Genomic DNA, 55342 nt, shown 5'->3' on the forward strand with positions numbered 1-55342 from the left:
GAGCTGCGGCGGGACATCGAGACGGTGCGCCGCAACTTCGGCGGGCTGCGCCAGGTGACGGTGGTGAACCCGAAGGGCGGCGCCGGCAAGACGGTGGCCATCCTGCTGCTGGCGATGACCTTCGGCCAGAAGCGCGGCGGCTACGTGCTGGCGTGGGACAACAACGAGACCCAGGGCACCCTCGGGATGCGCGCCCAGCAGGACTTCCACTCCCGTACGGTGCGGGACATGCTGCGCGACCTCAGCCAGTTCCAGGGCGCGCACGGGCGGGTGGGCGACCTGTCGCAGTACGTCCGCTCGCAGGGCGAGGGGATGTTCGACGTGCTCGCCTCGGACGAGTCGGCCACCGGCGGCGAGATGCTCACCGCCGCCGCGTTCGCCGAGATCCGGGAGGTGGTCAGCCGGTTCTACAAGCTGATCTTCGTGGACACCGGCAACAACGTGCGGGCCCAGAACTGGCAGGCCGCGATGGACGCCACGGACCAGTTGGTGGTCACCATGTCGGCCCGGAACGACTCGGCGGAGACGGCCGCCCGGATGCTGGACCACCTGGAGCAGAGCGGCCGGCAGCGGCTCGTCCGGCAGGCGGTCACCGTGGTCTCCATGCCGCCGTCACGCAAGGAGATCGACCTACCGGCGATCCAGGAACACTTCGCGGCCCGCACCCGGGCGGTGCTGCTCGCGCCGTACGAGCGGCTCATCGACTCCGGCGAGCCGATCCGGTACGGAGGGCTCTCCGCGGCCACCCGGGACGCCTGGCTGAAGATCGCCGCCGCCGTCGCCGAGGGGTTGTAGGGACGGTCACGGGCCGGCGGCCGGCCGGAGCGCACCGGGCCGGCCGTCGGCTCCGGGATCAGTTGCTCGCCAGCGCGTCCGCGGCGGCCGGATCGCAGTCGCGGATGAACTGGGCGCAGCGGGCCGCCTCGTCCGCCTCGCCGATCGCGGCGGCGGCCCGGGACAGCACATAGAGGCAGCGCAGGAAGCCCTGGTTCGGCTCGTGCGACCACGGCACCGGGCCGAACCCCTTCCAGCCGCTGCGGCGCAACTGGTCGAGGCCCCGGTGGTAGCCGGTGCGCGCGTAGGCGTACGCCGGGACGATCTGGCCGGCGGCGAAGGCCCGGGTCGCCAGCGCACCCCAGCCGGCGCTGTAGGTCGGGAAGCGCGCCGCCACCTCGGCGTACGCCTCGTCGCTGCCGGCCTTCTCGGCGGCGCCCAGGGCGGCGTCGGCCTCGTCGTGCGCGGGCAGGAGGGTGGCCGGTGGTTCCGGCAACAGGTTCTGCATCGCCCCATTCAACCCGCTTCGCGCCAGGGCGCGCGAGAGGGTTGGGCAAGCCGCCTGGCTGAACGGTTGAGGAGTTGGTCACGCCTGCGGCCAATGTCACCGGTAGTTGTTCTCGACTACAACTAATGGTCCGGCGCCTCCCCAGGACCGGATCGTGCAGGAGCCCGGTGGCCACGGCCGCCGGGCTCCTGCCTGTGCACCGGTTGACCCGGCGGGGCAGGATGATCAGGGTGCCGACCCCACCTCCCGCGGACGTCATCGAGCCGCACACCTGGACCAACGAGATCGAGACGCGCGCCGGGTTCGACCGGCAACTGGCCACGGGCAGCCTGGTCGGGCTGACCGTGCAGGGGCTGCGGCTCGACCTGGCCCCCGTGCCCGACCTCGCCTCCGTCGAGGTGGCCGGCACGCTCTTCGTCGGTTGCCGCTTCGCCTCCCGGGAGGTCGGCGCCGACCTGGTCCGGCGCGGCGCGAACGTGGTGCCGCCCTTCTCCGGGCTGCCCTACCCGACCCAGCCGTCCCACCTCTACACCCCCGAGGAGTTGGCCGCCGGCTTCGCCGAGGGCGGGTTCGCCGGGATGTACGACACCAGGGTCTACGAGCACTTCCGGGCGCACGGCGGGGCGTTGCCGGACGTCCGGGAGGCGCTCGGTCAGCGGTTGCACGACCACGGCGTGGACAACGCGCTGGCCGACGCCACCCGCGCCTGGCTGGCCACCCACGGGCCGCAGTCGGTGGTCGGTGTCATGGGCGGCCACGCGGTGCCGCGCGGCAGCGAGCCGTACCGGATGGCGGCGGTGCTCGGCTGGGAGCTGGCCCGGGCCGACCGGCTGGTGGTGACCGGTGGTGGCCCCGGGGTGATGGAGGCTGCCAACCTCGGTGCCTATCTCGCGCTGCGGCCGGCCGAGGACCTGGCGGCCGCGATCGACCTGCTCGCCGGCGCGCCGGACTTCACCGACCACGACCGCTACACGGCGGCGGCCCTGCGGGTGCGGGAGCTGTACGGCCAGCCGGTGGCGCCGCCCCGGCCCCGGGCCGCCGACCCCGGCAGCGAGTCCCGCGCCGACTCGGCCGTGTTGGCCGGTGGCGACGTGGGCTGGGCCCGCGCCGGCGGGTTGGCCATCCCGACCTGGCTGTACGGGCACGAGCCGGCGAACCTGTTCGCGGGGCGGATCGCGAAGTACTTCTCCAACGCCATCCGGGAGGACACCATCCTGCGGCTCGCGCGGGGTGGGATCGTCTTCGCCCCCGGCCGGGCGGGCACGGTGCAGGAGGTGTTCCAGGCCGCGACCAAGACCTACTACGGCACCGACGGGGCCAGCGGCGCGTACGTCTTCCTCGACCGCGCCTACTGGACCGACGAGCTGCCGGTGGAGACGCTGCTGCGGCCGTTGCTGGGCGCCTCGCCGTTCGGCGACCTGTCGACCACCGTGCACCTCACCGACGACGTCCACGAGGCGGTCCGGGTGCTCACGACCGGTTAGGAAGGGCACCTTCCTATCGCATTCTGCTGTGCAAGGTGCCCTTCCTAACCGCAAAGACGCGGCCGGCCCCCCGGGTGGGGAGCCGGCCGTCGGTGGTACGGGTCAGCGCGTCACTTGGCCAGCGTGGTGCCGGTGGAACGCAGGTGCTCGCAGGCCTCCGCGACGCGGGCGGCCATGCCGGCCTCGGCGGCCTTGCCCCAGACGCGGGGGTCGTACTGCTTCTTGTTGCCGACCTCGCCGTCCACCTTGAGCACGCCGTCGTAGTTGCGGAACATGTGGTCCGCGACGGGCCGGGTGAAGGTGTACTGGGTGTCGGTGTCGATGTTCATCTTCACCACGCCGTAGTCCAGCGCCTCGCGGATCTCCGACAGCAGGGAGCCGGAGCCGCCGTGGAAGACCAGGCTGAGCGGCTTCTCCTTGCCGTACTTGGCGCCGACCGCCTCCTGGATCTGGTTGAGGATCTCGGGGCGGAGCTTGACGTTGCCCGGCTTGTAGACGCCGTGCACGTTGCCGAAGGTCAGCGCCGCCATGTAGCGGCCCTTCTCGCCCAGGCCGAGCGCCTCGACCATGGCCAGGCCGTCCTCGACGGTGGTGTAGAGCTTGTCGTTGATGGCGTTCTCGACGCCGTCCTCCTCGCCGCCGACCACGCCGACCTCGATCTCAAGGACGATCTTGGCCTCGGCGGCCCGGTCGAGCAGCTCGGCCGCGATCTGCAGGTTCTCCGCGACCGGCACGGCCGAGCCGTCCCACATGTGCGACTGGAACAGCGGCTCCTGGCCGGCGGCCACCCGCTCCTTGGAGATCTGCATGAGCGGCCGGACGAACTTGTCCAGCTTCTCCTGCGGGCAGTGGTCCGTGTGCAGGGCGATGTTGACCGGGTACTTCTTGGCCACCTCGTGCGCGTACGCGGCGAACGCCACGGCGCCGGTGACCATGTCCTTCACGGAGGGGCCGGAGAGGTATTCCGCGCCACCGGTCGAGACCTGGATGATGCCGTCGCTCTCCGCGTCGGCGAAGCCCTTCAGCGCTGCGTTCAGGGTCTGCGAGGACGTCACGTTGATCGCGGGGTACGCGTACCGGCCGGCCTTGGCGCGGTCCAGCATCTCCGCGTAGGTCTCGGGGGAAGCGATGGGCATGTCGAACGCTCCTTACTTACCGCTCTCGGCCGTCACCGGCCGCTGTTGTCCCTTGGTGCGCCGGACCGCGCTGTCCACCGTCGGCAGTATCCCGCAGGAGGCCGGAGCCGGCACAACCGACCCGGTACGCGCCCGACGGCCGGTCGCCGGCCTCACCGCCCCTCCCACCTGTCGGGCACGACGACGCTGATCAGCCAGGTCACCACCGCCATCACGATGGCGCCCCAGAACGCGGCCCAGAAACCGTCCACGTGGAACGGCAGGTCCAGCGCTCCGGCGATCCAGTCGGTCAGCAGGAACAGCAGGGCGTTGACGACCAGCGCGAACAGGCCGAGGGTAAGCAGGTAGAAGACGCAGCCGAAGACCTTGATCAGCGGCTTGAGCACCGCGTTCACCACGCCGAAGATCAACGCCACGACGACGAGCGTGAGGGCGGTCTCGGTACCGGACCCGCCGCTCACCTCCACCCCGGGCACGATCAGCGTGGTGATCCACAGCGCGACCGCGGTGATCGCCAACCGGATCAGGATGCCCACCGCCCCATCCTGACACCGGGCGCGGCGGCCGGTGGGGCGATTCGGCCGACTCGGCTTCCGAGCGGTGGGCGGGCGCACCCCGTACGGTGTGTGGGGAAACGTCCGCCTAGACCCGGGAGGGACCGATGGGTCAGCCCGAAGAGGACTTCGCCCCCGGCGACCACCTCAGCCCCGAGGAACGCGACCCGGAGGCGGAGCCGGCCGACGCGGTCGAGCAGGCCGCCGTGGTCGACCCCGGCGAGGCCGACACCGAGCCGCACCGTGGCCTGGAGGTCGACGACTGGGACGCGATGGAGCAGGCCCGGGTGGTCGCAACGGACGAGGAGGACTACCGCTGACCCGTCAACGGGTGCGGTTGACCTGACCCGGATGCCGCGCCACCCACTGCGCCAGCCGGTCCTCGCGCAACGCGGCCAGGAAGGCCGGGGCCTCCTTCGGGTCGGGTGTCAGCCGATCGCCGGGGCCCTCCGGCGGCCCGACCGGAAGACTGATCCCGACCGGGTCTACGGACCTCAGGTCCGGAAGCACCTTCAGCAGATCCAACAGGGGTGGACCGTCGCCGTCCACGACCAGGTCCGGGCCGACGTCGCCGATCAGGGCGAAGAACCTGGCCGGGTTGGTGAGCACCTCCTTCTCGCCGGCCTGTCGGATCAGCCCGGCGGCGAGAAGCTGCGCGTGCCGGTCCCGGTCGAGCCCGCCCTGGGGCAGTCCATGCCGCTGCCGCAGCAGGTCGACCGACGCGGCGCCGTCGAGCCGCTGGCAACCGGTCGGGAAGACCCGATCGGTGTGGACGGAACGCACCTCGCGCGGCAGGCAGACCTCCACACCGCCGACCCGGTCGGTGAGCCGACGCAACACCGGATAGGTGAGCACCGCGCCGGCGGCGACGCGTACGCCTGTCAGGTCGGTGACCACCCGGCGGGTCAGTTCGTAGCCGCGCCCCAGGTCGGGCCGGCCCTCGCCGGCGCCGCGCCGGAAGGCGGCGTTGAGCTTGTCGGTCCCGTGCCCGGGAATCGGTACCGCCAGGTCGCGGGGCAGCGAGATGAGGTACGGCCGGCTGCGGTCCGCCGGGATGTGCACCAGCAGTACGGCATCCGCCAGCCGACCGTGCTCCCCGACTGCGTCGTCCACGCCGAGCAGCAGGACGTTGAGCGCGCCCGCCGGTGCCGAGCCGGCGGGCTTGGCGAGCAGCGTGGCGTCCTCGGCGACCCGGTCGGGCGTGAACTGCGGTATCCCGACCCCCAGCACGCCGAGCAGGACCAGCGCGACGCCACCTGCCCGCAGTCGCAGCCGGCGACGGCGACGGGCGGCCGCGAGCCGGTCGATCGCGGACCGCACCGGGCCGACGGGCGGGGCGAGGGCCTCGTGCCGGGCGAAGGCCGCACGCAGGTCGTCCTCGATCATGAGCAGACCTCCACGTGTTCGGCCCGGAGGGTGGCGAGGGCGCGGGAGATGGACGAGCGGACGGTCCCTACGGCACAGCCGAGGATGTCGGCGATCTCCGCGTCGGGCAGGTCCTCGTAGTAGCGCAGCACCAGCGTGGCCCGCTGCCGGCGCGGCAGGCCGGACAGCCAGGACCACACCTGGTCCCGGTCCACGGCGTGCTGGGCGTGGTCGGCCGGCACCGGCACCGCCTCGTCGGGCTCGGCGCGCAGCAGCACCCGACGCATCCAGGAGCCCCGCCGCCAGTCGACGTACTGGTTGGTCAGCATCCGGCGCACGTAACGCTCGGGCGAGTCGGCCCGGGCCACCCGACGCCAGTTGAGCTGGACCCGGACCATCGTGTCCTGCACCAGGTCCTGCGCCTGGTGCGGGTCACCGGTCAGCATGACCGCGTACCGCAGCAGCGCGGCCAGCCGCGAGTCCGCGAACTCCTCGTACGTCACTGCACCTCCAGGGCTCCTGACCCAGATGACGGGTGCGGACGGCCGGAACGTTGCGACGGTCCTGATCAGCCGTTCGGTCGATGTTTGCCGCCGGAGGCGCACCGGGACAGCGGCGGCTCTTAAGGCTCTCTTAAGATCCGCTCGCCACTCCTGGCATTCCCACGGGAGGAAACCCCCCACATGCTCAAGCACTCCACCCGGCGCTGGCTTGCCGGGCTGGGCGTCGCAGGCGCGCTCGTCGCCGCCTCCGCCAGCCCCGCCGCCGCCGAGGACACCGACGTCAAGCTCGGCGTCTATTTCAGCGACGTGACCATCGCGGCAGGATCCGAGGGCAAGTTCGAATCGCCCCTCATGTTCGCCTCCGAGCCCATCACCGTGTTCGGGCTGACGGCCCGTTTCGACTACCGCGAGTTCGCGGACAAGGTGCAGATCAAGTCGGAATTCGAGTCCGAGTGCACCTCGCCGGAGGCGGGCGTCCTGGTGTGCACGGATCCCTTCGAGCACGACCTGTACGACTGGGCCTCCGGCTACTTCAACGTGGCCGTCGTGCCCACGGCGGAGGCGAAGGACGGTGACGCCGGCAGCCTCAAGGTCACGGTGAGCGCCGACGGCCTGGCGCCGGCGAGCCACACGTCGCAGATCCGCATCGGTGAGGGCGTCGACCTGGCCGGCGGCCCGGAGACGGAGGTCTCGGTGGCGCCGGGCAGCCGGTTCACCGCGCCGATCGTGCTCGGCAACGCCGGTCAGACCACCGCGAAGGGCGCGGTCGCCGTCTTCGACAACGACCACGCCATCCGGGCCGACAAGCGCCACAGCAACTGCACCTACGAGGGCGACTACCTCCGCACCTGCCAGTTCCCCGACACGGTGGCCCCGGGTGCCACGCACTCGGGTTCCCTGGCATATCAGCTGGGCGCGGACACCTACGCCCCCGGCAGGGACTACGGCTACTACAACTGGATGACCGTCGCCGAGTTCGAGGACTTCAGCAAGTACCTCACCGACAACGGCGTCTCCGTCGGCAAGCCGGGTGACGGCGAGGCCCTGAGCCTCTCGGCCGCGGACGCCCGCGCCCGTTCGCTCCAGGTGGACGTCAACCCGGAGAACAACTGGTCGGGCCTGGAGGTCACCGCCACCGGCACGAACGGCACCGACCTCGGCGCCATCGGTGACTCGGTGAAGGGCAACGCCGGCGAGCAGGTCACCGCGACCGTCGGTTTCCGCAACAACGGCCCCGCCACCCTCGACTACGTTCGTGGCGGGGCGTCCGTGACCTACATGGAGGTCGCGGTTCCCGAGGGCACCACCGTGGTCGACGCGCCCGGGGACTGCATGCCCGTGAAGGGCGAGGACCGGGGTGAGCCGGGCGAGCCGGGCGGACGCACCTACTTCTGCTTCGCCCAGCCGTTCCTCAAGGCCGGCGACGAGCAGACCTTCGAGTTCGGGCTCCGGATCGACAAGGTCGTCGCCAACGCGACGGGAACCGTCGACATCAACATCCCGTGCCAGTGCGAGGGGGGCTTCTCCAAGGACCTGAAGCCCGCCAACGACACCGCCAAGCTCCTGGTCAACGCGACCGGCGGCCAGGGCGGCGGCGGTGACGATGACGGTGACGGCGGCACGCTGCCGATCACCGGTGAGGCCACCGGCCTGATCGCCGGCATCGGCGGGCTCCTGCTCGTCGCCGGCGTCGGCGGTTACGTGGTGGCTAAGCGCCGCCGGACCCGCTTCGTCGCCTGACCCACCCGCACCACCGGTGCCCCGCCGGCCACCTGGTCGGCGGGGCACCGCCACATCCAGCCCATCCACCCTGACGGCACGCGCCCCACCGGATGGCCGACGCCACCGCACGAACCGGCATCACGACGGGTTTCCGGGGGAGCCCCACCCACGAACGAGCAAAAACGGGACGACGCAAGATCCAGCACCCTGGAACCATGGGCGCGTGCTGCTCACCCTGACCACCACCCACCAACCGGCGACCGACCTCGGTCACCTGCTGGTCAAGCACCCCGACCGCGCGCACTCCTTCGACGTGCCGGTCGGCACCGCGCACGTGTTCTACCCGGAGGCGGGCGAGCAGCGTTGCACCGCCGCCCTGCTGCTCGACGTCGACCCATTGCGGCTGGCCGGCGCGCAGGGCAGGGGCCGCGGCCGGCAGCAGGCCCCGACCCCGGACAGCTTCACCCTCGGGCGGTACGTCAACGACCGGCCCTACGCGGCGTCCAGCCTGCTCTCCTCCGCGCTGTCCCGGGTCTACCGCTCGGCCCTGCGTGGCGAGTCCCGCGAGCGTCCCGAGCTGGCCCGTACGCCGATCCCGCTGGAGGTCCGGGTGCCCGTGCTGCGCTGCCGGGGCGGCGCGGAGCTGGCGGTCCGGCTGTTCGGCCCGCTCGGCTGGGCGGTGACCGCCACCCCGATCCCGCTCGACGAACAACACCCGCAGTGGGGCGACAGCCGGTACGTCGACCTGACGCTCACCGGCACGAACCGGGTCGCCGACGCGCTCAACCACCTCTACGTGCTGCTGCCGGTGCTTGACGACGCGAAGCACTACTGGGTGGCCCCGGACGAGGTCGACAAGCTGATCCGGGCCGGCGAGGGCTGGCTGGCCGACCACCCGGAGCGCGGTGTGATCATCCGCCGCTACCTGGCGCACCGGCGGGCGCTGGCCGGGCTGGCCCTGGCCCGCCTCGCCGAGCGGCAGCCCGCCGACGAGCCGACCGCCGAGCCGACCGGCGACGGCACGACGGCGGACGAGGCGGCCGTCGAGGGTGGGCAGGTGGCGGCCCGCCGGGCGCCGCTGGCCGCCCGGCGGCGGGAGGCGGTGCTCGGCGCGCTGGTCGAGGCGGGCGCGAGCCGGGTGCTGGATCTCGGCTGCGGCGGCGGCGCCCTGCTCGCCGCGTTGGTCGGCGACCGCCGGTTCACCGAGATCGTCGGCACCGACGTGTCCGCGCACGCGCTGACCCTGGCCGCCCGGCGGCTGCGGCTGGACCGGCTGCCGGAGCGGCAGCGGGACCGGATCCGGCTCTGGCAGTCCGCGCTGACCTACCGGGACGACCGGCTGCGCGGGTACGACGCGGCGGTGCTGATGGAGGTGATCGAGCACGTGGACCCGCCCCGGCTGCCGGCGCTGGAGGACGCCGTGTTCGGTCACGCCAACCCGGCGACCGTCGTGGTGACCACGCCCAACGCCGAGTACAACGTCCGCTACGAGGGGCTGCCCGCCGGGCGGTTCCGGCACGCCGACCACCGCTTCGAGTGGACCCGCGCGGAGTTCGCCGCCTGGGTCGGCCGGGTCACCGCCACGTACGGCTACACGGCCGCGATCAGCGGGATCGGCGACGACGACCCGGAGGTCGGCGCCCCCACCCAGCTCGCCGTGCTCACCCGTCAGGAGACCAGCCGATGACCACCCTCGACATCCCCGAGCTGGCCCTGGTCGCGCTGGTCGGCGTCTCCGGCTCCGGCAAGTCCACCTTTGCCCGCCGGCACTTCGCGCCCAGCCAGGTGCTCTCCTCCGACGCGTTCCGGGCGATGGTGGCGGACGACGAGAACGACCAGGCCGCCTCCGCCGACGCGTTCGACGCGCTGCACCACGTCGCCGCCACGCGGCTGCGGCGGGGCCGGCTCACCGTGGTCGACGCGACAAACCTCCAGCCGCACGCCCGGGCCGCCCTGGTGCGGGTGGCCCGCGAGCACGACGTGCTGCCGGTGGCCGTCGTGCTGGACGTGCCCGAGGCGCTGGCCTGGGAGCGCACGGAGGGCCGCGCCGATCGCACCTTCGGCCGGCAGGTGCTCGCCCGGATGCAGCGCGACCTGCGCCGGTCGTACAAGCTGTTGGCCCGGGAGGGCTTCCGCAAGGTGCACGTGCTGCGCGGCGTCGAGGAGATCGACGCCGCCGAGGTCCGCTACGAGAAGCTGTTCAACGACCGGCGGGAGCTGACCGGGCCGTTCGACATCGTCGGTGACGTGCACGGCTGCCGCGACGAGCTGGAGGCGCTGCTCATCCGGCTCGGCTGGGAGCTGCGCCGCGACGAGCGGGGCCGGCCGGTGGACGCGACGCACCCGTCGGGGCGTACCGCCGTCTTCGTCGGTGACCTGGTGGACCGCGGCCCGGACTCCCCCGGCGTGCTCCGCCTGGTGATGGGCATGGTCGCCGCCGGGCACGCGATCTGCGTGCCCGGCAACCACGAGCAGAAGCTGCTGCGCCGGCTGCGCGGCCAGAACGTGCGCCTCACCTACGGGCTGGCCGAGACGATGGAGCAGCTGGCGGCGGAACCGGACAGCTTCGGGGCCGAGGTGGCGACCTTCATCGACGGGATGACCAGTCACTACGTGCTGGACGGCGGGCGGCTGGTGGTTGCGCACGCCGGGCTGAAGGAGCAGTACCAGGGCCGCGCGTCGGGCCGGGTCCGCGCGTTCGCGCTGTACGGCGAGACCACCGGCGAGACCGACGAGTACGGGATGCCGGTGCGCTACCCGTGGGCGCAGGACTACCGGGGCTCGGCGATGGTGGTCTACGGGCACACACCCACGCCGACGCCGACGTGGGTGAACCACACCATCTGCATCGACACCGGCTGCGTCTTCGGCGGCCGGCTCACGGCGCTGCGCTACCCCGAGAAGGAGCTGGTCTCGGTGCCGGCGGAGCGGGAGTGGTACGCCCCGACCCGCCCGCTGACCGCCGCCCCGACCCGGCCCGACCAGGTGCTGGAGCTGACCGACGTGGCCGGTCGGCGGCACGTCGAGCACGCGTACGGGTCGCTGACCGTGCCGGCGGAGAACGCCGCCGCGGCGCTGGAGGTGATGAGCCGGTTCGCGGTCGACCCGCGCTGGCTGGCCTGGCTCCCGCCGACGATGGCACCCTGCTCGACGGCGACGGCCGGCGACTTCCTGGAGCACCCGGCGCAGGCCTTCGCCGACTACCGCGCGGCGGGCGTGGACCGGGTGGTCTGCGAGGAGAAGCACATGGGTTCGCGGGCGGTGGTGCTGGTCTGCCGCGACGCCGACGGCGGGCCCTTCGGGCCGGGCGGCGGCGCGGTGCACACGCGTACCGGCCGGCCGTTCTTCGGTGCGCCGCTCGACGCCGAGCTGATCGACCGGGTGCGCGCGGCGGTCGACGGGGCGGGGCTCTGGGCCGAGCTGGAGACCGACTGGCTGCTCCTCGACTGCGAGCTGCTGCCCTGGTCGGCGAAGGCGGGTGGACTGATCCGCGAGCAGTACGCCGGAGTCGGCGCCGCCGGCCGGGCCGCCCTCCCGGAGGCGCTGGCCGCGCTGGAGGCCGCGGCCGGGCGGGGCCTGCCCGTGGGCGAGCTGCGCGACCGGATGGCCCGCCGCCACGACGAGATCCTGGCCTACTCGGACGCCTACCGGGCGTACGTGCGGCCGACCGACGGGCTGCGCGGGGTGACCCTGGCCCCGTTCGCGGTGCTGGCCGGCGCGGAGGCCAGTTACGCCGACCGGGACCACGGCTGGCATCTCGGGCTGGCCGACCGGCTCTGCGCCGCCGATCCGGAGTTCTTCACGCCGACCCGTCGGCAGGTCGTGGACCTGGCCGACCCGGCGGCCGAGGCGGCGGCCACGCAGTGGTGGCTGGAGCTGACGGCGGCCGGCGGCGAGGGCATGGTGGTGAAGCCGTACGCCGGGCCGGCCGCCCGGTCCGATCGGGGTTCGCTGCTCCAGCCGGGCATCAAGTGCCGGGGCCGGGAGTACCTGCGGATCATCTACGGTCCCGGGTACGACGAGCCGGAGCAGCTCGGCGCGCTGCGCCGCCGGTCGCTGGGGCGCAAGCGGGGGCTGGCGCTGCGCGAGCACGGGCTGGGCCTGGCGGCGCTGGACGCGCTGGTCGCCGGTGCTCCGCTGTGGCGCCGGCACGAGCTGGTCTTCGCGATCCTGGCCTGCGAGTCCGAGCCGGTCGACCCCCGGCTGTAGCGCGGGTAGGGTCGCCGACCATGACGTACGAGGCGTTCTACGAGCCGGCCGGCGACGGCCGGTTCGTGGCCACGCCGGCGACCGCCGGTCCGTGGGATCCGGCCGCCCAGCACGCCGGCCCGCCGTCGGCCCTGCTCGCCCGCGCGCTCGCCGGGCACGAGCCGGTCGACGACCAGCTCCTCACCCGGGTGTCGGTGGACATCCTGCGCCCGGTGCCGGTGGCGGAGCTGACGCTGCGCGTACGGACGGTCCGCGCCGGCCGGCGGATCACCCTGGTGGAGGGGATCGCGGAGGCCGGCGGGCAGGAGGTGCTGCACGCCCGGGGCTGGCGCGTGCTGGCCCCGGCCGAGTCGACGCCCGCGACGCCCGACGACGGGCCGGCGGTGCCGGGGCCGGAGGCCGGCACCGAGCCGACGTACTGGGCCGCCGCCCACTCGGCCGGTTACCTGTCGGCCATGCAGTGGCGTTTCGTCGCGGGCGCGTTCGCCGAGCCGGGCCCGGCCCGGGTGTGGGCGCGGCCCCGGATCCCGCTGCTGCCCGGCGAGCCCGTCCGCCCGGCGGAGCTGGCGCTGCTGGTCGCGGACTCGGGCAGCGGGGTGAGCGCCCGGCTGGACCTGGCCCGTTGGCTGTTCGTGAACGTCGATCTGACGGTGACGCTGCACCGGCCGCCGCGCGGGGAGTGGCTCCTGCTCGACTCGGCCACCACGATCGGGCCGCACGGTTCCGGCGTCGCGACGAGCCGGTTGGCCGACGCCGACGGCACCGTGGGCGGTGCGGTCCAGACGCTCGTCGTCGGGCCCCGCTGACACCCGTCGTCGCACCCCCGCTGGCCTGAAGCGGAGCCGGTACGGCGCCCTTGCCCGGGTGCTGCGCCGTCGGCGCTGGTGTGACGTCGAGCACCGGCGCGGCGGGGCGGGCACCTAGACTACGGACGTTCCGTCCCCGACCGGCATCCATCGGAGGTCACCTCGTGTCGACGCCCACCACCACCCTGGCCCTCGGGCCGAGCTGGCTTGATCCAGAGGTGTTGATCTCGACGTTCGGGCTGATCGGCATCCTGGTCATCGTCTTCGCCGAGTCCGGCCTGCTGATCGGGTTCTTCCTGCCGGGCGACTCGCTGCTGTTCACGGCGGGCCTGCTCACGGCCGACGGGAAGTACATCACCTACCCGCTGTGGCTGGTCTGCCTGCTCATCACCATCGCGGCGATCGCCGGCGACCAGGTCGGGTACGCGTTCGGCCGCAAGGTCGGCCCGGCGCTGTTCCGCCGGCCGAACTCGAAGCTGTTCAAGCAGGAGAACGTGCTCAAGGCGCACGAGTTCTTCGAGAAGTACGGCGCGCGCTCCATCGTGCTGGCCCGCTTCGTGCCGATCGTGCGCACGTTCACGCCGATCGTGGCCGGGGTCAGCCGGATGAACTACCGCACGTTCGTGATCTACAACGTGGTCGGCGGCATCCTCTGGGGCACGGGCGTGACCGTGCTCGGCTACTTCCTCGGCCAGATCCCGTTCGTCAAGGCGAACATCGAGATGATCCTGATCGGGATCGTGCTGCTCTCGGTCGTTCCGATCGCCATCGAGTTGCTGCGGGCCCGGCTGGCCGCCAAGCGTGGCACCACCGCCCAGGAGCGGGCCGCCGCCGAGGAGGCGATCCGGGAGACCCGGGAGCACTACGGCAAGCACTGACCGCCCGGCCGTCCGGTGCCATCTTCTTCCGGTCGGGATGGCACCAGACGGCCGGTACGGCTCAGCGAGCCTTCTTGGTGGCGCGCTTACGAGGCGGGGTCAGCAGATCCGCGATCGTGGCGATCGCGGTCGGCACCAGCCGGTAGTAGGCCCAGACACCGCGCTTCTCCCGCTCCAGCAAGCCGGCCTCGGTGAGGATACGCAGGTGGTGACTGACCGTCGGCTGCGAGAGGCCGAGAGGTGCGGTCAGGTCGCACACGCACGCCTCGCCCTCGGGCGCCGACTGGATCAGGCTGAGCAGCCGAAGCCGGGCGGGGTCGGCGAGGGCCTTGAGGACCCCCGCAAGCCGCTCGGCATCGGCACGTTCGATCGGCTCGCCGGCAAGCGGCGAGATCTGAGGCATAGTCATTTCAGCCAACGCAGTTCCCACGTATTCCATCCTTCCACCAGCAGCATCGATCCGCCTGCATATCGGCGGATCCGAATCGGCAAACTTTTACGCCACAAGGCCGAGGTCAGCCAACGTAAAGGCCGCCCGATACGGCAGTCCGGCGGCTCGCACCGCGTCGCCGGCACCTCGATCAACAATAACCGCCACACCCGCGATCTCGGCCCCGACCTCGCGAAGGGCCTCGACCGCTGTCAACACACTTCCCCCGGTCGTGGAAGTGTCCTCCACCGCCAACACCCGCCGGCCACTTACATCCGGCCCTTCGATCCGGCGCTGGAGCCCATGCGCCTTTCCCGTTTTGCGGACCACGAATGCGTCCAGCGGGCGACCGGCCCCGGACGCCGCGTGCAGCATCGACAGCGCCACCGGATCGGCGCCGAGAGTCAGCCCGCCCACCGCGTCGTACTCCCAGTCCGCGGTCAGGTCGCGCATCACCCGTCCCACCAACGGTGCCGCCTGGTGATGGAGCGTGACGCGACGTAGATCGACGTACCAGTCGGCCTCGCGGCCCGAGGAGAGCACCACCCGGCCATGGACCACTGCCAGGTCAGTGATGAATTTACGCAGGTCGTCGTGGTCCCCCATGGCGATAGAGGGTACTGCGCAAGTCTGGGAGCCGGCTGCCGGGTCCACCCTGATCAGCCCTGGGAAGGACCGATGGGTGGCGATGGACGGCTACGCTGAGCGACCGTTCAGTAGGGTGGCCGGGCGATCGACGGGCGCTGACGGGGCTCCGTGGCCTCGATCCCGAGGTCAGCCGTCGGTGCGGTCGACGCGGCCCCGGGTGTCCCGGAACGCCACCTCCAGCAGCCGCCGGGGCACGTGCCGCAGCCCGGCGACGGCGAGCTTGTACTTCCACGCGGGAACGCTGACCAGCTTGCCTTTCCGCAGGTCACGCAGGGATTCGTCGACCACGTCGTCGGCCCGCAGCCACATCCACGCCGGGGTCTTCGACATGTTGATGCCGGCGCGGTCGTGGAACTCCGTACGCGTGTAACCAGGGCAGAGAGCCATCACGCGGACGCCGAAGGGCCGGGCGGACTGGCCGACGGACTCGCTGAAGTTGGTCACCCACGCCTTGCTGGCGGAGTAGGTCGAGCCCGGCATGACCGGGCCGAACCCCGCCACCGAAGAGACATTTATCACTGCCCCGTGTCGCCGCTCGGTCATCGGACGCAGCGCGGCGAGGGTCAACCGCATGACGGCGTGCACGTTGAGCCGCAGCAACCGGGCCTCGTCCTCGGCGGACGACCGCAGGAACGGGGTGTTGAGGCTGATCCCGGCGTTGTTGACGAGCAGCTCGATCGGCGGCCCCTCGGCCAGCCGGCGCTCCACCGTCTCGCAACCATCGTCGGTGGACAGGTCGGCGGGGATCGTCTCGACCTCCCGCCCGTGCCGCCCCGTCAGGTCGGCCGCCGTGTCGGCGAGCCGGGCCGCGTCCCGGGCCACCAGCACCAGGTGCCAGCCGTCGGCGGCCAGCCGACGGGCGAAGGCCGCGCCGATGCCGGCGGTCGCTCCGGTGATCAGGGCCCGCCGCTCGCTGTCCGGCCTGTCGAGCGTCACGGGCGTTCCTCACCTCGGCGGGTACGGGGGCGCGGGCGGCGCCCCGGGCGGCTGGTACGGGGGCTGAACGGGTGGCGGCGCGGGCGCTGCCGGGGGCTGGATCGGGCCGGGCGGCGCGGGCCGGCGGCGGAACCAGGCGCTTGCCGCCGGCAGGGCCAGCAGCAGAGCTACCACAAGGTAACCGAGCACCTGGCCGACGGAAAGCCCCGTGCCCAACGGGATCCACCAGGAGGGGTAGGCGTCGGCGAAGAGGCCGTAGAGTTCCGCCGTCGCCCGGTCGTTCTCGTTCGGCTCAAGCGGGACGGCGCGCTGGCCGACCAGGAGTGCCAGCCCGCAGCAGCCGACGAGCAACCCCAGCGCCGAGATCACCCAGGTCGCCGTGCGGGCGCCGTCCCGGCCGGCCCGCAGGCCGAGGGCCAGGCCGGCGAGGAGCAGCCCCGCGAGCAGGCTGACCACCGAGGTCAGCACGATCGACACGCCCACCAGGGCGGCGACCTGGTCGATCTGGTCCGGGCCCGCCGAGGTGCCCGTGGCGGCGGCGCGGAACCGGTCCAGGGTGCCGCCGCGCATCGCCACACCGGCGGCGGCGTACGCGAGGGCGCCGACCGCCATCAGCGCCAGCACGGCCACGGCCACCGTGACCACGGCCGGGGGACGGGCCGGCGCCCGATCGGGGTACGACACGACGGATCCCTCCGAATAGGCGTCGGGTTGCAACCTACTCGGAGGGACCGTCGGCGTCGCTCTTATCGACCGGTCAACTCACCGGCGGCGGGGTCGGGCCGGGACGGTCCGACCCGGGTTCTCCGCCCGAGGCCGGCCCCGGCTGCCCCTGGTCCCCACCGGACGGTGCGGACGGCGGCTGGTCACCGGAAGCCGGCGGGTGGCCCGGAGCCTGCGGCTGGTCGGGGGTGGACGGGTAGCCCGGAGCCTGCGACTGGCCCGGGACCTGCGGGTAGCCCGGCGTCTGCGGCTGGCCCGGGGTCGGCGGGTAGCCCGGGGTGGGCGGGTAGCCGGGCTGGCCGCCGGCCTGCGGGTGGCCCGGGTAGGACGCGCCCGGGACCGGAGGCTCCCACGCCTGCTTCGGCTTGCGGAAGAACTCGTTGGCCTTGGGCAGCGCCAGCAGGATCAGCGCGGCGAGCAGCGCGAGCACGCCGATCACGGTGAGCAGCATGCCGACCGGGGTGACCCAGCCGGGCAGCGCCTCTTCGAGACGCCGCTGGATCTCCTCCGGGCTGGGCCCGTCGCCGGTCTGCCCGGTGCCGCCGAGGTTGCCACCCAGTCCGCTCAGCGCGTTGCCGCCCGTGCAGCAGACCATGATGCCGCCGAGGACCCAGGTGGTGATCCGCGCCCCGTTGCTGCCCCGGTTGTTGAACACGCCCAGCACGGCCAGCACGACCGCGAGCAGGGCCACGAAGACGGCGCCACCGACGGCGATCACCGTGGTGATGTCGGCCAGGTTCTGCACGCCGTTTGCGTCGGTGCCCCGGTACGCCTCGTCGAGCACCTCCGAGACGGTGCCGATCGTGGAGAGCGTCACGATGAGACTGATGAGCTGCGTGAGCGCGAACAGCCACAGCAGATACGTGGAAATGGTCACCACACCCGGCCGGGTGCGGGCCGGCGTGTTGTGGGAATCGACCATGGTTCTCCTTCCCTAGATCGCGGTCACACCGTATCCAGGTCAGGCCACTCCGGCACGTCAGAAGGCCACCGACCCGCCGGGACGGCGCGGGAGCAGGGGCCGGTCGCCGACGACGGCCGGTCCACCCAGGCCCTGCCGGGGCGACGCCGGTGTGACGGTGGTCCTCGTCGACCACCATCACACCGGATGCGTTGGCCAGGCATGACCACAGCGGTACGCCGGTGTCACACCCCGCGTGGAAGCCCTCGCGAACGGCCGTCAACCAGGGTCGGTCGACAGGGTCAGTACCGGGTCTTCACCAGGAACGAGTAACCGATCCGCTTCGAGCCGTCCCAGTTGTACATCGGGTAGCACGGCCCCGGGGACGTCCACGACGAGACGTAGGACGGGCGCGCCGCGTTGCACGCCTTCAGGGTCGAGTAGAGCGGGCTGCTGTAGTCCGCGTGCGCGGGGGCGGCCATGCCGAACACAAGAGCGCCGGCGACACCACCGACAGTGAGCAGGCTACGAACGCGCGGACGGCGCAGGATGTTCGCCATCGTTCTCCCTTCCAGCAGCTCAGTCTGGATGACCGAGCACCACCAGCAGTGTAGGGATGACCTTGCAACACCCCAAGATCAGGACATGAACGACACACAAAGTAAGCATCCGCGGTGCGAGCGAGAGCGGTACCGCCGGGCAGCGGAGCCCTCAGTAGCCGCGCCACTCCGCCCGGGCGTACTCCAGCACCCGGGGTTGGAGCAGAGTGGACGCCGGCACGTCCACCCGGCGGCGGTCGGCGGGGAAGGCCCCGGCGGCGGAGAGCGTCGCCGGGTCGAGGAAGCGCAGCGCGGGCGCGTCCGGCGGCAGGGCCAGGGCGGGCGCGGTCGGCCCGGGAGCCGCCAGCAGGAAGCCCCAGTCGCCGAAGGACGGCACGTCCACGTGGTACGGCGTGGTGGCGAAGCCCGCCTCGCGCAGCGACGCGTCGATCGACCAGTACGACCGGGGCGCGAAGTACGGCGAGCCGGACTGCACGACCAGCCGGCCCCCGTCGGCGAGCACCGCCCGCACCAGCGAGTAGAACTCGACCGTGTAGAGCTTGGCGGTGGCCGTCTCGTCCGGGTCGGGCAGGTCGGCCACCACCGCGTCGAACCGGTCGGGGGCGGTACGCAGCCAGGAGAACGCGTCCGCGTGCACCACCCGCACCCGGGGGTCGTCGAGCGCCCCGCCGTTGAGCCGGCGCAACTGCGGCTCGCTGCGGGCCAGCGCCACCACCGCCGGGTCCAGGTCCACCACGGTGATCCGCCGGACGTCCGGATAGCGCAGCAGCTCGCGTACGGCGAGGCCGTCCCCGGCGCCCAGCACCAGCACCTCGCCGCGGGGGCCGTTCAGCACCGGATGCACCAGCGCCTCGTGGTAGCGGTACTCGTCGACCGAGCTGAACTGGAGGTCCCCGTTGAGGAAGAGCCGCAGGTCGGTGCCGGTGCGGCCGGTCTCGGCGACCGAGCGGGTGAGCACGATCTCCTGGTAGCGGCTGCGCTCGGCGTGCACCACCGGGTCGCGGTAGAGCTGCTGCCGGGCGGTCAGTTCGAAGTCGTGCGCGGTCACCCACGCGTACCCGAGGCTGAGGAAGACCACGACGGAGCCGGCGCCGAGCGCGACGCGGGCCCGGCGGCTCAGCTCCCGCCGGAAGACCGTGCAGACCAGCGCGAGCCCGGCGACGGCGTTCACCGCCCCGACCACCAACGCGCCCTTGAGCTGGCCGAAGACCGGCATCAGCAGGAACGGGAAGGCCAGCCCGCCGAGCAGCGCGCCGACGTAGTCGGCGGCGAACAGGTCCGCCACCGCGCTGCCGGCGGCCTGCTCCCGGATGCGTTGCAGCAGCACCATCAGCAGCGGGATCTCCGCGCCGATCAGCAGGCCCAGCACGAACGCGGTGCCGACCAGCGCCGGGCCGTAGAGGTCCAGCCACGCGAAGGCCGCGTAGAGGCCGAGCACGGAGAGGCCGCCGAGCAGGGCCAGGGCCAGCTCGATCACGGCGAACGCGGGGGCGGCCCGGGACTGCAACGGCTTGGCGGCGAGCGCCCCGACCCCCATCGCGAAGACCATCACGCCGAGCACGATCGACGCCTGCCCGACCGTGTCCCCGATCAGGTAGCTGCCCAGGGCGACCAGGGCCAGCTCGTAGACCAGGCCGCAGGCGGCGCAGACGAAGACCGCGACGAGCACCGCCGCGCGGTTCAGCCGCCACCGCGCGGGCGGTGCCGGCGCGTCGACGGTCACCGACCCTCCGGCGTACGCCCGGGATTCCGGGCGGCGGCCTGCCGGGCGACCCGGGGGTTCTGCATCCGGGCCGCCGCCTGTGCCTGCCGCTCGGCCTCCTCGCGGCGCTGTCGGCCGCGCTGCCAGAAGCCGACCGCGAACAGCAGCGCGGTGAACAGCAGCAGGCCGGCGACCGCGAGCAGGTAGCCCCAGCGGTCCCGCCAGAGGTCGTTACCGGCCTCCGGCAGCGGCGCCGGGTCGGCGGATGCGGCGGCAGGGGTGGCGGCCGGCTCCACCAGGCCCGCCTCGGCGGCGAGCAGCGGCAGCGAGACGGCGGCCCGGGTGACCGCCCAGCCGGGCTCGTCGACGAAGGCGTCCTCGGTCAGCCCGAGCCGTTCCAGCCCGCTCTGCATCCGGTAGCGGGCGGTGGTGGAGATGTCGTCGGAGGTCTCCACGGTGATGCGGGCGAAGTCGTTGCTCTCGCTGCTCTCCGAGGTGTACGCGACCTTGGCGACCACCTGCACCCAGCGCGGGCAGGCCGCGTTCTCCTCGACCGCCACCCCCTCGCCGAGGTTCGAGCCGACGCTGAGGTCGGTGTATTCGTAGTAGTCCTGGAGCACCCAGCCGTAGCAGATGCCCTGGCTGGCGCTGGAGCGTTGCAGGATCGGCACGGTGTCGCCGCGTTCCTGCGCCGTCGGCGGCAGCACGTTGTCGCCGCCACCACTCCGGTTGATCACGCTGATGCCCACGCAGCCCAGGACGATCACACCGATGACCGCCCAGACGATCCAGGTGCCCTTGGCCGCGTTCGCCTGCGCCGACGTCTGCCCGCCGGTGGTCTTCGCCCCGGACATCAGCTGATCGCGGCGGCGATGATCGCACCCGTGGCCAGGTGCACAACGGCCGAGACCCAGACCGCCGGGTGCGGCTGCGGGTCGACCAGGATCTCGCCGAGTTTCCCCGGCGTCGCCACGTCGAGCAGCACGAACGCCGCCGCCATGATGACCAGGCCGAGGATCCCGTACGCGGACGCGCCGACGATGCCGAGCGCGAAGTCGTCGTCGCTGGCGGCGATCGCCGCGACCACGATGATGCCCACGCCGGCCAGGTTGGAGGCGAGCAGGAGCGCCGCGTTGCGGTTGCGCTCGTTCCAGATCAACTGGTTGAGCCGGCCGGGTGTGGCCAGGTCCACCAGGACGTAGCCGATGCCCATCAGCAGGACGCCGACCGCCCCGTAGGCGAGGGTGACCAGCAGATCGGTGACGAGGGTCTGCACAGAAGGCTCCAGGGTGAGGGGGGTCGGTACGTCACTTGCCGCTGCCGGGGCCGCCGCCCCGGACGGTGTTGCCACGGCCCCAGCCCCAGTGGGAGCCGACCGTGGAGTGGTAGCGGGGGTAGGCGGTGTTCATGCGCTCCAGCAGGATCACCGAGCCGACGGCGAGCGGCAGGATCACCACAGACTCGTCGTCGTAGCGCAGGTAGACGCCGCTGCCGTCGACGTACTGGTCGGCCGGCTGCCACGCGTCGGTGACCTCCTTCGCCACCTGGCTGGGCGCCCGGTTCGAGGTGTACGCGAGGGCGTCCCGGCCGATGTCCCGGCTCACCGCCCGGGTGTACTTGTCCTCCACGAAGCCGCGCGGCGAGAAGCTGCCGTAGAAGAAGGCGAAGGCGGCGACCAGCGCGCCGATGACGGCGAACGCCGCCCCCACCACGAACCAGCGTCGGTACGTCATCGCAGTGCCACCACCGTCTCGGTCAGGACCAGCTCGTTGGTCTGGGGATACGCGTGCCAGGTGCGCCAGGCGAGGGTGCCGGCCGGCGGATCGGGGCGGACCGACAGCGCGGTCACCGCGTCCTCGTCGCCGGGGAACACCCCCACCAGCGCGTACGGGTCGTCGGCCAGGTCGGCGCGCAGGGCGGCCACCTGGTCGCCCAGCCCGGTGCCGGCGGGCCGCAGCACGGTCGCGGTGAACCGGTAGCCGGTCGCCTCGTCGTGCACCGCCGACGGCAGCACGGGCGGCCGACCGGGCAGGCAGGCGACCGTCTCGGTCAGCGTGCTTCCGGGCGCGTGCAGGACCACCTGGTGCGAGGCGCCGAGCAGCCGCAGCCGCAGCCGGACGTCGCCGGGCAGGTCGAGGTCGAGCACGTGCAGCGCGGGTCGTTCCACGTCGTCGAGCGCCAGGCTCAGGTCGGCCGCGCTGGTGTCGACGTACGGGGCGTCGAGGGTGACGAGCATCAGCCCACCTCGGACTGCGGATAGATCATCACGTCGCCCCGGTGCAGCAGCTCACCGAGCGCCACCTCCCAGCCCGCCTCGCCGTACGCCTCGAAGGAGAGCCGGGCGCCGCCGGGCGCCTGGTAGTCGTGGTAGCGCATGGTGCCGCTCGGGTCGAGGCCGGTGTTGCCGACGGCGGTGTAGCGGGCCTGGCCGCTCTCGTTCCAGTTGTAGCGGCGGCCGGCGAAGTCGATCGTCGGCGCGCCCGGGGTGACGGTGGCGCCCTTCTCGGCCCCCCAGAGCACCAGTTCCAGCTCCGGGTCCTCCTCGACGGAGAGCCAGCGCCGTACGCCCGCCGCGTCGTCGAGCAGGTGCTCGGCCCAGCTCCAGCCGCCCTCGACCAGGCGGATCGAGCCGCGCACCGCGTACGACGTGCCCCGGATCTCCACGATGTCGCCGGGCTTCAGGCGGCGCGGGTCACCGCGCAGCGCGTCGGCGTCCCGGTCCCGCAGCGGGTCGCCCGGTGCCTTGGTCGGCTGCTGCGGCCGGGACCGCGACCGGCTCACGACCACCCCGATTACCGCTGCGAGCCCGCCGACCACCACGACCAGGCAGCACATCGCGACCAGCAGGATCTCCATCGTCCGCCACCTCCCCAGGTACGTCGGCGGAGACGGTAACAACCCCGCGCACCTGGGGAAACCCGCTGTCGGCTGAGTGAGGGCGCAGTCACCTCGGGTCAGCGGCGGGACAGCTGCCCGGTGGCGTGGTCGCGCAGCGTGGCCCGGCCCATGACGCACCCGACGAAGGTGCCGAACTCGGCGGGGTCGTCGCGCAGCGCCGCCCAGGCGGCCCGTCCGGCCGCCGGGTCGATCCGTTCCAGCAGGGTGGCGGCGTAGACCCGCCCGGCGGGCGTGGCCTCGGCGAGCAGCCGGTCGACCTGTTCGCGTATTCCGGCGGGGTCGTCGGCGAGCGCCGCCTCCACCCGCCGGTACGCCTCCGTCACCGGCAGCAGCGTCCCGGCGAACCCCACCCCGCCGAACGCCACCGTGTCGGCCCGCCGCAACTCGTCGAACGCCGCCCCCACCTCAACATCCCGTCCCCCACCCATCCCCCACTCCTTCCCCACGCCGCTCCCCCTCACCCCTCCCTCCCTCCCCTCACCCCCGGCCCTCTCCCGCCCTCTCCCCGTTGATCATGACGTTGGCGGCACTCAAAGAGATCGAACTCGCCGTCAACGTCATGATCAACGGGGTCAGTCGGGGGTGAGGGGAGGGGGAGGGTGGGTGGGGGGTCAGGTTGAGGAGAGCGTTAGGGAGTCGGCGGTTTCTGCCAGGTCGACCCTGACCGTGTCGCCGTCGCGGATCTGGCCGGAGAGGAGGGCCTTGGCGAGTTGGTCGCCGATCGCCGTCTGGACCAGGCGGCGCAACGGCCGGGCACCGTAGATCGGGTCGTAGCCGTGCTCGGCGAGCCACACCCGGGCGGGGTCGCTGATCTCCAGCGCCAACCGGCGGTCCGCAAGACGGGTACGCATCCGGTCGAGCTGGATGTCGACGATGGCCCGCAGGTCGTCCCCGCGCAGCGCGGCGAAGACCACGATGTCGTCGAGGCGGTTGAGGAACTCCGGCTTGAAGTGCGACCGGACCACCGCGAGGACGCCCTCCCGGCGCTGCTCCTCGGCCAGCGTCAGGTCGCCGATCACCGAGGACCCGAGGTTGGAGGTGAGGATCAGGATCGCGTTACGGAAGTCCACCGTACGGCCCTGCCCGTCGGTGAGCCGGCCGTCGTCGAGGACCTGGAGCAGGATGTCGAAGACGTCCGGGTGGGCCTTCTCCACCTCGTCCAGCAGGATCACCGAGTACGGCCGGCGGCGCACCGCCTCGGTGAGCTGGCCGCCCTCCTCGTAGCCGACGTAGCCGGGCGGGGCACCGACCAGCCGGGCGACGGAGTGCTTCTCGCCGTACTCGCTCATGTCGATGCGGACCATGGCCCGCTCGTCGTCGAAGAGGAACCCGGCGAGCGCCTTCGCCAGCTCGGTCTTGCCGACCCCGGTCGGGCCGAGGAAGAGGAAGCTGCCGGTCGGGCGGTCCGGGTCGGCGACGCCGGCCCGGGCACGGCGTACCGCGTCGGAGACGGAGCCGACGGCCTCGGCCTGACCGACCACGCGGGCGCCGAGCGACTCCTCCATCCGCAGCAGCTTGGCGGTCTCGCCCTCCAGCAGTCGACCGGCGGGGATGCCGGTCCAGGAGGCGACCACGGCGGCGATGTCGTCCGCGCCGACCTCCTCCTTGAGCATCGCGCCCTCGGCCTGGAGGCGGGCCAGTTCCTCCTCGGCCCGCGTCAGCTCGGTCTTGAGGGCGGGGATGCGGCCGTACCGCAGCTCGGCGGCCCGCTCCAGCTCGCCGTCGCGCTCGGCGCGCTCGGCCTCGCCGCCGAGCCGCTCCAGCTCCTCCTTGGCGGTGGAGAGCTTGGTGATGTGGCTCTTCTCCAACTGCCAGCGCTCCGACAGGGCGGTGAGCTGCTCGCGCTTGTCGGCCAGCTCCTTGCGTAGCCGCTCCAGCCGATCCGCGGAGGCGGCGTCCGGCTCCTTGGCCAGCGCCATCTCCTCGATCTCCAGCCGGCGTACGGCCCGCTCGATCTCGTCCACCTCGACCGGCCGGGAATCGATCTCCATCCGGAGCCGGGACGCGGACTCGTCGACCAGGTCGATCGCCTTGTCCGGCAGGAACCGGTCGGTGATGTAGCGGTCCGAGAGGGCGGCGGCGGCGACCAGGGCGGCGTCGGTGATGCGTACGCCGTGGTGCACCTCGTAGCGCTCCTTGAGGCCGCGCAGGATGCCGATGGTGTCCTCGATGGTCGGCTCGCCGACCAGCACCGGCTGGAAGCGGCGCTCCAGGGCCGGGTCCTTCTCGATGTGCTCGCGGTACTCGTCCAGCGTGGTCGCGCCGACCATCCGCAGCTCGCCACGCGCGAGCATCGGCTTGAGCATGTTGCCGGCGTCCATCGAGCCCTCACCCTTGCCTGCCCCGACGACGGTGTGCAGCTCGTCGAGGAAGGTGATGACCTGGCCGTCGGAGTTCTTGATCTCCTCCAGGACGGACTTCAGCCGCTCCTCGAACTGGCCCCGGTACGACGCGCCGGCGACCATCGCGCCGAGGTCGAGCGAGACGAGCTTCTTGTCCCGCAGCGACTCCGGCACGTCACCGGCGACGATCCGCTGGGCCAGCCCTTCGACGATCGCGGTCTTGCCGACGCCGGGCTCGCCGATGAGCACCGGGTTGTTCTTGGTACGCCGGGACAGCACCTGGATCACCCGGCGGATCTCCGAATCCCGGCCGATGACCGGGTCGATCTTGCCGTCGCGGGCGCTGGCGGTCAGGTCCACCCCGTACTTGGCCAGGGCCTGGTAGGTCTGCTCCGGGTCGGCGCTGGTGACCCGCCGGTCCCCGCCGCGTACGGACGGGAAGGCGGCGACCAGCGTCTCCTCGGTGGCTCCGGCCGACTTCAGCGCGTTCGCCACCGCGCCGCCCACCCGGGCCAGGCCGGCGAGCAGGTGCTCGGTGGAGGTGTACTCGTCGCCGAGCGGCCGGGCGATCTGCTCGGCGGCCCCGATCGCGTTGACGAACTCCCGGGCCAGGGTCGGCTCGGCGATGCTGGACCCGCGCGCGGCGGGCAGGGCGTCAACCGAGCGCTGGGCGACCCGGCGCAGCTCGGCGGGGTCGGCCCCGGCGGCGCGCAGCAGGCCGGCGGCCGTCGAGCCGTCGGTGTCGAGCAGTGACAGCAGCAGGTGCCAGGGTTCCACGGTGGCGTGTCCGCGCTGGTTCGCCAGCGCGACGGCACCGGTGATGGTCTCGCGGCTCTTGGTGGTGAGGCGTTCCGTGTTCATGGGCTCCCCCGGGATCGGCGTGTCCACTGGGAAGTGACATTCCCAGAGTTGAGCCTATTCCGCTCAACCCTAGCCGTGTGAGCTGGATCACTCACGGCCGGTCGACGGAGCGTCGGCGCCGACGCGGTTCGTTGCGGACGAGCACTGAGGGATCACTCAGCGGGAAGGCGCCCTCCTGTCAGGATCCGCAGGTGACGGCGGGGAGTAGCCTGGCGCCGTGCGCGTACGTGTCGAACAGACCGCCCTGCCCGGCATCGGAGTCCGTCACGATCTGTTGACGGAGTCCGGTCGCCGCCTCGGCGTGGTCTCCCACCGCAATGGCCGCCGTGACCTCGTCCTCTACGACCCGGACGATCCTGACTCATGCCAGCACGACATACCGCTGACCGACGACGAGGCGGAGGCGCTCGCCGACATCCTCGGCGCGTCGCTGATGCTGGGTCAGCTGTCCGGGCTGCGCGACCAGGCCGCCGGGCTGCTCACCGAGCAGATCGCCATTCCGGCCGGGTCGAAGTACGTCAACCGCAAGCTCGGTGACACGCAGGCACGCTCCCGCACGAGCGCCTCGATCGTCGCGGTGCTGCGCCACGGCGAGGTGATCGCCTCGCCGGACCCGTCCTTCCGCTTCGCGGCCGGTGACGTGGTGGTCGTCGTAGGGACCCGCAAGGGCCTCGACGGCGTGACAGCCATCCTCGCCGACAGCGACCCGGACGGCTGAGGCGCGGATGCACCACACGACAACACTGCTCATCGAGGTCGGCGCGCTGCTGTTCCTGCTCGGCCTCCTCGGCCGGCTGAGCCGCCGGATCGGCCTCTCCCCGATTCCCCTCTACCTGCTCGCCGGGCTGGCGTTCGGGCACGGCGGGCTGTTGCCGCTCAACGCCAGCGAGGAGTTCTTCGCGGTCGGCGCCGAGATCGGCGTGATCCTGCTGCTGGTGATGCTGGGTCTGGAGTACTCGGCCAACGAACTGGTCGGCAACCTGCGCTCGGCCGCCCCGGCCGGCCTGATCGACGGGCTGCTCAACGCGCTGCCGGGAGCCGCGTTCGCGTTGCTGCTCGGGTGGGACTGGGTGGCCGCCCTGGTGCTCGGCGGCATCACCTGGGTCTCCTCCTCCGGGGTGATCGCCAAGGTGCTCGGCGACCTGGGCCGCCTCGGTAACCGGGAGACGCCGGTGATCCTGTCGGTCCTGGTGATCGAGGACCTGGCCATGGCGTTGTACCTACCCCTGCTGACGGCGGTGCTCGCCGGCACCGGCCTGCTCGGCGGCGGGATCGCGCTCGGCGTCGCGGTCGGCACCGTGCTCCTGGTGCTGGTGGTCGCCATCAAGTACGGCAACCTGATCTCCACGGCCATGTCGGCGAAGGACCCGGAGGCGCTGCTGCTCGGCGTACTCGGGATGACCCTGCTGGTGGCGGGCATCGCCGCGAAGCTCCAGGTGTCGGCGGCGGTCGGCGCGTTCCTGGTCGGCATCGCGCTCTCCGGGCCCGTGGCGCACCACGCCACGGAGCTGCTCACCCCGCTGCGGGACCTGTTCGCGGCGGTCTTCTTCGTCTTCTTCGGCCTGGTCACCGATCCTCGGGACATCCCGCCGGTGCTGCTGCCCGCGCTCGCGCTGGCCATCATCACCATGGGGACGAAGACGCTCACCGGCTACCTGGCGGCACGCCGGGTCGGCATCGGCGAACCCGGCCGCTGGCGGGCCGGACTGGCCCTGGTGCCACGGGGTGAGTTCTCCATCGTCATCGCCGGGCTCGCGGTGGCCGCCGGCAGCGTCGAGCCGAAGCTGGCGGCGCTCGCCACGGCGTACGTGCTGATCACCGTGGTGACCGGGCCGATGCTGGCGCGGCTGCCCGACTTCGCGTGGTTCAAGCGCTGGCTGCGGCAACGCGGCGCGGCCCAGCGGGCCCAGCCCGCACCCGTCACGGACTGAGCACCGGCACCGGCCGAGGGCCGGGTCGACCGTACGGTCGGCCCGGCCCTCGGCCATCGGTCGACGAAAAGCTCCTTGCGGGTCTACCGCCGATCAGCCCGCCGGGTTACCGTTTCGCCCCAGCAGCCAGAGCTCGCAGGGCGGCCGACGCCCTGCGGACGAGAGCGGAAGGTTGGCAGGTGAGCGTGCGGGAGTCGACGTTCCAGGGCTTCGCCAACCCCGTCGACCCGACCCCCAACGAGCTGCGGACGTGGGCCTACCAGCCGAACTCGGTGCCGCTGGCCTCGATGCCACCCGACTGGGACCTGCTGGTCTCCGGTGACCGGCTGGTGGCGGTGCTCTTCGAACTGGCGATGGACCCGGCCTGCCCGGCGCGCCGGTTCGCGCTGCACTGCCTCTACATCTACGCCGCCGACGGCATCCGGACGAACTTCCGCGCCCACCCCAAGCGCCGCTTCCGCAAGCTGGTGGAGCAGGCCGAGCGCAACGGCGACGACCTGATGCACACCTGGGCGCACAACAGCCGGGTGCTGCTGGCCCGGCCGGACCTCTTCGTCTACCGGGACTGGTGTGAGGGCGGCCTGGTGCGCGAGAACCGCCGCATCGCCTGAGCCTCCGCACGCCGCCTTTCCGGAACAGCGAACGGGCCGGGGCCCCCGCCTTGGGCAACCCGACGTCCCGGCCCGCACGACACAGCGAACGGGCCGGGGCCCCCCGTGGGTCCCGGCCCGCACGCCAGCGGATCGTCAGCGTGCCGATCCGCCCTGCTCACGGCGTCTCGCCTCGTCGCGCCCCCGATCGACACGCTGATCGGCCTGGTCGGCGAACCTGCCACTCTTGATCTTGTCGGTGAAGCTGTCCCCGGTGACCCGGGCGAACTTTTCCCGGACGTTCTTCGCCACCGCGTCGAGCCGGTCCTCCGTCTGCCTGGCAACCTTCCTCGCCGCTTCCGTCATGGCTCCCCCTGCCATCGGAGTCCGGATTGAGCTGGTTGAACCCGATTTGAGGCTAACGGATTGGCTGCCACCCCCGCTGGCGAACCGGCAACCGCGCTCGCGCGGAACACCACGGAAGTCGTACGCGGTGCCCGGGCAGCTTCCGACCGGGGCGCTGTCGAGCTGCCCCGTCCATGGGACCAGCGCGGACAGGCACGGCGGGCGGCGGCCCGGCGAAGCTCGTCGGCCATGGACGGGGCCGACGAGGAGCATGGGCGGGTACGTCTGGACGGCGTGCCCCGTCTGTGCGGGCAGCTCGACAGCGCCGACAGAGAAGATGCCGCCGCCGAAGGGTGCCAGGCGGCGAGCGGGAAGATGCCGCCGCCGAAGGGCACCAGGCGGCGAGCGGGAAGAAACCGCCGCCGAAGGGTGCCAGGCGGCGAGCGGGACGACGACCGCGCCCGGCTGCGAACAGGCAGCCGGGCGCGGTGTGGAGTGGTGCGGCGTGTGCGGTGGGGCGGTTTCGTCAGCGGTCGGGCGCCCGGCGGGGCCGCCAGACCACCAGCGCGGTGGAGGTGCGGTTGGTCGGGACCAGGTCGCTGCCCGGGAAGCGGGCCAGCGCCTCCAGCTCGGCGATCCGGCGGTAGGCGGCGTCCAGCTCCGCCTCGAGCCGGGCCACCCGCTGCTGCGCCTGCTCCAGCAGCGCCTCCAGCCCGATGATCCGCTTGACGCCGGCCAGGTTGATGCCGTCGTCCTGGCTGAGCCGCTGGACCTCGCGCAGCAGCACCACGTCCCGGACGCTGTACCGCCGCCCGCCACCGGCCGCCCGCCCCGGCTGGACCAGGCCCAGCCGGTCGTACTGGCGCAGGGTCTGCGGGTGCATTCCCGCCATCCTCGCCGCCACCGAGATCATCAGTACCTTGGCCTCGTAGGCAGGGTCACCCGAACCGACGAACTCGTCCGACATCCCGCTCACCTCCGCGTGCACTCCACCGAGCCGACTGAACACCGGGTCAACTGAATCGACGCACCCGCGCGTCGAGATGTTCCCGGGCGGCGGCCGGGGTCTGCGCGGCGAAGCTCTCCAACGCCGCGCGGGCCTCGTCGGACACCCGGGCGGGTACCACCACGTCGAGCGTCACCAACAGGTCGCCCGCCTGACCGTCGCGGCGGACCACCCCCTTGCCCCGGGCCCGCAGGATCCGGCCGCTCGGCGTACCGGGCGGCACCCGCAGGGTCACCGCGCCGTCGAGCGTCGGCACCCGCAGGTCCGTGCCGAGCACGGCCTCCGCGAACGTCACCGGCACCGTCAACGTGAGGTCGTCGCCGGTACGCCCGAACACCTCGTCCGGCCGCACCTTGACGTGCACGAAGAGGTCGCCCGCCGGGCCGCCCCGCACGCCGGGTTCGCCCCGCCCGGCCAGCCGGATCTTCTGGCCGTCGGCCACCCCGGCCGGAAAGCGGACGTTCAGCGTGCGGGTCTTGGTGACCCCGCCCGTGCCCTGGCACTCGGGGCACTTCTCGTCCACGACCGTGCCCACACCCTGACAGTTGCGGCACGGCTCGGAGAAGCTGAACGACCCCTGGTTGCGGTTGGTCACCCCGGACCCGTGGCACACCTGGCAGGTGCGCGGCTGGGTGCCGGGCTTGGCCCCGTTGCCGTGGCAGGTGTCGCAGACCCCCGGGGCGCGCAGTGTCAGCGGCAGCGTCACCCCGCGTACGGCGTCCTCGAAGTCCAGCGCCACCTCCGCCTCGACGTCGCGCCCCCGGCCGGGGCCACGGGGTGCCGCCCCGCCGCCGGGACCACCGGCGCCACCGGTGAAGATCGAGCTGAACAGGTCCTGGAAGCCCGCCCCACCGAAGCGGCGGTCACCGGCCCCGCCCGACGCGCCGCCGAAGAGGTCGGAGACGTCGAACGGCATGCCGCCGGGCTGGCCCGCACTGCGGGCGCCGCGCCGGAACGCGCCCGAGCCGAACAGCGACCGCAACTCGTCGTACTCGCGCCGCTTGGCGTCGTCGCCGAGCACGGCGTACGCCTCGGAGGCGGCCTTGAACCGCTCCTCGGCCTTCGGGTCACCGGGGTTGTGGTCCGGGTGCGAATCCCGGGCCAGCTTCCGGTACGCCTTCTTGACGTCGTCGCCGGAGGCGGCCTTGTCAACGCCCAGCACGGCGTAGAAGTCCTTCTCGATCCAGTCCTTGGAACTCACCGGTCCACCCCCTCCCTGGCTGGGGACCGACCGTCCCGCCCGCCCTCGCGGGCGGGCGGGACGGTCCGGCCGTCGTCGTTCGGCACTACTCCGGGTCGGCGACCGCGACCATCGCGGGCCGCAGCAGCCGCTCACCGACCTGGTAGCCCCGGCGCATCACCTGCACGCAGGTGGGCTCGGTGACGTCGGCCGAGGTCTGGTGGGCCACCGCCTCGTGCCGGGTCGGGTCGAACGGGTCGCCCTGCTCACCGAACGGGGTCAGCCCGAACTTGCCGAGCGCCGTGGTGAGCTGTTCCGCCACCGTGCCGAACGGCCCGACCAGGTCGCCGTGCTCGCGGGCCCGGTCCAGGTCGTCGAGGATCGGCAGCAACGCGGCCAGCACCGCGCCGGTCGCCTGCTCGGTGACCAGACCCTTGTCCCGGTCCACCCGCTTGCGGTAGTTGGCGTACTCCGCCGTCACCCGTTGCAGGTCCCGGGTGCGCTCCTCCAGCTCCGTGCGCAGCGCCTCCAGTTCGGCGCCGAGCGCGGAGCCGCCGCCGTCGACCGGCTTCGCCGGGGCGTCCACCACCGGCGGGCCGGTCACCTCGGCTGCCTCGACCTCGATCTCGTCGACCACGACCTCGGCCTCCTCGACCAGGCCCTCGGCCGGGACGTCCGACCCGGCGTCGGCGGCGGCCGGCTCGCTGGTCTCGCGGATCTTGCGGTTGTTGCGGATGACCACCCGCGGCCCGTCACCGGCCTGCTCGGCGGGCGCGGAGCCACCCGGCGCCGACCCGGTCGAGCCCGGGTCGGCGGCTTGTGGCTTCTCCGTCACTTCTTGTCCTCGTCCACGATCTCCGCGTCGACCACGTCGTCCGCACCACCGGCAGGGCCGCCGGCCTGTGCCCCGGCCGCGCCGGCGCCCGCGGCACCCGCGGCACCCGGTCCGGCCTCGCCCGGCTGCTCGCCCTGCTGGCTGTAGAGCAGCGAACCGGCCTGCTGGGAGACCTGCGCCAGCTTCTCGTGCGCCGACTTGATCTTCTCGATGTCCTGGCCGCCGAGCGCGCCACGCAGCTCACCGAGCGCCTCGTTGATCTGGTCACGGGACTCCGACGGCAACTTGTCGCCACTCTCGGCCAGGAACTTCTCGGTCTGCCACTGGAGCGCCTCGGCCAGGTTGCGCGTCTCGGCCTCGTCGCGACGACGCTTGTCGTCCTCGGCGTGCTCCTCGGCGTCGCGGCGCATCCGCTCGATGTCGTCCTTCGGCAGCGAGGAGCCGCCGGTGATCGTCATCTTCTGTTCCTTGCCGGTGCCGAGGTCCTTGGCGTGGACGTTGACGATGCCGTTGGCGTCGATGTCGAACGTGACCTCGATCTGCGGCACGCCGCGCGGCGCCGGCGGGAGGCCGGTCAGCTCGAAGGTGCCGAGCTTCTTGTTGTAGGCCGCGATCTCCCGCTCGCCCTGGAACACCTGGATCAGCACCGACGGCTGGTTGTCGTCCGCCGTGGTGAAGACCTCGGAGCGCTTGGTCGGGATGGTGGTGTTGCGCTCGATCAGCTTGGTGAAGATGCCGCCCTTGGTCTCGATGCCCAGGCTCAGCGGGGTCACGTCGAGCAGCAGGACGTCCTTGACCTCGCCCTTGAGCACGCCGGCCTGGAGGGCGGCGCCGACGGCGACGACCTCGTCCGGGTTGACGCCCTTGTTGGGCTCCTTGCCGGTGAGCTGCTTGACCAGGTCGGTCACGGCCGGCATCCGGGTCGAGCCGCCGACCATGATGACGTGCTCGACGTCGGAGACCTTGATGCCGGCGTCCTTCACGGCCTGCTCGAACGGGCCCTTGCAGCGGTCCAGCAGGTCCTGCGTCATCCGCTGGAACTCGGCCCGGCTGAGGGTCACGTCCAGGTGCAGCGGGCCCGCCGCGCCGGCCGTGATGTACGGCAGGTTGATGTTGGTGGTGGTGGCGGCGGACAGCTCGATCTTGGCCTTCTCGGCCGCCTCGCGGAGCCGCTGGAGGGCCATCTTGTCCTGGCCCAGGTCGATGCCGTGCTCGCCGCGGAAGGTCTTCACCAGGTGGTCGATGATCCGCTGGTCCCAGTCGTCGCCACCGAGGTTGTTGTCACCGCTCGTCGACTTGACCTCGACGACGCCCTCGGCCAACTCGAGCAGCGACACGTCGAAGGTGCCGCCGCCGAGGTCGAAGACCAGGACGGTCTGCTCCTTGGAGCCCTTGTCCAGCCCGTACGCCAGGGCCGCGGCGGTCGGCTCGTTCACGATCCGCAGCACGTTGAAGCCGGCGATCTCGCCGGCCTCCTTGGTGGCCTGGCGCTGGCCGTCGTTGAAGTAGGCCGGGACGGTGATCACCGCGTCGGTGATCTGCTCGCCCAGGTACGCCTCGGCGTCCCGCTTGAGCTTCATCAGCGTGCGGGCCGAGATCTCCTGCGGGGTGTACTTCTTGCCGTCGATGTCGACGGACCAGTTGGTGCCGATCTCCCGCTTGACCGAGCGGATCGTCCGGTCCGGGTTGGTCACCGCCTGGCGCTTGGCGACCTCACCGACGAGCACCTCGCCGTTGCGGGCGAACGCGACGATCGACGGGGTCGTCCGCGATCCCTCAGCGTTGGCGATGACGGTGGGCTCACCGCCCTCCAGGACGCTGACGCAGGAGTTCGTCGTGCCGAGGTCGATACCGACCGCACGTGCCATCTTCGCTTCCTCGCTTCATGACGTTGTGGGCAGATCCCGGGACAGCCCCGCTGACCTGCCCGGCGGGCGTCGCCCGCAGCGACCCCACCACAAGTTGAGTGAACTTGACTCAATAGTGCCACGCCCCGGGAAATCGTCAAGTCGAGGTTGAGTCGACCCGACGCAACCCCGGGTTTGACAACGCCCGGTTGTCTTCCCTTGCATCGGTCGGGCACGCTTTAGCGGTGACGACGCACGGCGATACCGCCATCCCGGCCGGCACGCCCGCCGTCGCAGCCCGCACCGGCTCCACGGAGGCCGGGAAGGACCGGCCCGCCAGCACCGGGGACGACAGCCTGCCCGCCGCACTGGCCGGCCTGCGTGCCGCGATCGGGGCGGCCCGGTTCCCGCTCACGCTGCCCTCCGCCGAGCCCGCCAGACACGCCAGCGGAAGGCTCACCGACCAGCTCGACGACTACCTGCTGCCCCGCCTGCGCCGGCTCGACGCGCCGTTGCTCGTGGTCGTCGGCGGGTCCACCGGCGCGGGCAAGTCGACCCTGGTCAACAGCCTCGTGCAGGCGCGGGTGAGCGCGGCCGGGGTGCTCCGCCCGACCACCCGCTCGCCGGTGCTGGTCTGCAACCCCGCCGACTCGGGCTGGTTCCGGCAGGGCGAGCTGCTGCCCGGCCTCACCCGCACCACCGAGCCCAGCGAGGATTCGCGCACCCTGCAACTGGTCTCCGCCCCGGCGCTGCCGGCCGGGCTGGCCTTCCTCGACGCGCCCGACATCGACTCGGTGGTCGACGCCAACCGGGCGCTGGCCGGCCAGCTCCTCGCCGCCGCCGACCTCTGGCTGTTCGTCACCACCGCCGCCCGCTACGCCGACGCGGTCCCCTGGGAGCTGCTGCGCAGCGCCCGGGCCCGGGGCGCGGTCATCGCCATGGTGCTGGACCGGGTGCCCCCGGAGGCGGCCGACGAGATCGCCGCCCACCTGTCGGAGATGCTCGCCGCACAGGATCTGGGGGCGGCCCCGCTCTTCGTGTTGCCGGAGACCTGGGTCGACGGGCAGGGCCTGTTGCCCGACCGGGTCACCGCGCCGCTCGCCACCTGGTTCGCCCAACTGGCCGCCGACGCCGACGCCCGGGCCGCCGTCGTCCGGCAGACCCTCGACGGCGCGCTCGCCGCGCTGCACCCGGCCGTCGAAGGGCTGGCCGACGCCGTCGACGAGCAGCTCGCCGCCGCCGACGCGCTCGACGAGCGGGTGCTGGCCGCGTACCGGGGGGCGCAGCGGACGGTCGAGCAGGGGCTGCGGGACGGTCGGCTGCTCCGCGGCGAGGTGCTCGCCCGCTGGCAGGAGCTCGTCGGCACGGGCGAGTTCTTCCGCACCCTGGAGGCCCGTGTCGGGCGGTTCCGCGACCGGGTGGTGGCCGCGGTCACCGGCCGCCCCGCGCCCGCCTCCGAGCTGCGGGACGCGATCGAGTCCCAGCTGGTGACCCTGCTGCGCGGCGTCGCCGCCGAGGCGGCGGAGAACGCGTACACGGGCTGGAAGGCGCATCCGGCCGGGGCGGCGCTGCTCGAACCGGCGCTCGCGCACCCGGCCGACGACCTGCCCGCGCGGGCCGAACGCCTGGTCCGGGACTGGCAGCGCGTCGTGCTGGAGCTGGTCCGGGTCGAGGGCGGCGACCGGCGCTTCGTGGCCCGGACGGCCGCGTACGCGGTGAACGCCACCGGGCTGGCCGTGATGATCGCGGTGTTCGCCTCGACGGCGTTCATCCCCACCGGGCTGGAGGTCGCCACCGGGGCCGGCACGACCGTCGCGGCGCAGACCGTGCTCCAGGCGATCTTCGGCGACCAGGCCGTGCGTACGCTGGCCACCAAGGCCCGGGCCGACCTGCTGGACCGGGTGCGGGCCCTGCTGAACGACGAGGCCACCCGCTACCTGGACCGGACGGAGCAGGCACGGCCCGCCATGGACACCGCGGCGGCCCTGCGCCGGGCCGCCCACGGGGTGGAGGTCGCCCGGCACCGCAGCGGCCTCGCCGACGCGGCCCCGGACGTCCCCGGCACCGAGGGTGGAGGGTCATGACGAACATCGTCGGGCGGATGCGCGAGGCGTTCCGCGGTGACCAGCGGGTGGACGCCGACACGCTCGTCGCCCGTCTCGACGCCCTGCGCCGCTTCCTCACCATCGTCGACGGCCACCTGCCGGACGCCCGGCTGGTGACGGCGCACACCCTGGTCGAGCGGGCCGGCACCCGGCTGGCGCTCTCCCGCGACCACACGGTGGTGGCCCTCGCCGGCGCGACCGGCAGCGGCAAGTCCAGCCTGTTCAACGCGCTGGCCCGGATGGAACTCTCCAGAGTCGGGGTCCGCCGCCCCACCACCGGTGTCGCGCACGCCTGTGTCTGGGGGCCGCTCGACGGCGGCAACCGGCTGCTCGACTGGGTCGGCGTGCTGCCCCGGCACCGGTTCGTCCGGGAGAGCGTGCTGGACGCCGACGACGAGTCCGCCCTGCACGGGCTGATCCTGCTCGACCTGCCGGACTTCGACTCGGTGCAGCGGTCCCACCAGCTGGAGGTGGACCGGCTGCTCGGCCTGGTCGACCTCGTGATCTGGGTGGTCGACCCGCAGAAGTACGCCGACCGCGTCATCCACACCAGCTACCTGCGCGAGTTCCACCGCCACCGGGACGTCACCCTTGTCGTGCTCAACCAGGCCGACCGGTTGCCCCCGGCCGAGCTACCCCGGGTCCTGGCCGACCTGCGCCGGCTGCTCGACGCGGACGGCCTCGACGGCGTACCGCTGCTGGCCACCGCCGCCGTCGACCCGGCGGCCATGGTCGGGCTGCGGGAGGCGCTGGAGCGGACGGTCGCCGAGCGGCAGGCCGCGCTGCGCCGGCTCCGGGGCGACCTGGACGCGGTGGTGGGCGGGCTCGACGAACTGATCGGGGAGACCGCGCCGACCGACGGGCCGGACGCCGCAGCCGACGAGCTGCGCCGGGCGCTGGCCGGCGCGGCCGGGGTGCCGGCGGTCGCCGACGCGGTCGAGCTGGCGTACCGGCACCGGGGTGGGGCGGCCACCGGCTGGCCGCTGGTCCGGGGTTGGCGGCGGCTGCGGCCGGACCCGCTGCGCCGGCTGCACCTGCCCGGCCCGGCCGCCGGCCGCGACGAGCCGGCGAAGAGCCTGGTCGCCGCGACCTCGGTGCCCGATCCCACGGCCGCACAGCGCTCGGCGCTCGGGCTGGCGATCCGGTCGGTGGCCGACCGGGCCGGGACGGGGCTGCCCGCCTCCTGGCCCGCCGCGGTGACCGCCGCAGCCCGGTCCCGCCTCAACGACCTGCCGGACGCGCTGGACCGCGCGGTGGCCGAGACGGATCTCGGCATGGACCGCCGCCCGTTGTGGTGGCCGTTCGTCGGCGGCCTCCAGTGGCTGGTGACCATCTCCGCGCTGGCCGGGTTGGGCTGGCTGGCACTCGGCTACGCGCTGCGCGCGCTGGGGCTGCCGGCGCTGGAGCACCCGATGGTCGGCGAAGTGCCGCTGCCCACCCTGCTGCTCCTCGGCGGCCTGCTCGCCGGGCTGCTGGTGGCCGCCCTGACCAGGCCGATCGTCCGGTGGGCGGCGCGCCGTGCCCGGCACCGGGCCGAGCAGCGCCTCACCGGCGCGGTGACGGTCGTCGGCGAGGAGTACGTGTTGGCCCCGGTCCGGTCGGTCCTCACCTCCTACGCCGAGGCCCGGACGGCCCTGCGGGAGGCCGCCGGCCGCTGAGCCGGAAATCCGGTCCGCCCCAGCCGCAGGTCGGCGGCGGTGTGCCCACGACGCGGGCGAACGCTCGGGTCGCTCGTGCCGTCCGGAGGCGGGCGGCAGCGTAGGGTCGGTGGATGGGAACGCCTCAGACCCCCTACGACGCGGTGCTGCACGCCGCCCGCGACGTGGCCAAGCTGGACAGCGCGCTCGACGCGGAGATGCTCGGCGCGGCCCTGCTCGGCAGCGTCTACTCGGTCGCGGAGGCCGAGCGTGACGCCGCCGTCCGGGAGTTCGTGGCCGGATTCCTGGCCGCCACCTCCCGCCGCCGCTCGGCCGCGGCGACCACCATCCGCTCCGTGTTCGCCGCGCTGGTGCCCGACGCCGAGGGTGCCGGGCGGATCCGCCCCGGCGCGGTCACCCCCGCCTGGGCCGCGCAGCTCGGCCGGGTGCACCTGACAGGCTGCTGGTCGTACGGCGACGTCTACGGCGACCAGACCTCCTACCTGGCGACCTTCGCCTACGACGAGCCGGCCGGCGGTGCGGCGCACGCCGTGGTGACCCTCCTCGACCACAACATCGGCATCACCAAGGACATCTTCGTCGGCGGGCCGCCCGACCGGATCCTCGACCAGGTCCGGCAGATGTGCGCCGGGGACGAGCTGACCTGGTTCCGCGACGAGGACCCGGCCCGGATGCGCGCCGAGGTGACCCGCCACCTGACGATCACCGACGGTCTCGCCGAACTGCCCGGGGAGGATTCGCTCGCCACCGACCGCGCCCTGCTCGGCGCGCGGCTGGCGCGGCTGCCCCAGGCCGCCGGAGCGGCCCCCGTGCCCGCCGCCGAGCCGCTGTCCGCCGCCGAGCGTACGGAGCTGGTCCGCCGGTTCCTCGCCGCACCGGAGGCGGCCCGGTTCGGCCTGGACGCCATCGACGGGGCGGAGCTGGCCTCGTTGCACTTCTGCCTCAGCCTGCTGCTGGACCACGCGGCCAGCTTCCCGGACGCCGACCCGCTGCGGTGGAGCCCCACCGTCTGCGGGCTGTTCCTGCTCGACTGGGTGCACCGGCGGGCGGTGCTGGACATGGACGACGCCGCGCTGCTGCCCCGGGTGCTGCGCGGCTGGGCCGGGTACGCCGCCCGCAAGCGCGGGCTGCCGGCGCGCGCGGCGGCGCAGACCGACACCGCCATCGAGGAGATGGTGCCGGAGTTCGCGCGCCTCTACAGCACGGGCGAACGCCGCAGCCCCGCCACCGCCGCCGTCGCGCAGCTCATGGCTGACGGCGTCGACCCCGACGACCCGGCCGCCCTGGACGCGTGGATCGAGGCCAACCGCCACCGCCTGACGGACGACCCCGCCTAACCCCCACCCGCACACCCTCGCGTTGATCATGACGTTGGCGGCGAAGTCGATCTCCTCCACTGCCGCCAACGTCATGATCAACGGGCCGGTCCGCGGGAGCGGGGGGCGGGAGGCGGGGGCGGGTCAGTGGAGGGGGGCGAAGACCAGGGTGGCTACCAGGGCGCCCAGGACTGCGCCCGCGAGCACCTGGGGCACCGTGTGGTCGCGCAGGCGGACCCTGGACCAGCCGACGAGCGCGAGCAGCGGCGCGGTCGCCAGCAACCCCACCCCGAACGTGAGCACCAGGACGACCACGGTGCCCGCGGCCACCGCCGAGTGGATCGACATCTTCCACCAGTGGCTCACCGCCACGGCGACCACCAGGCCGACCAGCCCGGCGGCGGCCAGGGCCAGCACCGGCCGGGGCGCGCCGAGTACCGCGAGCAGGGCCAGGCCGGCGGCCACCGAGCCGAGGCCGAACAGCAGCGGGACCCGGCGCTGCTCGCGGGCCCCCACATGGTGGTCGGTCAGCCGGCCCCGGCGCACCCCGCCGACGATGTACGCGAACGGGATGCCGCTGACGAAGAGCGTGGCCAGCAGCCCCCAGGCCAGGCCGTACGCGCCGTCCCGGGCGCTGTGCCAGCCGACCGCCAGCGTCAGTGCCGACACGAGCACCGCGGGCGCGGTCAGCTCGGTGACGAAGCGGGCGAGCCGCAGGGCCGGGCCGGGTCGGGGCCCGGCCGCCGGATGAGCCCTGGGCCCACCTCCGCCTTTCGCTGCGCTCAGCGTCCCGCCTCTGGTGCAGGCAGAGCGGTCGGGCCGCCCGGGAGTGGGGAGGTCGTGGACGCGGGAGGCGCGGAGGACGCGGTGGGTGCGGGAGCCTCCGACGGCTCGGGCACCGAAGGCGATACCGAGACGGTGACCGTCGGCTCCACCGGCGTCGGTTCGTCGCTCGGGGGATCCGTCGGCGTGGGCGCCGGGCTGGGGCTCGGGCTCGGCGAGGGCTCCAGCGAGAGGCTCGGCGACGGCGAAGGACTCGGCGAAGGGCTCGGCGAGGGACTCGGCGACGGCGAAGGACTCGGGGCCGGGCTCGGCGAGGATGGTGGGGCCGGCCTGGCGCCGGGCCCGGGCCGGATCGGCACCGGAGCCGGCGGCCTCGGGTGCGCGGGCACGTCGCGCTCCGCCGGGGCCGGCGCCGCGACCACCGGCGTACGCGGGGTGGGCGCGACGGGCCACCAGACGCTCGGGGACGGGGTCGACGGGGCCGTCGACGGCTGGCTCGTCGGCGGCAGCGGAATCACCACCGGGCCCACCGACGGCGTCGGGAGGAAGGGCGTGCTGCTGTCCGGCAGGGCGGTGCTGCCGACCGTGGCGGAGCCGGTGCTGATCGCGGCGAGGATCGGCATCGACGCGGTGCCCGCGAGCAGTGCCACGGTGAACAGGTAGCCCCGGGACGGCCCGCCGAAGCCGGGCGCCCGGTGCGCGCCGACCACCCGGCGATAGCCGCCGTGGGCGCGGTGCCGGCCGAGGAAGGGAGGGGCGCTGGGACCTTCACCTGGCTCGGACACCCGCACTCCTCCTCGTTGGCACCGTCGCGCGACACGGAGACCGACCCGAAGCCCGACGACAGCCTGGGCGCGCGGAAGCGGCAAACCGCCCGACGCGGACGATCCCGCAACAATCAGCCTGGACCAGTGACGCTGTGTCAGCCAACCCTGCACAGCGTGTCGACACACCTATCTGGCCGAACGGTGACGAACCATGACCGGATCGGCCGGGAGTCGCTGCAAGGGACACCGGGAACTTCGTGCGACGAAACAGGTCACCGGCCCGACGGGGGACAGGCGCACTGTGGGCACGCTCACGTGTGATGCGAATATGGACCACGACGGCAACGCAGCCACGACCTCCGCGCACCCGCGGCAGGCACGGCTGGGCGCCGGCGCTCCCGATCCGGGTTCGGCCAAAGAATCCGGCTCATGCCGCGCGGCAACCCCCACCGGGGCTAGGCGCGGACGCCAGGAACCCGTCCGGCAGCAGCCGGGCAGGCGCACGAGTTGCGCGGCCGGGTGACCCCCCGGTGCCGACGCACACAGACAGGGAGAGACGGATGGCAAAGGGCGACCCCGGGGTCTCCAGCCGCGGCCGACGGGCCGCACCCCGGTCCAGGAAGGGCGCGACCGGCGACCCGCAGCTGGTGCAGCTGCTCACCCCGGAGGGCGAGCGGCGCGAGAGTGCGACCGGCCCGGACGGGACCGAGTACCGCGTCGACTTCACCGACGAGGAGTACCGCGGGCTCTACCGCGACCTCGTGCTGGTCCGCAAGCTCGACGCCGAGGCCACCGCGCTCCAGCGCCAGGGCGAGCTGGGCCTGTGGGCCAGCCTGCTGGGCCAGGAGGCCGCGCAGGTGGGTTCGGGACGCGCCCTGCGTACGCAGGACATGGCCTTCCCGACCTACCGCGAGCACGGCGTCCTCTACTGCCGGGGCATCGACCCGATCATGCCGCTCGGCCTGTTCCGGGGCGTCGACCAGGGCGGCTGGGACCCGAACGAGTTCAAGTTCAACATGTACACGATCGTGATCGGGGCGCAGACCCTGCACGCGACGGGCTACGCCATGGGCGTCCACATGGACGGCAAGACCGGCACCGAGGACGGCGAGGCGGTGATCGCCTACTTCGGCGACGGCGCCACCAGCCAGGGCGACGTCAACGAGTCGTTCGTCTGGGCCAGCGTCTTCAACGCCCCGCTGGTGTTCTTCTGCCAGAACAACCAGTACGCCATCTCGGAGCCGCTGGAGCGGCAGACCCGCGTCCCGCTCTACCAGCGGGCGGGCGGCTTCGGCTTCCCCGGCGTCCGGGTCGACGGCAACGACGTGCTGGCCTCGTACGCGGTGACCCGGCACGCGCTGGACAACGCCCGGCTTGGCCAGGGCCCCAGCCTGATCGAGGCCTACACCTACCGGATGGGGGCGCACACCACCTCCGACGACCCGACCCGCTACCGGATCGCCAGCGAGGTCGAGGCCTGGCAGGCCAAGGACCCGATCGCCCGGATGAAGGCGTTCCTGGAGAAGCAGCAGATCGCCGACGCGGACTTCTTCGCGGCCGTCGACGAGCAGGCGCGCACCGAGTCGGTGCACCTGCGCGAGCGGGTGCTCGCCATGCCCGACCCCGAGCCGGCGACGATGTTCGACCACGTCTACCCCCACGGGTCCCCCGAGCTCGACGAGCAGCGGGCGCAGTTCACCAGCTACCTGGAGTCGTTCGAGGGGAGCGCCCACTGATGGCCACGGAGACGCTCACCCTCGGCAAGGCCCTCAACACCGGTCTGCGCAAGGCCCTGGAGAACGACCCGAAGGTCGTCATCATGGGCGAGGACGTCGGCAAGCTCGGCGGCGTCTTCCGGATCACCGACGGCCTCCAGAAGGACTTCGGCGACCAGCGGGTGATCGACACCCCGCTCGCCGAGTCCGGCATCATCGGCACCGCGGTCGGCCTGGCCATCCGGGGCTTCCGGCCGGTCTGCGAGATCCAGTTCGACGGCTTCGTCTACCCGGCGTACGACCAGATCGTGTCGCAGGTGGCGAAGATGCACTACCGCTCGCAGGGCAAGGTCCGGATCCCGATGGTCATCCGGATTCCCTTCGGCGGTGGCATCGGCGCGGTCGAGCACCACTCGGAGTCGCCGGAGGCCTACTTCGCCCACACCGCCGGCCTCAAGGTGGTGTCCTGCGCCAACCCGCAGGACGCCTACTCGATGATCCAGCAGGCGATCGCCTCGGACGACCCGATCGTCTTCCTGGAGCCGAAGCGGCGCTACTGGGAGAAGGGCCCGGTGGAGCTGGACGCCCCGCTGGCCGACGCGTACCCGCTGCACTCGTCCCGGGTCGTCCGGCCCGGCACGGACGCCACCGTGCTGGCGTACGGGCCGATGGTCCGGACCTGCGTGGACGCGGCGACCGCCGCCGCCGAGGACGGCCGGGAGCTGGAGGTCATCGACCTGCGCACGCTCTCCCCGCTGGACCTGACCGCCGCCTACGAGTCGGTGCGGCGCACCGGCCGCTGCGTGGTCGTGCACGAGGCCCCCGGCAACCTGGGCCTGGGCTCGGAGATCGCGGCCCGGATCACCGAGGAGTGCTTCTACTCCCTGGAGTCCCCGGTGCTGCGGGTGACCGGCTTCGACACCCCCTACCCGGCGGCCCGGGTGGAGGAGGAGTACCTGCCCGACCTCGACCGGGTGCTCGACGCCGTCGACCGCACCTTCGGCTGGTGAGCGGCATGTCGCGGATCAAGGAATTCAACCTGCCCGACCTGGGCGAGGGCCTGACCGAGGGGGAGATCCTCGCCTGGCTGGTCGAGGTCGGTGACGTCATCGAGCTGAACCAGCCGATCGTCGAGGTGGAGACGGCCAAGGCGGCCGTCGAGATCCCGGCGAAGTGGGCCGGCCAGGTGCACGCGATCTTCCACCCGCAGGGGAGCACGGTCGAGGTCGGCACGCCGATCATCGCTATCGACACCGACCCGGGCGCCGGGCCGATCGAGGCGTCGACGACCGGTGCGCCGGCATCCGCCCTGCCGACCCCGTCGGCGGCGTCGCTGGCCGCGGTCGAGGTCGCGCCGGCCGAGGGCGCGGTCGAGCCGGGCCTGATCGGCGGTCCCGCCCCGGGTGGGCGTACCGCCGTGCTGGTCGGCTACGGCCCGCGGACCACGGCGGCCAAGCGGCGCCCGCGCCGGGGCGGCACCCCGCTGCCGACCCAGGCGGCTGCCCCGGTCGCGCCCGCCCCGCCGGCTCCGGCCGCCCCGCCGGCTCCGGTCGCTCCGCCGGCTCCGGTCGCTCCGGTGGTGACCGCGCCGTCGAACGGGCACGGCCCGGCCCGTGGGCCGGTGCTGGCCAAGCCGCCGGTACGCAAGCTCGCCAGGGACCTCGGCGTCGACCTGGCCACGCTGACCGGGTCGGGCCCGCTGGGCTCGATCACCCGGGAGGACGTACAGCAGGCGGCGAGCGGGGCCACGGCGGCGGCCGCGCCGGCCGCGGTGCCGGCCCCGGCCACGACGGCCGCGAGCTTCGGCGCGGACCGCGAGCAGCGCATCCCCGTCAAGGGGGTACGCAAGCTCACCGCGGAGAACATGTCCCGCTCGGCGTTCACCGCGCCGCACGTCACGGAGTTCCTCACCGTCGACGTGACCCGGGCGATGAAGGCCCTGGACCGGCTCCGCGACCGGCGGGAGTGGCGCGACGTCCGGGTCTCGCCGCTGCTGCTGGTGGCCAAGGCGGTGCTGCTGGCGGTCAAGCGCCATCCGATGGTCAACTCGACCTGGGCCGGCGACGAGATCGTGGTCAAGGAGTACGTCAACCTGGGCATCGCGGCGGCCACCGAGCGCGGGCTGATCGTGCCGAACATCAAGGACGCCGGCCGGCTCTCGCTGCGCGAGCTGGCGGACGCGATGACCGGCCTGGTGCAGACGGCCAAGGCCGGGAAGACCTCGCCGGCCGACATGTCCGGCGGCACGTTGACGATCACCAACGTCGGCGTGTTCGGAGTGGACACCGGTACGCCGATCCTGCCTCCGGGCGAGTCGGCCATCCTGGCCTTCGGCGCGGTCCGCGAGATGCCCTGGGTGCACAAGGGCAAGGTCCGGCCGCGTCAGGTCACCACGCTGGGCCTCTCCTTCGACCACCGGATCATCGACGGTGAGCTGGGCTCGAAGTTCCTGCGCGACATCGGGGACTTCCTGGCCGATCCGGAGGCGGCGCTGCTCGCCTGGACCTGACCGGTCTCGACGCCAGCTACGGCCGGTGTGCCACGGGTTAACGCCCGGCACACCGGCCGCGTCTATTCCGGAACAGAAACGTCGGTCACCCACCCCTCGAACCTTCGATCGTTAGGCTCGTGTCGCAGCTCACCTAAGAATCGATGGAAGTTGCCACTGTCTTGGTGTTCAATAGAGACATCAAGGGGTCGACAACCGAATAGCCCAGGAGGAGAGACCACCATGAGCATGATCGAGCGAATCCGCCACCGCCGCGACGCCAACCGCCGCGCCCGCGCCATCGAGCACGCGCTGCGCTCCGCCAACTCGCCCGCGGTCCGCGAAGAACTCCTCGCCATCGCCCAGCGTCACATGAGCTGACGCCCAGATCCTTTCTCACCTCCTCCAGATCGATGACCCGCCCGGTCCGCCCGGGCGGGTCATCGGCGTTTCACACCGGTTGAGACCGGGATTCCGCCTCGCAGCAGCGCCCGGTACGGTGGGCTTCGGTCGTCGCCCGCCCGGCCGGAGCGGGTCGAGTCGATAGAAGCCGCTCGAAACCATCCGACCACGTGGAGTGACGACCGCGCTCCCCGGACGCTCTCGGGCGGCCACCGGATACGGTGCGGGGAGCCGGAACTGCCGGTACACCGGCGACGCCGGCCACCCTGCCGAGCAGACCGATCGGCAGCGGCGGCCGACAGGTTATGGAGGAGGCGCACGCATGACGTCCGAGGGCACGCACCACCCCGGCCAGCAGCCGGACGAGGTGTCGCCGGGCGCCGGCGGACCGGCGCCGTACGGCGACCGCCCGGCGCAGCAGGGCAACGGTTACGGCGTCGACGCCCCCGATCTGGGCTGGGCGCCCCCGCCACCGTCCGGGCGGCCGAGCCCGCCCGCCTGGGGCGTGCAGGGCGAGCAGCAGCCGGCCCCCGCGTGGGCCGCCCAGGCACCGCAGCAGACCGACCCGGCCCAGCCCGGCCAGTGGGGGCCGGCCGGCGGGTCGCCGCAGCCGGCATGGCCGGGCGCGCAGGAGCAGGCCGGCCCCGCCTGGGCCGCCGGCGCGCAGCCGCCGCACCCCGCCCCGCCGCACCCCACCCCGCAGCCGCCGAACGCCGCCCCGGAGCAGCCCGCCTGGGGGGCGACCGAGCAGCCGTCGCCGGCCTGGGCGCAGGCCGAGCCCGCCGCCCGTGGCGCGGCCCGCGTGCCGCAGCCCGCCCCCGCTGCCCCCGCCGGACAGCCCTGGTCCGGCCAGGACGACCCCGCCGGCCCGGACGGCACCGCTCCCGACGCCCGCCCCGAGCAGGGCGACTGGGCCGCGCAGCAGGACGACCCCAACCGCTCCGGCGGCTGGCCCGGCACCGGCCAGCAGGGCGACCAGCCGCAGAGCGAGGAGTGGGCGGCCCGGGACGAGCCGGCCCGCCCCGCGCGGGGCGCCGCCTCGGTGCCCCAGCAGCCCGACGACCGGGACGCGAACGGCTGGGGCCCCGCCCAGCCCACGTCCACTCCGCCCGGCCGGGCCTCCGTCCCGGTGCCTGGCGACGGCGGCGGACCGGCGCCGTGGGGTTCCGCCACCGAGAACCCGCAGCAGCGGGCCGGCAACGCCCCCGACCACCCGGCGTTGTCCGATGTCGAGCCGTGGTCGGCCGACGAGGTGTGGGGCCGCGCGGAGGCGGGGTCGGGCGGCCAGGGAACGGCCTCCGGCGCACCGGACGAGCCCGCCCCGAACCGGGCCGGCACCGGCTGGGAGGCGGAGCGGGCCGAGGAGCCGCCCGCCTACCAGCCCGCTCCCGGCCCCGGCATCTCGCCCGGCAACGCCGTGCCGCTGCCCCCGCAGGAGCAGCGCGTGCCCGGTGCCAGCCTGGCCGCCGCCCCGCCGGCCGACTTCGCTCCGCCGGCCGCGTTCACCCCCGAGCAGCCCGGCCCGTCCGCGTACGAGCAGGAGCAGCCGGGCTGGGCCCAGGCCGGCTCCCGGCACGACGAGCCGCAGTCCCCCGCCGGGCCGGTGGTCCCCGCTCCGCGTACGTCGCCGGAGGCCGCCAATCCGGCGGCCGGCGGCGTCTCCGCGAGCGCCTCGGTGCCGCTGGCCAGCCGGGTGATGCCGCCGACCGACCAGGCCCTGCGACCGGCCGGCACGCCCGCGCCGCAGCCCCGGGTGTACGGCCGGCCGGCCAACCCGGAGCCGGCGGACGAGCCGGAGCAGGACGACCCGAACGCGGCGCACTGGCCGGACCACGCGCCGTCGCCCCGCTTCGACCAGGGCCCGGATCCCCGGTTCAACCAGGGCCCGGATCCGCGCTTCGACCAGGGCCCGCGCTTCGACCAGGGCCAGGACGACCGGTTCGGCCAGGGGCCGGATCCGCGCTTCGACCAGGGGCACGGCAGCCGGTTCGACCAGGGGCAGGACAACCGCTTCGGCCAGGGCCCGGAGTCCCGGTTCGACCAGGCGCCGGAGCCGCGCTTCGACGAGCGGGCACCGAGCGGTACGGCCGTCTTCGGCGCGGTCTCCCCCGTCGCGCCCGCCTCGCCGGCCGCGCCCCCGGCCTTCCCGCCGGGCGTGCCGTCCTTCGTCGACGCGCCGGTCAGCGACCGTCCCGTGAACGGGGTCCGGCCGCATGGCGGCGCGGAGCGCCCCGCCGACCAGTTCGGTGCTCCGGGAGCCGGCGGCGCGGCACCCGGCTACGGGCCCGCCCCGATGGCCGAGCCCTCGCCGGGCGGCGCGTTCCCGGCGGCGTTCCCGCCGCCCCCGCAGCAGTCCGGTCCCTCCTGGGACCAGGGTGCCCCGGAGCCGGACCAGAACCGGTTCGACTCGTTCAAGCCGATCGCCGAGCCGAAGACCGAGGCGCCCACGCCGAAGGTACGCAACGGCCGGGTGCTCGCGGCGGTGCTCGTCGCGGCGGTGCTCATCCTCGCGGTGCCGCTGGGCCTGCTCATGCTGCTCGGCAAGTTCGGCGGCGGGGACGAGACCCCGGCGTTCGACCCGGCGGTCGGTAGCTGCGTCAAGCAGTCGGGCGAGGGCGCGACGGCGGTGGGATGCGGCGAGGCCGGCGCCTTCACCGTGGTCTCCAAGGTGGACGCCAAGGACAAGTGCGCCGACCCGACCCAGCCGCACGTGGTGCTCCAGGGCGGCGGGGCGAACCGGGTGCTCTGCCTCAAGCCGGCAGGTCAGTAGCCACTCACGACGGCGGGGTCACGGGAGACCGTGGCCCCGCCGTCGTGCTACCCGCTTCGCGCCGGTGCCCGGCTAGCGGCGGTTGGCCCTCGTGACCAGGTACCAGACCAGGCCGCCGATGAGCGCGACGGACGTGACGAGACAGCACAGCGTGGCGATGTGCCACGGCCTGATCGCACCCATGGCCCGCACGATAGCGGTACCGCCACCGTTCGATTGCCCCGCTTGCCGGCAGCGTGCGGGTGGCCGCCTCGGTTCAGCGCCCCCGCATGCGGTCGCTGATCAGGAAGATCCGGGGGTGGGAGTAGCCCGGCCAGCGAGGATCGGTGTCGCCGAGATGCTTCGCTATCGTGACCCGGACCTGCGGCTCCACGACGCCGCCCTGGACGGCGTCGAACTCGGCCACCAGCTCGTCGAGGTCGTCCGCCACCGCCTCGTTCTCCTCGCGGAGGCAGACGTGGACGATGATCTCATCCGCCCTGGCCTCGACGCTGACGCCGAGGACCTCGGGACCGATGAGGCCCTGGGACGCTTCGAGGACGAAGAGGCTGGCGTAGTTCTCCCATTCGAGACGCGGACCCGCCCCCGGGCCGAGCCGGACCAGCGGGTAGCGCTCAGCCTGCTCCACGCGGGCATCGTGTCACGCCGCGATCCGGGCATGGCCCCTGCCCGGTGCCTGGCCCGCTCTATCTAGCCAGTCTCGGGTGGTCGGTGGTGGTGCGGCGGGACGGCGGTCAGGCCAGCTCGGCGACCCGGGCGACGAACGCCCGCCAGGCGGCCGGCGCGAAGACGAGGGCCGGGCCGGCCGGGTCTTTCGAGTCGCGGACGCCCACCGCGCCGGGCAGATTGTCGGCGACCTCGACACAGTTGCCGCCGTTGCCGCCGCTCTTCGTGCTCTTGCGCCACCGCGCGCCGGTCATGTCCATGATCTGGCCGCTTCTCTCAGGAGATCCAGGGTCCGCCCGCGCGGAAGCGCCTCCCCGCGAATGCGCTCCCAACGTCGTTCAAGGCTAACAAGGTCCGATGTCTGGTCCAGATCTGCGCCCGCGTCGGGCGGTTTGGTCAGGCCCGTTCGGCGACCTGGGCGCCCGCCCACAGTTCCTCGAAGTGCTCCACATAGCGGTCAAACGCACCGCCGGCATTTCTGCGCCGCAAGTGCAGAGTCACCGAGTCCTGGCCTAGACCCGCGCCGATGTGAGTTGCCACGATCGCCTCACTGTCGAAGACCCAAACCGACATCGCAATGTGGCGGTCGGTCAGACGGGTTGGCAGTGCCTCTGGCGACTTGGCGATCTCGGCCTGCGTCATGGCAATGCGCGTGGCGAGGGTCAGCGGGGTGTCCTCGATGCGTTCGCGGTTCGCGGTGACCGAGCTAGCCGGATCACCCAGCAGAAACCGGATGTCGGCGCCTTCACGCGCCTTCGCGCCTAGCCTGGCGGCAGCGTTTGATACTTCCAGCCATACGAAGTAGCTGGTGTATCCACCAAACCACAGCCGTGAACGCGCCTGCGTAATCAACTCACCGAACAAAGAGCGTGGGAGGTCGGATCGGCGCGGGTACACGCCCACGATCTCACGGTCTGCTCCTACCTTCACCGCACGGCGAACAACGTCAGGCCACAGCACATCTACATCTTTACCTAGGACTGAGGCAACTCGCACCCGCGATCGAGGGTGAGGAAGGCGACCACGGCTGATCCACCGCTCAACCGTCTTCGCGTCCACGTTGCACTTAACGGCAAGGTCAGCGACAGTGAGGCCCGCCACGGTCAGGGCCTCGCGCAGCGCTTCGTTCCTGGGCATCCCCTGGGGACCTTTCCTAGACGTCCCTCGATGGCCTCATTGCGGCGGTTCAACCGTCCGCAACCCGATGGAAGCGTTGCGTAGTAGATGGCACGCGCCGGTGGAGGCACCGAAGCCCGCCGGTCGTGCTGCCAGGGAGGGGCCGTCGTCCGTTGGCATCCCGGCGGCCCCTCTTCCTACGCCGACCGAGGGGAGCACCGTGCCCGACGACCAGCCGAAACCCGCCCCGCAGCCCGCGCCGAAGAGCAACACGCCGCCGGCCCGCCCGATCGTGCCCGGTCCGATCGGGCCCTTCGTCCCGCCGTACCGGGGGCCGGGGCGAGTGAACAACGTCGCCCCCGCCTCGCGCTGGGACCATGGGCGGAACGGGGGCCGGTGGTGAAGCTGAAGGCCGGCGACGTCGTGCACCTGACCCACGCCGCGTCCCCGCAGTTCGTGAACCCGATCCTCGTCCGCGTGATCCGTGAGCTTCCCGAGCGGCACACGTACGACGGGTGGCTGTGGTTCGAGGGCTACCAACTCGACGCCCACGGCGCCGCCGTCGCGAAACGCGAGTTGTACGTCCGGCGCGAGGGGGTGCGCTGGCGTCAGACCGTGCCCGAGCGACCCACGACCACCCCGTCCGTACGCCGGCCGCAGCCACGTACTCCCGCGAGGGTCGGCTGATGAAGCCCCGGCGCATCCTCCCGCACCAGCCGTCCCGGCCCACCTGGCGCTGCCAGTCATGCGGCATCGCCTGGCCCTGCTCGGCGGCGAAGCTGAGGCTCCTCGGCGAGTACCGCGAGAACCGGAAGGGCCTGATGGTCTACCTGGAGACGCTGCGGGCCGAGGCAGCGGAGCACCTGGCCGAGCAGGACGGCCACCCGCCGGTTGACCTGGACCGACGCTTCGTGCGCTGGGCGACGCCCGTCCTGTAGCCGGCACCCGGGCCGCCCGCCCCGGGCCGTTGCGACCCCCGTCGCAGCGGAGCGGGGCGGGCTTGCGGAGCCGCCTGTCGTCCGGGTCACGACACCCGGCCCGGCCCGGGGCGACGTGGCAGGCTGACAGACATGGGAACGACACCGCGCGTACGTGCCCCCGAACTGCGGGGCCGGCAGTGGCTCAACACGGGTGGACAGAGCCTGACGTTGCAGGATCTCCGGGGCCGGATAGCCGTTCTGGACTTCTGGACCTTCTGCTGCATCAACTGCCTGCACGTGCTCGACGAGCTGCGCCCGCTGGAGGAGAAGTACGGCGACGTGCTCGTCGTGATCGGCGTGCACTCGCCGAAGTTCGAGCACGAGAAGGACCCGGACGCGCTGGCCGCCGCGGTGGAGCGGTACGGCGTCCACCACCCCGTGCTCGACGACCCCGAGCTGGGCATGTGGCAGCAGTACGCGGCCCGCGCCTGGCCGACCCTGTCGGTGATCGACCCCGAGGGCTACGTGGTGGCGACGATGGCCGGCGAGGGTCACGCCGAAGGGCTGGCCCGCCTGATCGACGACCTGATCGCCACCCACGAGGCGAAGGGCACCCTGCGCCGGGGCGACGGCCCGTACGTGCCGCCCGCCGAGCCGGAGACCACGCTGCGCTTCCCCGGCAAGGCGGTGCTGCTGGAGAACGGCAACCTGCTGGTGTCGGACTCGGCCCGGCACTCCCTGGCCGAGCTGGCCCCGGACGGCGAGACCCTGGTCCGCCGGATCGGCACGGGCAGCCGGGGCCGCGCCGACGGTCCCGCCGGGGCGGCCACCTTCTCCGAGCCGCAGGGGCTGTGCCTGCTGCCCGCGCACACCGCCGAGGTGGCCGGCTACGACCTGGTCGTCGCCGACACCGTCAACCACCTGCTGCGCGGCGTACGCCTGGCGGACGGTGAGGTCATCACCGTCGCCGGCACCGGCCGGCAGTGGCGGGCCACGGTCGACGACCACGCGCACGACGCGCTCTCGGTCGACCTCTCCTCCCCCTGGGACCTGGCCTGGTACGACGACAAGGTCGTCATCGCCATGGCCGGCATCCACCAGCTCTGGTGGTTCGACCCGGTGAAGCGCACCGCCGGCATGTACGCGGGCACCACCGTCGAGGCCCTGCGCGACGGCCTGCTGGCCGAGGCGTGGATGGCGCAGCCGTCGGGCCTCTCCGTCTCCGCCGACGGCGCCCGGCTCTGGATCGCCGACAGCGAGACCAGCGCGATCCGGTACGTCGAGAACGACGTCATGGGCACCGCCGTCGGGCAGGGCCTCTTCGACTTCGGCCACGTCGACGGGCCGGCGTCGGAGGCGTTGCTCCAGCACCCGCTGGGGGTGTGCGCGCTGCCGGACGGCTCGGTGCTGGTAGCCGACACGTACAACGGGGCGGTCCGCCGCTTCGATCCGGAGAGCGACCGGGTCTCCACGGTCGCCGACGGGCTCGCCGAGCCGAGCGACCTGGTGCTCACCCCGGCCGGCGAGGTGCTGGTGGTGGAGTCGGCCGCCCACCGGCTGACCCGGCTGGCGCCGGGCGCCCTCTCGGCGGCCGGCGCCCGCACCGTCGACGGCCCCCGGCACCGCACCGAACGCAAGCCCACCGACGTGCCGGCCGGCGAGGTGACCCTGGACGTCGTCTTCACCCCCGCACCGGGGCAGAAACTCGACGAGACGTACGGCCCGTCGACGCGACTGGTCGTGTCCGCGTCCCCGCCCGAGCTGCTGCTGGAGGGGGCCGGCGCCGGCACGGACCTGTCCCGCCGGCTGGTGGTGAACGGCGACGTGCCCGGGGGCGTGCTCCAGGTGACCGCCCAGGCGGCGACCTGCGACGCGGACGTCGAGCACGCGGCCTGCCACCTGACCCGCCAGGACTGGGGCGTACCGGTCCGGGTGGCCGACGGCGCCACGGCCCGGCTGCCCCTGGTGCTCCGCGGCCTCGACACCTGACGGCCGCCCGGCCGCTGCCCGCCGCGCTGCCCGCGTAAGGAAGGGCACCTTCCTCTACAAAAAGCGATAGGAAGGTGCCCTTCCTTTCACGCGAACGGAGTGAGCGTGACCCCCGCGTCGATCAGCGCGGCGCGGACCAACTCGGTGCAGCGGACCGCGCCGGGGGTGTCGCCGTGCAGGCAGATCGACTCGACGGGGCACGGTACGACGCTGCCGTCGACCGCGACCACCGTCCGCTCGGTGGCCATCCGGACGGCCCGGAGAGCCACCTCGTCCGGGTCGGTGACCAGCGCGCCGGGGGCGGAGCGGGGCACCAGCGAACCGTTGGGCAGGTAGCCCCGGTCGGCGAAGCCCTCGGCGACCACCCGGAGCCCCGCCCCGGCGGCGAGCTGGGCGAGGACCGAGCCGGGCAGGCAGAGCAGCGGCAGCCCGTCGTCGTACTCGCTGACCGCCGCGACCACCGCCGCCGCCTGGGCCTCGTCGCAGGCGGCGGCGTGGTAGAGCGCGCCGTGCGGCTTCAGGTAGCGGACCCGGGTGCGGAACAGCCGGCAGAACGCGTCCAGGGCACCGAGCTGGTAGGTGATCTCGTCGCGCAGCTCCGCGAAGTCGTACGCGATGTGTCGCCGGCCGAAGCCGGCGAGGTCCCGGTAGCCGACCTGCGCGCCGACGGCGACCCCGCGTTCGGCGGCGCCCGCGCAGACGCGGCGCATCGTGGACGCGTCACCGGCGTGGAAGCCGCAGGCGACGTTCGCGGAGGTGATCAGATCCAGCAGGGCGGCGTCGTCGCCGAGCCGCCAGATGCCGAATCCCTCGCCGAGGTCAGCGTTGAGGTCCATGGAACCTGACCGTAGTCCCTGGCCGGGCCTGGGCGAGCGGGGTCACGTCGTCCACCACCCCGACGACGGGGTACCCGCCGGTGGTCGGATGGTCGGCCAGGAAGATCAGCGGTTGGCCGTCGGCCGGCACCTGCACCGCGCCGAGCACGATGCCCTCGCTGGGCAGTTCCCCGGCCACCGCGCGGGGCAGGGCCGCGCCGGTGAGTCGCGCGCCGACCCGGTTGCTGACCGGGCTGACCGTGTACGCGCTGCCGAACAGCCGGTCGAGCGCGGCCGGCGTGAACCAGTCGGCACGGGGGCCGAGGCGAAGCGTCAGCCGCAGCTCGGCCGGGGCCGGCGTCGGGACGGTGAAATCCACCGGGGCGGGTGGCCCGGTCGGTGCGCCCAGGGGCAGCCGGTCGCCGTCGCGCAGCGGGGGCGGGCCGAGCCCGGCGAGCGTGTCGGTGGCCCGGCTGCCGAGCACCGGCTCGACGTCGATGCCGCCGCCGACCGCGAGCCAGTTGCGCAGCCCGTCGCGGGGCGGGTCGATTCGCAGCACGCTGCCCGCCGGCACTGACAGCGGCCGGCCCACGTCCCCGGGGCGGTCGCCGACCCGGACGTGGGCGCCGGCCCCGGTCACCGCGACCGTCGCCGCGCGGGGGAACCGCAGCACGCAGCCCGTCATCGTGATCTCCAGGCCGGCGGTGGGCTCCGGGTTGCCGACGAGCCGGTTGGCCAGCCGCAGCGCCGCCGGGTCGAGCGCGCCCGACCGGGGCACGCCGAGGTGCGCCCAACCGACCCGGCCCAGGTCCTGGACCGTGGTCAGCGCCCCGGCCCGGAGCACCTCGACGGCGGCGGTCACACGGACCCCAGGCGGACCGGGGTGCCCGGGGTGAGCCGGGCCGGCGGGTCGGCGTGCACGTCGAAGAGGGGCAGGTCGGTGCGTCCGACCAGCAGCCAGCCGCCGGGCGAGGCCGCCGGATAGATCCCGGCGTACGGGCCGGCCAGGGCGACCGAGCCGGTGGGCACCCGGGGGCGCGGGGTGGGCAGCCGGGGCACCGCCAGTTCGGCGGGGAGCCCGGTGAGGTAGGCGAACCCGGGGGCGAAGCCGCAGAAGGCCACCCGGAACGGGGTGCTCGTGAGCCGCTCGACCACCGCCGGCACGTCCACCCCCCAGTGGTCGGCGACGAGGGGCAGGTCCTCCCCGTCGTACGTCACCGGCACCTCGACGGTCGTGCCGGTGCCCGCACCGGCGGCCCCGAGGGCTGCGCTGCCGCCAGCGGCGATCGTGCTGTCGGTGGCGGGGGGTGCGTGGCCGGGGGCGGGGGTGCCGGCCGGCCCGGGGGTCCAGGCGGCGATCCGGGCGGCCGTCGCCGCCGGATCCGGCACGCCGTCGAGCAGGACGGTGACCGCCGCCGGCACGATCTCGACGGCGGTCAGCTCGCCGCGCTCGCGCCGCCACCACAACTCCGCCCGCCACCGTTCCACCTGGTCGGCGTCGGCACAGTCGAGCATCAGGGCGTGCGCCCCGACGGGTCGGATCCGCATCCCGCCATACTCCACGATCGGCAGGTGGCGACAGGGTCGACCGGTGGTCATCTCACGTGACCGGACGCACTACCTGCAGGTAACCTACGGTGCCGTAACCTGATGACGTGACCACCTCCGCACCGCTTCGACTCAAGCCGGTCGACATCGGTAAGCCCCGGATGCGCGGCTGGCTGCACACGTACGCCTTCTTCGTCGCCGCGGTCTGCGGCATCGTGCTGAGCGCGATCGCCGCCAGCCGGCCCGGCTGGGCGCCCCTGGTCAGTTGTGTCCTCTACAGCCTGACGGTGTGCGGGCTCTTCGGCACCAGCGCGCTCTACCACCGGCGCGTGTGGTCCGAGCGCGGGTACCAGATCATGCGCCGGATGGACCATTCGATGATCTTCGTGTTCATCGCCGGCACCTACACACCGTTCTGCGTACTGCTGCTGGAACCCCGGCCGGCCACGATCATGCTGTCGCTGGTCTGGGGCGGCGCGCTCGCCGGCGTGGCGCTCAAGCTGGTCTGGCCGCACGCCCCGCGCTGGGTCTCCGCGCCGCTCTACCTGGCACTCGGCTGGGTCTCGGTCGCGATGCTGCCCGACATCCTGCACCAGGGTGGCGTCACCGC

Annotated in this window: 55 protein-coding genes and 1 pseudogene (2 of these 56 cut by a window edge); 24 read left to right on the forward strand and 32 right to left on the reverse strand. The window is 73.3% G+C overall.

The window, feature by feature from the left end:
• Positions 1 to 795: the 3' end of a chromosome partitioning protein gene (locus ABZ809_RS01110; protein ID WP_357560802.1), read on the forward strand. 1503 nt of this gene lie to the left of the window's left edge; the window shows 795 of its 2298 coding nt (coding positions 1504-2298); its start codon lies off the left edge, out of view; its stop codon occupies positions 793 to 795.
• Between the two features lie 58 nt (positions 796 to 853).
• On the opposite strand, the gene ABZ809_RS01115 is transcribed toward ABZ809_RS01110, so the two are convergent.
• Entirely contained in the window at positions 854 to 1282 is a 429-nt protein-coding gene (locus tag ABZ809_RS01115) for a DUF3151 domain-containing protein (protein WP_357560286.1), read from the reverse strand.
• A gap of 230 nt (positions 1283 to 1512) precedes the next feature.
• Here ABZ809_RS01115 and ABZ809_RS01120 point away from each other — a divergent pair, with 230 nt between their 5' ends.
• Positions 1513 to 2766, forward strand: a complete 1254-nt coding sequence (locus tag ABZ809_RS01120; protein WP_357560287.1) for a hypothetical protein — start codon at positions 1513 to 1515, stop codon at positions 2764 to 2766.
• A gap of 110 nt (positions 2767 to 2876) precedes the next feature.
• Here ABZ809_RS01120 and fbaA read toward each other — a convergent pair whose 3' ends face one another.
• The gene (gene fbaA / locus ABZ809_RS01125; RefSeq protein WP_132235200.1) at positions 2877 to 3902 is read right to left on the reverse strand and encodes a class II fructose-bisphosphate aldolase; all 1026 of its coding nucleotides are present in this window, start codon (positions 3900 to 3902) and stop codon (positions 2877 to 2879) included.
• A 152-nt stretch (positions 3903 to 4054) separates the two neighbouring features.
• Entirely contained in the window at positions 4055 to 4438 is a 384-nt protein-coding gene (locus ABZ809_RS01130; RefSeq protein WP_357560288.1) for a phage holin family protein, read from the reverse strand.
• A gap of 125 nt (positions 4439 to 4563) precedes the next feature.
• Here ABZ809_RS01130 and ABZ809_RS01135 point away from each other — a divergent pair, with 125 nt between their 5' ends.
• A complete protein-coding gene (locus tag ABZ809_RS01135) occupies positions 4564 to 4776 on the forward strand; it encodes a hypothetical protein (protein WP_357560289.1) in 213 nt (70 codons plus the stop codon).
• 4 nt (positions 4777 to 4780) lie between these two features.
• Here the strand turns inward: ABZ809_RS01135 and ABZ809_RS01140 are convergent, their stop codons facing one another.
• Positions 4781 to 5842 carry an LCP family protein gene (locus ABZ809_RS01140; RefSeq protein WP_357560290.1) on the reverse strand — a complete coding sequence of 354 codons (1062 nt, stop codon included), beginning with the start codon at positions 5840 to 5842 and terminating at the stop codon, positions 4781 to 4783.
• Entirely contained in the window at positions 5839 to 6324 is a 486-nt protein-coding gene (locus ABZ809_RS01145; protein WP_357560291.1) for a SigE family RNA polymerase sigma factor, read from the reverse strand. The genes ABZ809_RS01140 and ABZ809_RS01145 overlap by 4 nt, the downstream gene beginning before the upstream one ends.
• Before the next feature lie 180 nt (positions 6325 to 6504).
• Here ABZ809_RS01145 and ABZ809_RS01150 point away from each other — a divergent pair, with 180 nt between their 5' ends.
• The 5 genes from ABZ809_RS01150 (at position 6505) to ABZ809_RS01170 (ending at position 13939) form a co-directional block, all read left to right on the forward strand.
• A complete protein-coding gene (locus ABZ809_RS01150) occupies positions 6505 to 8064 on the forward strand; it encodes an LPXTG cell wall anchor domain-containing protein (RefSeq protein WP_357560292.1) in 1560 nt (519 codons plus the stop codon).
• A 205-nt stretch (positions 8065 to 8269) separates the two neighbouring features.
• Entirely contained in the window at positions 8270 to 9733 is a 1464-nt protein-coding gene (locus ABZ809_RS01155) for a 3' terminal RNA ribose 2'-O-methyltransferase Hen1 (RefSeq protein ID WP_357560293.1), read from the forward strand.
• Positions 9730 to 12255, forward strand: coding sequence for a polynucleotide kinase-phosphatase (locus ABZ809_RS01160; protein WP_357560294.1), 2526 nt, complete (start codon positions 9730 to 9732; stop codon positions 12253 to 12255). The genes ABZ809_RS01155 and ABZ809_RS01160 overlap by 4 nt, the downstream gene beginning before the upstream one ends.
• 20 nt (positions 12256 to 12275) lie before the next feature.
• Positions 12276 to 13061, forward strand: a complete 786-nt coding sequence (locus ABZ809_RS01165; protein WP_357560295.1) for a thioesterase family protein — start codon at positions 12276 to 12278, stop codon at positions 13059 to 13061.
• Between the two features lie 164 nt (positions 13062 to 13225).
• Positions 13226 to 13939 carry a VTT domain-containing protein gene (locus tag ABZ809_RS01170; protein ID WP_357560296.1) on the forward strand — a complete coding sequence of 238 codons (714 nt, stop codon included), beginning with the start codon at positions 13226 to 13228 and terminating at the stop codon, positions 13937 to 13939.
• Between the two features lie 61 nt (positions 13940 to 14000).
• Here ABZ809_RS01170 and ABZ809_RS01175 read toward each other — a convergent pair whose 3' ends face one another.
• The 14 genes from ABZ809_RS01175 to clpB form a co-directional block, all read right to left on the reverse strand.
• Positions 14001 to 14378: a metalloregulator ArsR/SmtB family transcription factor gene (locus ABZ809_RS01175; RefSeq protein ID WP_007073957.1), complete on the reverse strand. Its 378-nt coding sequence runs from the start codon at positions 14376 to 14378 to the stop codon at positions 14001 to 14003.
• Between the two features lie 57 nt (positions 14379 to 14435).
• Positions 14436 to 14975 carry an orotate phosphoribosyltransferase gene (gene pyrE, locus ABZ809_RS01180; protein ID WP_357560297.1) on the reverse strand — a complete coding sequence of 180 codons (540 nt, stop codon included), beginning with the start codon at positions 14973 to 14975 and terminating at the stop codon, positions 14436 to 14438.
• Positions 14976 to 15143: 168 nt separating this feature from the next.
• On the reverse strand, positions 15144 to 15953 hold the full coding sequence (locus ABZ809_RS01185) for an SDR family oxidoreductase (protein WP_357560298.1): 810 nt from the start codon (positions 15951 to 15953) through the stop codon (positions 15144 to 15146).
• A 9-nt stretch (positions 15954 to 15962) separates the two neighbouring features.
• Complete coding sequence (locus ABZ809_RS01190) at positions 15963 to 16637, reverse strand: hypothetical protein (RefSeq protein ID WP_357560299.1); 675 nt, start codon at positions 16635 to 16637, stop codon at positions 15963 to 15965.
• A 73-nt stretch (positions 16638 to 16710) separates the two neighbouring features.
• Positions 16711 to 17598 (reverse strand): hypothetical protein, encoded by an 888-nt coding sequence (locus tag ABZ809_RS01195; protein WP_357560300.1) that lies wholly within the window; start codon positions 17596 to 17598, stop codon positions 16711 to 16713.
• Positions 17599 to 17879: 281 nt separating this feature from the next.
• Positions 17880 to 18137, reverse strand: coding sequence for a hypothetical protein (locus ABZ809_RS01200; RefSeq protein WP_357560301.1), 258 nt, complete (start codon positions 18135 to 18137; stop codon positions 17880 to 17882).
• A 151-nt stretch (positions 18138 to 18288) separates the two neighbouring features.
• Positions 18289 to 19860, reverse strand: a complete 1572-nt coding sequence (locus ABZ809_RS01205; protein ID WP_357560302.1) for a polyamine aminopropyltransferase — start codon at positions 19858 to 19860, stop codon at positions 18289 to 18291.
• Positions 19857 to 20693, reverse strand: coding sequence for a hypothetical protein (locus tag ABZ809_RS01210; protein WP_357560303.1), 837 nt, complete (start codon positions 20691 to 20693; stop codon positions 19857 to 19859). The genes ABZ809_RS01205 and ABZ809_RS01210 overlap by 4 nt, the downstream gene beginning before the upstream one ends.
• A complete protein-coding gene (locus ABZ809_RS01215; protein ID WP_357560304.1) occupies positions 20693 to 21115 on the reverse strand; it encodes a DUF350 domain-containing protein in 423 nt (140 codons plus the stop codon). Before ABZ809_RS01215 ends, ABZ809_RS01210 begins: the two co-directional genes overlap by 1 nt.
• A 31-nt stretch (positions 21116 to 21146) precedes the next feature.
• A complete protein-coding gene (locus ABZ809_RS01220; RefSeq protein WP_357560305.1) occupies positions 21147 to 21572 on the reverse strand; it encodes a DUF4247 domain-containing protein in 426 nt (141 codons plus the stop codon).
• Entirely contained in the window at positions 21569 to 22075 is a 507-nt protein-coding gene (locus ABZ809_RS01225; protein WP_357560306.1) for a DUF2617 family protein, read from the reverse strand. Before ABZ809_RS01225 ends, ABZ809_RS01220 begins: the two co-directional genes overlap by 4 nt.
• Entirely contained in the window at positions 22075 to 22695 is a 621-nt protein-coding gene (locus ABZ809_RS01230; protein ID WP_357560307.1) for a DUF4178 domain-containing protein, read from the reverse strand. Before ABZ809_RS01230 ends, ABZ809_RS01225 begins: the two co-directional genes overlap by 1 nt.
• Positions 22696 to 22793: 98 nt before the next feature.
• Complete coding sequence (locus tag ABZ809_RS01235) at positions 22794 to 23165, reverse strand: hypothetical protein (RefSeq protein WP_357560308.1); 372 nt, start codon at positions 23163 to 23165, stop codon at positions 22794 to 22796.
• A gap of 183 nt (positions 23166 to 23348) precedes the next feature.
• The gene (clpB, locus tag ABZ809_RS01240) at positions 23349 to 25940 is read right to left on the reverse strand and encodes an ATP-dependent chaperone ClpB (protein ID WP_357560309.1); all 2592 of its coding nucleotides are present in this window, start codon (positions 25938 to 25940) and stop codon (positions 23349 to 23351) included.
• A 217-nt stretch (positions 25941 to 26157) separates the two neighbouring features.
• Between clpB and ABZ809_RS01245 the strand changes: the two genes are divergently transcribed.
• The 3 genes from ABZ809_RS01245 (at position 26158) to ABZ809_RS01255 (ending at position 28482) form a co-directional block, all read left to right on the forward strand.
• On the forward strand, positions 26158 to 26658 hold the full coding sequence (locus tag ABZ809_RS01245; RefSeq protein ID WP_121397280.1) for a TrkA C-terminal domain-containing protein: 501 nt from the start codon (positions 26158 to 26160) through the stop codon (positions 26656 to 26658).
• A 7-nt stretch (positions 26659 to 26665) separates the two neighbouring features.
• On the forward strand, positions 26666 to 27871 hold the full coding sequence (locus tag ABZ809_RS01250) for a cation:proton antiporter (RefSeq protein ID WP_357560310.1): 1206 nt from the start codon (positions 26666 to 26668) through the stop codon (positions 27869 to 27871).
• 179 nt (positions 27872 to 28050) lie between these two features.
• Positions 28051 to 28482, forward strand: coding sequence for a hypothetical protein (locus ABZ809_RS01255; RefSeq protein ID WP_357560311.1), 432 nt, complete (start codon positions 28051 to 28053; stop codon positions 28480 to 28482).
• A gap of 135 nt (positions 28483 to 28617) precedes the next feature.
• On the opposite strand, the gene ABZ809_RS01260 is transcribed toward ABZ809_RS01255, so the two are convergent.
• The 5 genes from ABZ809_RS01260 to dnaK form a co-directional block, all read right to left on the reverse strand.
• Complete coding sequence (locus ABZ809_RS01260) at positions 28618 to 28827, reverse strand: hypothetical protein (protein WP_357560312.1); 210 nt, start codon at positions 28825 to 28827, stop codon at positions 28618 to 28620.
• Positions 28828 to 29332: 505 nt separating this feature from the next.
• Complete coding sequence (locus ABZ809_RS01265) at positions 29333 to 29773, reverse strand: helix-turn-helix transcriptional regulator (protein WP_357560313.1); 441 nt, start codon at positions 29771 to 29773, stop codon at positions 29333 to 29335.
• Between the two features lie 46 nt (positions 29774 to 29819).
• Positions 29820 to 31013: a molecular chaperone DnaJ gene (gene dnaJ / locus ABZ809_RS01270; protein WP_357560314.1), complete on the reverse strand. Its 1194-nt coding sequence runs from the start codon at positions 31011 to 31013 to the stop codon at positions 29820 to 29822.
• An 85-nt stretch (positions 31014 to 31098) separates the two neighbouring features.
• Complete coding sequence (grpE, locus tag ABZ809_RS01275; protein WP_357560315.1) at positions 31099 to 31827, reverse strand: nucleotide exchange factor GrpE; 729 nt, start codon at positions 31825 to 31827, stop codon at positions 31099 to 31101.
• Positions 31824 to 33695: a molecular chaperone DnaK gene (dnaK, locus tag ABZ809_RS01280; RefSeq protein WP_357560316.1), complete on the reverse strand. Its 1872-nt coding sequence runs from the start codon at positions 33693 to 33695 to the stop codon at positions 31824 to 31826. Before dnaK ends, grpE begins: the two co-directional genes overlap by 4 nt.
• A gap of 224 nt (positions 33696 to 33919) precedes the next feature.
• Here dnaK and ABZ809_RS01285 point away from each other — a divergent pair, with 224 nt between their 5' ends.
• The 3 genes from ABZ809_RS01285 to ABZ809_RS01295 all read left to right on the forward strand — a co-directional run bounded on the left by ABZ809_RS01285 (position 33920) and on the right by ABZ809_RS01295 (position 38774).
• Complete coding sequence (locus tag ABZ809_RS01285; RefSeq protein ID WP_357560317.1) at positions 33920 to 35758, forward strand: GTPase domain-containing protein; 1839 nt, start codon at positions 33920 to 33922, stop codon at positions 35756 to 35758.
• On the forward strand, positions 35755 to 37437 hold the full coding sequence (locus ABZ809_RS01290) for a GTPase (protein WP_357560318.1): 1683 nt from the start codon (positions 35755 to 35757) through the stop codon (positions 37435 to 37437). Before ABZ809_RS01285 ends, ABZ809_RS01290 begins: the two co-directional genes overlap by 4 nt.
• A gap of 113 nt (positions 37438 to 37550) precedes the next feature.
• Positions 37551 to 38774, forward strand: a complete 1224-nt coding sequence (locus ABZ809_RS01295) for a hypothetical protein (protein WP_357560319.1) — start codon at positions 37551 to 37553, stop codon at positions 38772 to 38774.
• A gap of 123 nt (positions 38775 to 38897) precedes the next feature.
• On the opposite strand, the gene ABZ809_RS01300 is transcribed toward ABZ809_RS01295, so the two are convergent.
• The gene (locus ABZ809_RS01300; RefSeq protein WP_357560320.1) at positions 38898 to 39422 is read right to left on the reverse strand and encodes a phosphatase PAP2 family protein; all 525 of its coding nucleotides are present in this window, start codon (positions 39420 to 39422) and stop codon (positions 38898 to 38900) included.
• 171 nt (positions 39423 to 39593) lie between these two features.
• On the opposite strand from ABZ809_RS01300, the gene ABZ809_RS01305 reads away from it, so the two are divergent.
• From ABZ809_RS01305 to ABZ809_RS01330, 6 genes are all read left to right on the forward strand, one after another.
• Positions 39594 to 40199 carry a hypothetical protein gene (locus ABZ809_RS01305; RefSeq protein ID WP_357560321.1) on the forward strand — a complete coding sequence of 202 codons (606 nt, stop codon included), beginning with the start codon at positions 39594 to 39596 and terminating at the stop codon, positions 40197 to 40199.
• Positions 40200 to 40863: 664 nt separating this feature from the next.
• Positions 40864 to 42039, forward strand: a complete 1176-nt coding sequence (pdhA, locus tag ABZ809_RS01310) for a pyruvate dehydrogenase (acetyl-transferring) E1 component subunit alpha (RefSeq protein WP_357560322.1) — start codon at positions 40864 to 40866, stop codon at positions 42037 to 42039.
• The gene (locus ABZ809_RS01315) at positions 42039 to 43028 is read left to right on the forward strand and encodes an alpha-ketoacid dehydrogenase subunit beta (RefSeq protein ID WP_357560323.1); all 990 of its coding nucleotides are present in this window, start codon (positions 42039 to 42041) and stop codon (positions 43026 to 43028) included. Before pdhA ends, ABZ809_RS01315 begins: the two co-directional genes overlap by 1 nt.
• 5 nt (positions 43029 to 43033) lie before the next feature.
• A complete protein-coding gene (locus ABZ809_RS01320; protein WP_357560803.1) occupies positions 43034 to 44527 on the forward strand; it encodes a dihydrolipoamide acetyltransferase family protein in 1494 nt (497 codons plus the stop codon).
• Positions 44528 to 44749: 222 nt separating this feature from the next.
• Entirely contained in the window at positions 44750 to 44887 is a 138-nt protein-coding gene (locus ABZ809_RS01325; RefSeq protein WP_357560324.1) for a hypothetical protein, read from the forward strand.
• A gap of 343 nt (positions 44888 to 45230) precedes the next feature.
• Entirely contained in the window at positions 45231 to 47678 is a 2448-nt protein-coding gene (locus ABZ809_RS01330) for a hypothetical protein (RefSeq protein WP_357560325.1), read from the forward strand.
• 256 nt (positions 47679 to 47934) lie between these two features.
• Here the strand turns inward: ABZ809_RS01330 and ABZ809_RS01335 are convergent, their stop codons facing one another.
• From ABZ809_RS01335 to ABZ809_RS01350, 4 genes and pseudogenes are all read right to left on the reverse strand, one after another.
• Positions 47935 to 48306 (reverse strand): hypothetical protein, encoded by a 372-nt coding sequence (locus ABZ809_RS01335; RefSeq protein ID WP_357560326.1) that lies wholly within the window; start codon positions 48304 to 48306, stop codon positions 47935 to 47937.
• Between the two features lie 106 nt (positions 48307 to 48412).
• The gene (locus tag ABZ809_RS01340; protein ID WP_357560327.1) at positions 48413 to 48604 is read right to left on the reverse strand and encodes a DUF397 domain-containing protein; all 192 of its coding nucleotides are present in this window, start codon (positions 48602 to 48604) and stop codon (positions 48413 to 48415) included.
• Positions 48595 to 48714, reverse strand: a pseudogene (locus tag ABZ809_RS01345) (XRE family transcriptional regulator); the annotation flags it as partial. The pseudogene ABZ809_RS01345 and the gene ABZ809_RS01340, both read right to left, overlap by 10 nt.
• A 26-nt stretch (positions 48715 to 48740) precedes the next feature.
• The gene (locus tag ABZ809_RS01350) at positions 48741 to 49247 is read right to left on the reverse strand and encodes an XRE family transcriptional regulator (RefSeq protein ID WP_357560328.1); all 507 of its coding nucleotides are present in this window, start codon (positions 49245 to 49247) and stop codon (positions 48741 to 48743) included.
• A gap of 612 nt (positions 49248 to 49859) precedes the next feature.
• Between ABZ809_RS01350 and ABZ809_RS01355 the strand changes: the two genes are divergently transcribed.
• The 3 genes from ABZ809_RS01355 to ABZ809_RS01365 all read left to right on the forward strand — a co-directional run bounded on the left by ABZ809_RS01355 (position 49860) and on the right by ABZ809_RS01365 (position 52369).
• A complete protein-coding gene (locus ABZ809_RS01355) occupies positions 49860 to 50147 on the forward strand; it encodes a hypothetical protein (protein WP_357560804.1) in 288 nt (95 codons plus the stop codon).
• Positions 50147 to 50398 carry a flavin reductase gene (locus ABZ809_RS01360; RefSeq protein WP_357560329.1) on the forward strand — a complete coding sequence of 84 codons (252 nt, stop codon included), beginning with the start codon at positions 50147 to 50149 and terminating at the stop codon, positions 50396 to 50398. The genes ABZ809_RS01355 and ABZ809_RS01360 overlap by 1 nt, the downstream gene beginning before the upstream one ends.
• A 132-nt stretch (positions 50399 to 50530) precedes the next feature.
• Complete coding sequence (locus tag ABZ809_RS01365; protein ID WP_357560330.1) at positions 50531 to 52369, forward strand: NHL domain-containing thioredoxin family protein; 1839 nt, start codon at positions 50531 to 50533, stop codon at positions 52367 to 52369.
• 86 nt (positions 52370 to 52455) lie between these two features.
• On the opposite strand, the gene ABZ809_RS01370 is transcribed toward ABZ809_RS01365, so the two are convergent.
• The 3 genes from ABZ809_RS01370 to ABZ809_RS01380 are packed head-to-tail and all read right to left on the reverse strand — an operon-like array spanning position 52456 to position 54732.
• Positions 52456 to 53205 (reverse strand): 5-oxoprolinase subunit PxpA, encoded by a 750-nt coding sequence (locus ABZ809_RS01370; protein ID WP_357560331.1) that lies wholly within the window; start codon positions 53203 to 53205, stop codon positions 52456 to 52458.
• Positions 53189 to 54046 carry a biotin-dependent carboxyltransferase family protein gene (locus ABZ809_RS01375; protein ID WP_357560332.1) on the reverse strand — a complete coding sequence of 286 codons (858 nt, stop codon included), beginning with the start codon at positions 54044 to 54046 and terminating at the stop codon, positions 53189 to 53191. The genes ABZ809_RS01370 and ABZ809_RS01375 overlap by 17 nt, the downstream gene beginning before the upstream one ends.
• Positions 54043 to 54732 (reverse strand): carboxyltransferase domain-containing protein, encoded by a 690-nt coding sequence (locus tag ABZ809_RS01380; protein WP_357560333.1) that lies wholly within the window; start codon positions 54730 to 54732, stop codon positions 54043 to 54045. Before ABZ809_RS01380 ends, ABZ809_RS01375 begins: the two co-directional genes overlap by 4 nt.
• Before the next feature lie 107 nt (positions 54733 to 54839).
• Here ABZ809_RS01380 and ABZ809_RS01385 point away from each other — a divergent pair, with 107 nt between their 5' ends.
• Positions 54840 to 55342, forward strand: the 5' portion of a protein-coding gene (locus ABZ809_RS01385; RefSeq protein WP_357560334.1) for a hemolysin III family protein. Its footprint extends 175 nt past the window's final position; only the first 503 of its 678 coding nucleotides appear in the window; its start codon is at positions 54840 to 54842; the stop codon falls past the right edge of the window.

The sequence above is a fragment of the Micromonospora sp. NPDC047074 genome, assembly GCF_040643815.1.
Taxonomy (GTDB): Bacteria; Actinomycetota; Actinomycetes; order Mycobacteriales; family Micromonosporaceae; genus Micromonospora.

What these genes read in the sequence shown, in the direction of transcription:
- ABZ809_RS01115 (WP_357560286.1), bottom strand. Translation starts at nt 1,282, where the DNA reads ATGCAGAACCTGTTGCCGGAACCACCGGCCACCCTCCTGCCCGCGCAC.
- fbaA (WP_132235200.1), bottom strand. Translation starts at nt 3,902, where the DNA reads ATGCCCATCGCTTCCCCCGAGACCTACGCGGAGATGCTGGACCGCGCC.
- ABZ809_RS01135 (WP_357560289.1), top strand. Translation starts at nt 4,564, where the DNA reads ATGGGTCAGCCCGAAGAGGACTTCGCCCCCGGCGACCACCTCAGCCCC.
- ABZ809_RS01140 (WP_357560290.1), bottom strand. Translation starts at nt 5,842, where the DNA reads ATGATCGAGGACGACCTGCGTGCGGCCTTCGCCCGGCACGAGGCCCTC.
- ABZ809_RS01150 (WP_357560292.1), top strand. Translation starts at nt 6,505, where the DNA reads ATGCTCAAGCACTCCACCCGGCGCTGGCTTGCCGGGCTGGGCGTCGCA.
- ABZ809_RS01160 (WP_357560294.1), top strand. Translation starts at nt 9,730, where the DNA reads ATGACCACCCTCGACATCCCCGAGCTGGCCCTGGTCGCGCTGGTCGGC.
- ABZ809_RS01165 (WP_357560295.1), top strand. Translation starts at nt 12,276, where the DNA reads ATGACGTACGAGGCGTTCTACGAGCCGGCCGGCGACGGCCGGTTCGTG.
- ABZ809_RS01175 (WP_007073957.1), bottom strand. Translation starts at nt 14,378, where the DNA reads ATGGAATACGTGGGAACTGCGTTGGCTGAAATGACTATGCCTCAGATC.
- pyrE (WP_357560297.1), bottom strand. Translation starts at nt 14,975, where the DNA reads ATGGGGGACCACGACGACCTGCGTAAATTCATCACTGACCTGGCAGTG.
- ABZ809_RS01195 (WP_357560300.1), bottom strand. Translation starts at nt 17,598, where the DNA reads ATGGTCGATTCCCACAACACGCCGGCCCGCACCCGGCCGGGTGTGGTG.
- ABZ809_RS01200 (WP_357560301.1), bottom strand. Translation starts at nt 18,137, where the DNA reads ATGGCGAACATCCTGCGCCGTCCGCGCGTTCGTAGCCTGCTCACTGTC.
- ABZ809_RS01210 (WP_357560303.1), bottom strand. Translation starts at nt 20,693, where the DNA reads ATGTCCGGGGCGAAGACCACCGGCGGGCAGACGTCGGCGCAGGCGAAC.
- ABZ809_RS01220 (WP_357560305.1), bottom strand. Translation starts at nt 21,572, where the DNA reads ATGACGTACCGACGCTGGTTCGTGGTGGGGGCGGCGTTCGCCGTCATC.
- ABZ809_RS01225 (WP_357560306.1), bottom strand. Translation starts at nt 22,075, where the DNA reads ATGCTCGTCACCCTCGACGCCCCGTACGTCGACACCAGCGCGGCCGAC.
- ABZ809_RS01230 (WP_357560307.1), bottom strand. Translation starts at nt 22,695, where the DNA reads ATGGAGATCCTGCTGGTCGCGATGTGCTGCCTGGTCGTGGTGGTCGGC.
- ABZ809_RS01235 (WP_357560308.1), bottom strand. Translation starts at nt 23,165, where the DNA reads ATGGGTGGGGGACGGGATGTTGAGGTGGGGGCGGCGTTCGACGAGTTG.
- clpB (WP_357560309.1), bottom strand. Translation starts at nt 25,940, where the DNA reads ATGAACACGGAACGCCTCACCACCAAGAGCCGCGAGACCATCACCGGT.
- ABZ809_RS01250 (WP_357560310.1), top strand. Translation starts at nt 26,666, where the DNA reads ATGCACCACACGACAACACTGCTCATCGAGGTCGGCGCGCTGCTGTTC.
- ABZ809_RS01260 (WP_357560312.1), bottom strand. Translation starts at nt 28,827, where the DNA reads ATGACGGAAGCGGCGAGGAAGGTTGCCAGGCAGACGGAGGACCGGCTC.
- ABZ809_RS01265 (WP_357560313.1), bottom strand. Translation starts at nt 29,773, where the DNA reads ATGTCGGACGAGTTCGTCGGTTCGGGTGACCCTGCCTACGAGGCCAAG.
- dnaK (WP_357560316.1), bottom strand. Translation starts at nt 33,695, where the DNA reads ATGGCACGTGCGGTCGGTATCGACCTCGGCACGACGAACTCCTGCGTC.
- ABZ809_RS01290 (WP_357560318.1), top strand. Translation starts at nt 35,755, where the DNA reads ATGACGAACATCGTCGGGCGGATGCGCGAGGCGTTCCGCGGTGACCAG.
- ABZ809_RS01295 (WP_357560319.1), top strand. Translation starts at nt 37,551, where the DNA reads ATGGGAACGCCTCAGACCCCCTACGACGCGGTGCTGCACGCCGCCCGC.
- pdhA (WP_357560322.1), top strand. Translation starts at nt 40,864, where the DNA reads ATGGCAAAGGGCGACCCCGGGGTCTCCAGCCGCGGCCGACGGGCCGCA.
- ABZ809_RS01315 (WP_357560323.1), top strand. Translation starts at nt 42,039, where the DNA reads ATGGCCACGGAGACGCTCACCCTCGGCAAGGCCCTCAACACCGGTCTG.
- ABZ809_RS01320 (WP_357560803.1), top strand. Translation starts at nt 43,034, where the DNA reads ATGTCGCGGATCAAGGAATTCAACCTGCCCGACCTGGGCGAGGGCCTG.
- ABZ809_RS01325 (WP_357560324.1), top strand. Translation starts at nt 44,750, where the DNA reads ATGAGCATGATCGAGCGAATCCGCCACCGCCGCGACGCCAACCGCCGC.
- ABZ809_RS01330 (WP_357560325.1), top strand. Translation starts at nt 45,231, where the DNA reads ATGACGTCCGAGGGCACGCACCACCCCGGCCAGCAGCCGGACGAGGTG.
- ABZ809_RS01340 (WP_357560327.1), bottom strand. Translation starts at nt 48,604, where the DNA reads ATGGACATGACCGGCGCGCGGTGGCGCAAGAGCACGAAGAGCGGCGGC.
- ABZ809_RS01360 (WP_357560329.1), top strand. Translation starts at nt 50,147, where the DNA reads ATGAAGCCCCGGCGCATCCTCCCGCACCAGCCGTCCCGGCCCACCTGG.
- ABZ809_RS01365 (WP_357560330.1), top strand. Translation starts at nt 50,531, where the DNA reads ATGGGAACGACACCGCGCGTACGTGCCCCCGAACTGCGGGGCCGGCAG.
- ABZ809_RS01370 (WP_357560331.1), bottom strand. Translation starts at nt 53,205, where the DNA reads ATGGACCTCAACGCTGACCTCGGCGAGGGATTCGGCATCTGGCGGCTC.
- ABZ809_RS01380 (WP_357560333.1), bottom strand. Translation starts at nt 54,732, where the DNA reads ATGCGGATCCGACCCGTCGGGGCGCACGCCCTGATGCTCGACTGTGCC.